Source organism: Chlorogloeopsis fritschii PCC 6912 (assembly GCF_000317285.1).
GTDB lineage: Bacteria > Cyanobacteriota > Cyanobacteriia > Cyanobacteriales > Nostocaceae > Chlorogloeopsis > Chlorogloeopsis fritschii.
In genome coordinates, this window is record NZ_AJLN01000084.1 from 115,344 (window position 1) to 173,014 (window position 57,671).

Consider the following 57,671-nt stretch of genomic DNA (forward strand, 5'->3'; position numbering starts at 1 on the left):
AAACTAACGAGAACTGTAGTAGCGATCGCTTCTGCTACTGGCTTTACCAGTGTCCAAGCCAATGCCACTTTTACTGAAGCATTAAATACATTCTCACTTGCTTTGTAGAAACGCTGCCGCTCAAAGTTTTGAGTACCAAATGCATGAACAGTACGAATACCATTAATAAATTCTATAGATGTTGAATTTAAAGCTCCGTTGGCATTAGAAATCCCGAAGCTTTGTTCTCTAATTCGGGCGTTAAAGGTTGTTAACCCCACTGCTAAAAGTGAGAATACTAACACTGAAATTATTGAAAGTTGCCATGAAATTAAAAACATGGCAATAAAGTAAACAGTAACTGTCAAACCTCGTGTAAACAAAAAAGCAATACCACCAAAACAGGCTTTTATCCTCTCAATCTCTGTTGTGATAGTATTGATTAACTCGCCAGAACGTGTTTTGGCAAAGTAGCTTATTGATAATGCTTGCAACTGTTCAAACATTTGCACTCGCAAACGATGCGCAAGATTTAATTGAGCAGTTTCTGTATAAATTGATGCAAAGTAATTGAATGTTACCCGCATCCAAGTACTCAATAAAATTAGAATAGATATTAGATATAAAGGATTAATAGTTGTATTTGCAATCCATCTGTCTACCCAGGAGATACCTATCTGAGGCTGGGCATTAGGATTAGTTAAGCTTTGTAAAAAAGAGAGTAGAAAGCCAATACTGACGCCCTCAAATGTTGCTGCTAAAAGAGAAAAAATAATAGATAAAATAGTAGTTTTGCGAAAATGTTTAAATTCTCGCAAAATCAAATAGTTATCTTGCCAGAATTTGTTAGCTGTGATTAAATTTTTAAACAATTTGCGGATTGACTGAGAAAGTTTTAAATGCATGGATATTTTTTTACAATATTTTGACAAAGGAAACATTATGCCCCAGAAGCTATGTATACAATTTGTCACAAGCAGTCTGCTGGGAAAAGAATTAATTGCTGCATAGGTTGGGAGAGCAATTGTTTCACAATTGAAGAGGAGTTTTACAAATAACTATTTCCAAGTGCTGGTATACAGTATAACTCTCATCAATACATTATTCCACTGACTTTAAAATAATCCAGAAGGCAGAAATATAAAGCGATTTCATACCTTCTGGTGTATGTAGAAATGACTACTTAATAAATTCAGTCACAGAATTTGGCTATCCAGTTGCAAAAGCTTGGTTTCCGTGCCTTCTTGCCATAAACCCGTAATTCCAGGTAATTTATTTAGCTGGCGTTGAGCTTCTAAATTTAACCGTACTGCCTCTGCTAACGTCCAGTAACGAGGGCCGATCAAACTCATTTCACCCCGCAGTACATTCAACAACAGCGGCAGGTTTTGCAGTCCGTACTTGAGCATAAAGCGTCCTAAGGGTGTAACTTTATGTTCGTCCTCGCGATCGCCCGTACTACTTCTATAGCTTATCGCTGGTTCAACCTGTATTTTGTCGTCAACTGCAGTTGTGCGAAACTTGAAAACCCTAAACAGCCTACCCCTCTCTCCAATATGCCACTCTTGTTCCCAAATCGACCCAGGGGAGTAAAAACGCATTAGCAATTGCAAACCGAACATAATTGGACTTACTGCCAGCAGCAACGCCAAAGCAAGGCTAATATCTATTAGCCGCTTTAGTAAAACTTTCGATTGTGGTAGTTTTTCACTAGTAGGTATGCGTAAGTATATTGGCTTTGATGCTTGCTCGCAGGCATTGGCCCAAAACCTTATTTTTGCTTCACCCAACTTTGGGTCAATGCGAACTATCTTTACTGAAGAATGCTTTAAACATTCTACTAAGTGTTGTTCACGATCTAATGAAGTTAAGTGTGGTTGTTTCAGTTGTCCAAGAGGTCTTACCAATAGCTGTCCTTGCCGCCACTGAAGCGTACAGTATGGGGAGCAGTTATCTTGGCGTTGTTCGGTTACAGTATAGCAATTGTCTAAAGTTGAAATAATGGAGTTGGGCATACGTAATTGGTACTTATAGAAGGGTAACGCGCTGACCTGATATCAAAAGCTGTTAAACGTTATGAACAAACCTGAAAGTAATGGTGCAGGAATAAAGATGTCAGGATTGAGGTTAAGAATAAATTTGTCTTTTGATAAACTCTGACTGAGAAAATGAAGGCACACAACCACTAAAGTTTTTATTTAGTTTTGAACTATCAAATTACTCACTTAGCGCGTTAATTTTTAATAATGTGTTTCAATATCTAGGATATAAGACTCAGTAAAAATAACAGCTACTTATGTAAACTCTTTATTTACTCTTTAAATAAATTGTCTCTTTTTTCGATTATTGTTAAGTTATTATGAATTCATCTCAGTGTTTAAAGATGAAACTTTTGATGCATCATACGTGATTGTAACACTACTTAAGTGAAGTAAATCATCTAATTTTCAATTGCTGTAACTTATATGCTCAAGATAAATAAAACACAATTAGATATATTAGCTAAATATAGTGGCAATAATAATATGTTAATATTTTTGAATTCAAAGCTCTAAATTAGAGAATATAAGATTCCTATCTCTAGAAAGATAAATATAGAAGTACCTAATTGTATGAAAGTTTATATTTTGTAATTTCAACTAAAGTTTTAGATTTTAGTTGAGAAGAAAACAATTTAGGATAACTTTTAATTTTGTAGTTAGAATTTTCCTCGCACTAACTTTAAATAACATCAATAAATGTTTTTTGGTAACAGTTAGTAGTCAATATCCTTAAGTCAAATATTGACTTTATAAGCTTTTATATATTTAGCAGAATAATGCAAACTTCTATCCTAATCCCTTTCCAGTGTAAAGTTGGCAACGTAATTTCTTCTTCCTTACTCCTGAAGCCCCTCTACTCTCCTGCTTCCTAAACGGTAACCTTCGGGCGGAAAAGGAGTAATTTATATCCTGAAATAATAAATTTCAAATTTGCTTACTTCTATTCATTAGGCAAGAAGAAATAATTTAATAATTGTTTTTACTATTAAACTTAGTTTTAGTTTTATAGTTTTTTTGACTTACTAACTATATGATTAGCAAGTTCGAGAGTTTTATGATTTGCTATTAGTGTTAGTAAAATAGTTATATTAACTTAGGTCAATGCTTAAAAAGTATATATCCAAATATAGTATTAAAGCTTTATGTAGGCAATTTTTGCTTTGTGTTCTCGATAAATTAAATATATTATTCAACCTTGCAAGCAAAATCTATTTGAAATCAACTGTGATTTTAGGGTAGTTGGGCATAGGGAAGCATGTTACTAAACACTGCTTCCTATCTTTAACTCAATAGTTATACCCACTACCCCAACCATTGACTCATATGCAAAACTTATTAACTACAAGTTTCCCATTTCTTTGGTTTTCAATATGGCTTCAAAACTGCTCTTTGATGACCTTGCATGGGAAATAAAGTAACTTGAGAGTATAAAATTGTTATGAAATCTAAATGGTTACAAAGTAATATTTTGGCTATTCCTCAATTGCTTGTTGCAATGCAAAAGAGTGTTGCCTTGCATAAGGTACATAAGTACTGCTAGAGTTTGATACACCATTTGCTACAACACCAATTAGATTTAACTTACTCAGCATGGCTGTAGCCTGTGCCAGCTGATTTTTAGTTACTCTGCCAATACTTGCTGCCATAACTACGCTTCGACAAGATGATGCTGTAAGCAAAGCATCTACTAAGCCGAGAACTGGAGAGCCATCTACAATTACTAAATCATAGCTTTCTTCAAATGCTGACATCAATTCCTGCATACGAGGGGAGCTAAGTAGATGGGCAGGATCGGCAGGTGTTGGGCCAGCTGTCAGAATATCAATATATGACGAACCTGAAGATTGAAGATTAATCTGGTTGGGCAGGGTTACATCACTTGCTAATAGAGTTGAAAGCCCTTGTTCATTAGGAAGATTCAGTTGTTTGTGTATGCTGGGATCGCGTAGGTTGGCATCTATTAGTAATACTCGTTTATGCAGACGGGCAGCACTCATGGCTAAACCTAATGCTAAAGCAGACTTTCCTTCATCAGGCAACGCAGAAGTAACCATTAAAGATTTGTAGGTGGAAACTGAATTTATAAGTTCGATGTTTTTATAAATCAGATCCATAGATTCCCACCGTGGTGGTGATTGTAGTACCTGGATTGTCCAAGGAGCTAAAACCTCAGGCTTTCCAAAAGGCAATTTGAATACTGAATCTCTAGCTCTAGCTGGGGGTAACTTTGGAGTTGTTCCTAACAATGGTGTAGCAGCCTGTTTTTCTAATTCTGCAGTGGTGTGAACAGAATCATCAGCAGCTTCACGAATAAAAGCAACAACACTTCCTAACATTAATCCAACTACTGCACCCAACATCAGGTTTTGTTGGAGATTAGGCCCAATGAAAAAGCCTCTGTGAGGTTCTTCTACTACTTGCCAATTAAATCCTCCCTTAGCAAGTTCCTGCCGCAATTCTTGTTCTGCCTTTAACAACTGCTGTAACCTTTCTCGGCTCAATTGGACTTGCGGTTGTAAACGACTGTACTCAGCTAACTTAGCAGGGAAACCTTTGAGTTCGTTCCGTACTTGTAGTTCTTTTTGCGCCAAAGTTTGATCGCGAGCTGCTAAAGCCAGTAAATTTGTTTGGGTTTCTACCAACTGGCTTGCTAGGGTAAGATCAATTTCACCGAACTGTCCTTGATTGAGGAGGCTTCCGTTAGAGACTTCAACATTTTGAGACTGTCCTCCTAAAGTGCGCCCTACTTCTTGTTGTAGTAGTGCCATCTGCTCCTTACGTTGTTCTAGCAATTTTTGCACTTGGGGAGTTTCATCAGTGAAACGCAAACGTTCCTGTGCTAAAGCTAACTCTGTTTTCTGAATTTCGTTGAGTAACGTTTGATAGCGAGAAGACTGACTCAGACGTGAGGCAACCAAAGCTTTTTGAGGAGAACGATTTAGTTGTTGTTGCAAAGATGCATAGCGAGCTTTAGCCTCCTCAAATTGAGAACGAGCCGTGCGTCGCTCTTGGAGAATGCTATTCAGATTATTTTCTAAAACTTTTGCCTGTGACTCTGGATCAATTAAATTCTGAGTTCTGCGGAAGCGTTGCAGGTTAGATTCAGCGTTAGTAACTTCCTCACTTACCTTTTTGATTTGTTCTCTGACAACTCTCAGTCCCCCCCTTAATCGTTCATCCTGTTGTTCTCTGTTATATTCCAAATAAACTTTCTGTATTGCTTGTAGAATTCTTTCTGTTTTATCTGGGTCTTGAGCTGTATACTCTACTTGAAAAATTTTAGTGGGGAGATTTTCTTCTCCCGTTCTTAATTGATTTACAACTAAAGCTCCCTTGATTTCATCTACAGTTATGTCTGGATACTCAGGTTTCAATTTTTCAACAGCTTTTTGAATGACTTTGGAACTCTGCATCAAGCTGAGTTGGGTTGCTGTGTCTATTTCAACATTAATATCAGTAAATTTATTTTCCCCTGCCGTTCCTTCTTTTTTACCTTGATAGTTGGGTTCCACTAGTAGCTGCATTGAACTTTTGTAAGTGGGCGGCGTTCTTTTTGTTATGGCTCCTGCAATAGCAATAGAAGCAATAAATACTACTAAAAACCAAGGCAATCTACGGATTAAAACCGCAAATAGTTGCCCATAACCCGGTTCTGTCTCAGTTACTGGATTTACGTAGGGGCTTAGACTAGATTGATTCACGTTTACTATCCCTCAGCTATCAAATCAAACGAGTGATCTATTTAAGTTACAAGCTTGGTCAATTACTTGCTCAACTTTACTAAAGAAAGCCTGTTCAGAAAAATTTGCTACTGCGTGATTGCGGATATTTTTATAATCCCAACAGATATCTTTGCCTTCTAGTAGTGCAGCTTGCAGGGATTCGGGTGTTTGCCTCTTAAAAAGTACCCCAGTTTTACCAGGTATTTGAGTATCTAATACCCCACCTGCTCCATAGGCAATCACTGGCGTTCCACTGGCATTTGCCTCTACTGGAACTAATCCATAGTCTTCTAGAGCCGCTATTATAATGGACTGAGCTTTAGCGAATAACTGAGTGCGTTGTGCATCTGTCACATGTCCTAAAAATTTTATATTGCCCAAGGCTTTAGATTGCAACCGTTCTCGTTCAGGCCCGTCTCCTGATATTAATAATTGCCATCCCAGCCAATTAAAAGCTTCAACTATTATATCAAGCCGTTTATAGCTGATCATTCGAGCAGAGGCAAGATAGTAGTCTTCTTTCTGATCTGAAAAAATGAACTTATTGGTATCTATAGGATAGTTAATAACAATGGCTTTTTTGCCATAAGTTTTTTGAATGCGATTGCCTACAACACTAGAATTTGCAATATAAAGGTCTGGTTCTTGTGCATATATGAGATCTATCTTTCTCATTACTTGAAAAACTTGTTCAATTAAAGGAGCAAAATATCGATAGTCTCCATACTCGCGTAAATAAGTTTCTGTATCCCATAAAAAACGAGTAATGTTGTGGCAAAAGCAAATGTGTTTGGCTTTGGGATTTTTTTGCACAGCTTTGGCAAAGCTAGTGCTGCTACTAATAATCAAATCGTATGCTTGCAAATCCAAGGCGCGAAAGGCTGGAAAATAAAAGGGAGCCATCAGACGGAAATATTTGGCTGCACCGGGAATATTCTGCAAGAAAGTTGTTTTGACTATGCGTTCACCCAAATCGATTGTTTTTTGGGGGTCGTATACAGAGGTGTAGATGTCAGCTTGGGGGTAGCGTTTGCAAAGTAATTCAAAAACTCTTTCTGCGCCCCCTCGTTGAGTTAAGTAATCATGTACTAACGCTATTTTCATAAATAAATGTTTCCTGATTAATTTACTTTATACAAAAGATAATTTGGATTGGCACTACATCCACCTAAGTAATTTATTGTGATTTATTTTAGATACAATTTGTTTACAGAATAAACCTGAAATTTTTCAAAAAACATTGCTACAAGTTATGTTATTCTCGTAAACTCTTGATGAAGATTTTCTTTTTTGAACGCTGGCAGCGATCGCACTCAATACAGTTTTGAGGAAACTTCTTTATCACTATCTAATCCGACCATCAACACACGCTATCCAGTGTCCATCGTCCACCAGATGAGGGTCTATATGGTGCATACCAGAACCATTCCATCCAGTATTACTCGGTTCTAGGATAGGATTTTGGCTAATTTCTCGTTCGTGGTATGTTGTAGGTGACAAATCGTCGATTTCAAAAGCTCGTACTTGAATGCCGTATTCAGGGTCGCAATCCTGGGTATATCGAATAATGGTGTCCTTCATAACTAGAACTCTACCGGCTGGTCTTGCAATATGGGCGTTGCCGCTGACGATTGGGCTGTTTGGATGTTCTATCCAAGGGCCGAGCAAATCATCAGCATAATAAAGACGGAGGGTATCCCATCTATGTTCTGGGTTAGTTTCAGTGAATAACCACCATTTGTCCGCGTAGCGAAAAATAGATGCGTCTAAAAACACTGAGCCAGTCAGAATATTTCCCACAAAAGTCCATTGAGCGGGAAATTTGGATGCCTTATACAATTTTACAGAGTTAGCTTGATAAGTCTCTGGAATCATGTAATATTCATTCATCCATTGAAAAACATACGGATAAGATAAGTGAAATGGCTCTGCCAAAACAATTTGCCTATACTGCCAATTCACAGTATTTTGACTAGTTGCTAGTCCAATTTCTCCTTTGCATGTCCGGCTATTGAAAACCTCAAAGAACATATACCAAGTATGCTCTACTTGCAGCATAAAGGGATCAGCAACAAAACCTGCCCGGACATCTGAAACATCTTGGCGAGTGAGAACAGGATTTTTTTGCAGATTTGCAGAAGATAAATCAAATAAAGATTTTCCTACATATATGCCAATTGACCATTGAAGAGACTTATCTGGTAAGCCGATAGGTAAGTTGTTAGTTAATTTGGGTGGTAGCTTATTGATAATTGGTCTCAGTGGTTTTTTGATTAGTGTTTTTATGCTCTTCATTTACATATTCTCTGTGAACAGAGGTAGAAGATTTAGTATTGTATCTTTTGATTCATAAAAACTTTAAGTAGGTTAGATGAATTTATTAATGATTAATCTCAGTTATATTACGATATAACGATATATAGGGATAATAACTGAGAAGAAGCACAGTAATATATATTAAATTTGATTTTTTTGTAAAAAATCATCTAAAAATTAGATCCAGAGCCAATTAGTGATTTTGGTGAGAATTTTCATAAAAATTAAGCTCTAGATATATCTACTTACAAAGACTAGAATATTTGCCGTTCAAGCAACAGTGAAGCTAGCTTCTGTGTTCCTGTTGGGAAAGAATAATTAAGACCTACCAACAGATAAAATATTCAGATGTTGGTAGGCATTATTTACTCTTAACTACTCTGATTTTTATTTTTTGCTCGGCACAAGATCTGGGATGGCTAATGTTGTTTTGATATTGTGATTTCTTTGGATATTGTCAATTGTCTGTTGATAAATTGTACAAAATCTTTCCTTATTATGGTGTGCTCTAGCATATTCCCATGATTTTCGTGCCATCAGTTTGAGTTGGTCAACAGACAAACTGGAAATTCTAATAATTGCCTCCTTAATTTCTGTAATCGAACATTCCTGTAAAATCACACCAAAATTATCCACGTCCACGCCAGATTCATAGCTGAGAATTGGAATTAAACCTGCATGAAGACAAGTCACAACTGCACCAGATTGTCCCTCAGAACAAGAAGGATAAACCAGTCCTATGCAATTATTTGTAATTTCTTGAAATAGATGACTGGTAACATCTACCCAACCAACAGTGTGAATATTCGGTGTTTGATACAGTTCTTTATAAAAAGCTTGAACAAAATCTTCTTCTTTGTCAACCGGGCCACATATAGTCAAATGATAGTCCGACATCTGCGAAAACACTTCTAGAAGCAGATCCAAGCCTTTGTGAACCAAACCACCACTGCTGAACCATACAAAATGCTTGCGGCAAGCTTCAAAGTCTTTGTTTTCTGGCCAAGGATAAACTACTGGTGTAGTGATAGGAATTGGATAGAGTGGTTTTTGAGCGTATTTGTAGGTATTAAGAGTAAACTCATTACCGAGAACAGTGGCACAGTCCGCATATTCAATGGCTTGGTTAGGTGGTTCGTATCTACGAGGTTTCAGAGTAATGCCACGTCGCTGTTGTAGTGCCAAAAGCCTCTTGGCTTCAGCCACATTATGAAACAAAAGATGCGCTGTATCTGCGTGAAAGATTTTGATACAATCTTTGTTTAGGTGTGGAGTGCTTCTTTGTAAATTCCAACGAGTTTCAATAAAAAATGCATAATCTTTTTGCGGGATAAATACATCGTTGTCGCAACGAATCACATCCACGCAATAGCCCATTTCTAAAAAAGTTTTTGCTATTTGCAGACACTCCCAATAGTGAGTGTGGGAAATGGGAAGAGATTCATCTACTTTTAAGAGAAATGGTTCAACAATATATGAGATAACTACGTTACCTATGGCACGCTGCCCTGGCTTGAGCGATACCATCATTCGTCTTTTTCTGCGAGTTTGTATTTTGCCTGCCAAAACAGTTACAGTACTTTTGACACCACTGATAACGTTAATTTGCATACACACCTCAATGACATGAATAATGAAAGTTTTGTAGAGAACTTGATTACTCAAGTGCCATTGACTGTTGTTGACGAGAACTCACACTACAAAGATTGCGAAAATAAAATTTTCATGTCTTTTGCACAACCTTGTTGATTGCATCATTCTCAAATTATCCAATGTCAACCGATTATCACCAGACGTAATATTTCACGCCTGGTTGAATCAGTTTTAGAATCATTGAGTTAAAGTGTTAACTTTTTTCTACAAGTCTTAAGCTAACGGCTAAAACTTTTTGAGGCTACACTTCTATTTTGTTGAGATTGGGGCAAGATATGAATACAACTGCTTACTTAACTGCTGCCAAGGGTTTAGACGAGGCAAAATAAGCGTTTTGCTCAGATCTGAGTTTGTCACAAAGTCTGCCTTGGGGTAATTCTACATCGTCGTAAGTCAGAACCCCATCCTTGGGAATATCTCGTTTGAGACGACATCCTTCGGCTAAACCAATGGGCAGGAGGTTTTGTTCTTGAACTATTTGAGAATTTTCACACTGCCCATAGGTCATGTAGTAGCCTATGCCATCTAAAGTCTCGCCTGCTTTCAAGTCAATTTTGGCAGTAGTGACAACATCAACAACAGGAGCACCCAAAGGACTTAAGACATAATCTTTGAAGAGAACTGCGCGTGCAACAGACATTGGCACTTCAAAATGACAAAGGTGGTAGGGAGTATAGAAGCTATAAAGAGGGCCTTCACCCAATTTGTAAAGGTTGAGGTAATGACGTTGCTTGGGATCGTCGTGACTGGCAAATACAAATACTCCTGGCCCTGGTTTGGCTCCAACGACGTAATCAACTATTCCACCCAATTCTTTGAGTTGTTCAACGTCATACATATTAGTCATTTCATCAACATGGCCGTTGAAGTTATATCCCAACATTCCTCTTTTGGCAACTTTCATTCCTGTGGCGTTAGCAACGATCGCCTGTTCAAAGGAAATTTTTGTGCCATCGGCGAAGCTGGTGACCATGTGGGGCTTTTGTCCCCAACGTTTAGCAAATGCTTCCTGGGTAGTTGGATTTCGATATGGATCTTGCAGCCCCTTGATGTTACCACACAACAGAGGAGTTAGACCAATGCTTTTGACAAATCGGTAGAGGTTCATTTGTACCCCTGGTTGATCGCCATCGCAAGCAGAGAGAATAACACCTGCTTTATCAGCATACACTTTCAGAATCGGGCCAATGGTGCCGTCTAGTTCTGCATTCATCATAATCACGTGCTTGCGATTGGTGATCGCCTCCATGATTATATGCGCGCCAAATTCAACTGCACCGGTCACTTCAATTAAAGCATCGATACCCTCAGCGCGGCACAAACTGAGTGGATCTTCGGTGACTGCGTAGTTGCCATGGGTGATCGCATCTTCTAATTCAGTAACAGTGGTAGTAGCTTTAAATTCCTCAATACCTGCTTCTAAATAAGCTCTCTTCGCTGCCTCAAGATTACGGTTAGAGATGGCAACTAGCTCCATACCAGGAACAGAATTGATAATTTGATTGGCAATTCCCCGTCCCATAAAACCGGCACCAATCATACCAACTTTAATGGGGTTACCTGCTTCGGCGCGAGCAGCTAAAGCGCGATCGACAATAATCATCACCTAAACTCCTTTGTCAACTGATTATCTGGTTGTTACGGTAGCAAAATTCAAAAATTGTAGCTTCAGAAAATAACTGTGGTATTTTATAGTTTTCTACTTGTCTCCACAATATTTTGGATTTTGGTAAACTTAGGCTATTTTGCCTCTTGTGCGATGCGCTCTGAACATATTCCCATAATTTTGTTAACTATTAGTTCAAGCTGCACAAAAAGCATATTATAAATTCTGATCACTACTTCTTTGGTTTGTGCGGTTCAATACTCCTTAATTTTCTGCGATGAGTTTTCATGTAAATATCCCTCCCAATACTCTTTGAAATCTGAAAATGAGTACTGAGAGGATATGATTAGCTGCAATCACACAAATAATTGGTGCGATTATGATTAGTGAGATTTAAACTTAATTTAAATCTAAAATTGACTCACTTTAGCAAAGCTTAGTCAAAAATCTGATGATAGTTGTATTAAGATTGGCTTTTTTACAAAGTTTGTAGCCTCACCAGTCACAGTATTATTTTAGTACCTAATGCTCTGAAAATATTTAAGAAGATGCACTACCAACAGGCATCATTGTCATCAAAGGCCAATTTCTATCTTTTTCAGAAATTTCAGTTACTTCTAGAGGCCATTCAATATTAAAAAATGGGTCATCATAGCGCAAGCCTCTTTCATAACCTGGTGTGTAAAATTCGCCAACTTGATATAATACTTCGGCTCCATCAGTTAGTGCTTGATAACCGTGGGCAAACATTTCTGGTACATACAAAGCACGACGATTTTCAGCAGTTAATTCTATTCCTATATGTTGTAGAAAAGTAGGAGACTCAGGACGCATATCAATAATTACATCATAAATAGCGCCTTGGATACAACGAATTACTTTTGTTTCCGCTGCTGGAGGAATTTGATAGTGCATTCCTCGCAGAGTTCCTTTTTTATGGTTGAAAGACAGGTTACATTGAGCAACCGTTGGCTTTAAACCATGTGCCTCAAATTCTTGAGCGCAAAAGGTACGGGCGAAGAAACCACGGTGATCGTGCTTTTCGTCCAAATCAATAATGTATGCGTCCTTAAGGTTAGTTTTGGTAAAAATCATGATTATTTCATACCTCTATTAATTGTAGAGAAAATACTTTTTCAAAAGTATTTTAGAGCCACCTATTATCGATTATAAATAATAAGTGTACATAAGCATTAGCTAATTTCCTATGGATACAATACTTTCGGGGATCGCTTCTATTCGCTTACGTGGAAACATAATTATTAAAGCTGATTTGCATACCAAACTCAAATAGGGAATAATTGTGGCGATCGCCATAATGGGCCATCTTTTCAAAGCACCGAGGAAGACTCTCCAGTTATTTTTGAAAAAATGTTGTAAAACCAATCTGCTGCAAAACTCCTCCGAGTAACCTATTTCCATTAGTTTGAGATCAACTTCAGGTGAATATGTGTATTGCATTTGAAACAGTAATTTTGGTTTTAGCATCCAATGACTTGCGCCAAAAGCATTTTCTAGATAGACATCTTTAGAGATTTTGACATTTCCGTGAATAGCACAAAAACCAGTCAAATATACTTGTAAATCTAAGTTTTTTAAGCCATCTGGCCATTTTTGCAAGGCACTCTGTACTAACTCTGTTTTGTATATTTGAGCAGACATCAACTGGACACCAGAGCGATTTTCTTGGATACAATGCTCAAAGACTGATTTGCCATCAAGTCTTACTTCTTCGTTGACAATGAGAAAACAACGTTGATAAATTAATTCTTTTGATACTTCATGGCGACATGAAAAATTTAATATTACTAATGATAAGTTTGCTTCTGTAGATAATACATCTGAAAGATAAGATATTGAATTTGCATCTATTTTATCATCATCACTAATTGTCCATACATATTTACCTGTAGCTGCATTGATGCAATAAGCAATATTTTTAATTACACCTATATTTTCGCTATTTCTATTTACTTTGACTTGAATATTACCAAGTTTATTTAACCATTTTTCAATTATTTCTTGTGTGTGATCTGGAGAGCAATTATCAGAAATGACAATTTCACACTCAGATTCAAAGCCTTTGATAGCTTTCTCAAGCCATGTTAACTGGCGATCGAGTAACTCTGCACGGTTGTAAGTAGGGATAGCAATTGTAAGTAATTTGTTCATACTGGATGTGGTTGGATTTGCGGAAAAGTTGTTTTTGAATCTTGTAATTGCATCATTGGCTACTTTAATTTCAATTACACTAAACAAACGATCAGTAGTAAAGTGTAGGTATTGTTTTTAGACTCCTCAAAAAATAATTCATATAGAGACAATCCGAACCAAATATATTTGATTCGGAATCTTTGAAGGTTTGTTGCTACCAAGAGAGCGATTTTGCTATTTCTTAACCCAGAAGAAATCTTGGTCAATTTGTTGGGTGCGAATTAGGTACTCTAGCTGTTTTAGACGAGTAAAGCCTCTAGAGAAGAAGGTGTCTTCTGTCATATCGATGAGGGTGAATAAATCAAATAGCTGCTTTGCACCTTGTTCGGCATTCCAATCACACTTAAATCCGGGTAGTTTTGTGTTAATTTTCTCAAAAGAAACACGATAGCTGCGATTATCTGAGCCTTGCTCACCAAAGCTTAGTTTGCATCCAGGAAAAGTGTCTGCAATAATTTCTGCGATTTCTTTGACTCGGTAGTTGTTGGTGGTATCGCCAACATTGAATATTTGGTTATGAACGATATCGCGTGGTGCTTCGAGAGTGCAAGCGATCGCCTTAGAAATATCTAGCGCGTGCACAAGGGGACGCCAAGGTGTACCATCACTGATCATCTTGATTTCTTTAGTAGTCCATGCCAACCCTGCCAAGTTGTTTAAAACAATATCAAAACGCATCCTGGGGGAAGCACCAAAGGCTGTGGCATTTCGCAAAAAGGTAGGAGAGAAATCGTCATCAGCTAGTGGCTTAACATCTCGCTCTACCAAAGTTTTGCATTCTGCGTAAGCTGTTTGGGGATTAACGGGTGATTCCTCAGTTACGTCTCCATCGGTAGCAACGCCGTAAACACTACACGAAGACATATAAACGAAGCGACGTACACCTGCTTCTTTTGCTAGTTTGGCAAGACGAACTGAACCCTTGTGATTAATATCGTAGGTAATATGAGGTGCGAGTTGTCCAGTCGGATCGTTGGAGAGTTCCGCCATATGAACGACTGCTTCGACACCTTGTAAATCTTCAGTAGTGATATGACGGATATCTTTATTTAAGGTTTTGGCTGTTAACTCAGTACCGTTATATAACCAACCAACTTTATAATAGCCCGTATCTACACCTATAACTTCATGTCCCTTTTGAAGCAATAAGGGAGCTAATAATGAGCCAAGATATCCTTCTGTTCCAGTGACTAGTACTTTCATTCAATATTCCTTGGTGTTGATTGGTTTAATTTAATTTCTCTTAGGATGATTTAGGTACTTGTTAACTTCTGCGGATTGTTCGCGCTAAGAATTACAAGCAACTACAAACTTAAACTAGTGCAGTTTCTAGATGCTGCTGCTCAGGAATTTGCGCAACTATTGCTTTACCGATTTCAATCGAAGAAGTCGCTGCTGGAGAAGGAGCATTGCACACATGAACGGAGTTTTGCCCATGAAGAATCAAAAAGTCGTCTACTAACTTACCATCATTCATCAATGCTTGGGCACGAACTCCAGCGTGGGTAGGAACTAAATCTTCTGCTTGGACTTCGGGTATTAGTTTTTGTAAACTTCTTGTAAAAGCTGCTTTACTAAAGGAACGAACTATTTCCTTAATTCCTTCGTCGGAATGTTTTGCTGCTAGTTTCCAAAACCCCGCATAAGTCATAACTTCAGCAAAATCACGCAAGTCAAAGTCTGTTTTATTATATCCTTCGCGCTTGAGGCTAAGAACAGCATTTGGCCCGGCATGAACGCTACCATCAATCATGCGGGTAAAGTGCACGCCCAAGAAGGGAAATTCTGGATTAGGAACGGGGTAAATCAAGCCCTTTACTAAATAGCGCTTTTCGGGCGTGAGTTCGTAATATTCTCCTCGAAAAGGAACTATTTTTGCTTGTGGATCGACTTTGCCTAATTTGGCAACGCGATCGCTGTGCAATCCAGCACAATTGACAACAAAGCGAGCTTCAAAAGTGCCGTTATTTGTTTCCAGTATCTGAGTATTGCTACTAGTAACTATTTTTTCAACTTTGGTATTGAGTCGCAGTTCTCCTCCCTGCTGTGCAATTATTTGAGCATATTTTTCGCAAACTTGCTTATAATTTACAATACCTGTTGAAAGTACATAAATTCCACCTACACACCTGACATGAGGCTCAATTTCCTTAACTTCTTCAGGGCTGATTCTTTTAATCTCTATACCATTTTCTAAACCACGCTTATAAAGGTTCTCTAAACGTGGTAATTCTTCTTCTTCTGTGGCAACAATTACCTTACCACAAACTTCATAATCAATTCCATGTTCTTGGCAGAATTCTACCATTGAACGGCAACCGTCACGGCAAAACTTAGCTTTAAAACTTCCTGGCTTGTAGTAAATACCAGAGTGAATGACACCGCTATTATTGCCAGTTTGGTGGAATGCCCATTTACTTTCTTTTTCTAGTACTAAAATCCGCGCATGAGGATAGCGTTTACCTAAAGCCATGCCAGTGGAAAGACCGACAATTCCTCCACCTATAATTGCAAAATCGTACATTGGTAGAATTGCCTTTGTTAAAACAATAAAGGAAATTTAAGCGACGAAAAATGAGTTAGTAGTTCAATTTATCTCATCACTAACTAGTAACTCTCTAGCTAGATTTATAGGCTACCATGCTTTCCAAGGAGCTGTTCCACTCTTCCATAGCTCCTCTAAATAATTTTTATCCCTTAATGTATCCATTGGTTGCCAAAAACCATTATGTTTAAAGGCAGATAGCTGTTGCATTTCCGCAAGTTTTTCTAGTGGTTCTTTTTCCCAAACACAAGAATCATCTGGGATGAGATTAATTACTTCAGGCTCTAAAACAAAATAACCACCATTAATCCAGGCACCATCTCCTTCTGGTTTTTCCTTAAAGCTGGTGATTGTAGTTTGTTCTTGTCCTAAGATAATTGCACCAAAGCGTCCTGGTGGTTGAACAGCAGTAAGGGTTCCTAAAGTCTTTTGTTCTTGATGAAATTTAATAAGTTCTGTGATATTGACATTACATACACCATCACCATAGGTAAAACAGAAAGTTTCGTTGCCAATATGATCCTTAACTCGTTTTAACCTTCCGCCAGTCATGGTGTTATCACCTGTATCTACCAAAGTTACGCGCCAGGGTTCAGCATAACCTGAATGTACGCTCATTTGGTTAAAGCGCATATCGAATGTCACATCTGACATATGCAAGAAGTAGTTGGCAAAATACTCCTTGATGACGTATCCTTTATAACCGCAGCAAATGATGAAGTCATTAATACCGTGGGCAGAATAAATCTTCATGATGTGCCATAAAATTGGCTTACCGCCAATTTCAACCATAGGCTTTGGTCTGACACTAGTTTCCTCACTTAGTCGTGTCCCCAATCCCCCAGCCAAAATCACTGCTTTCATGCAATTGCCTCGGATTTTTATAAGTATTTAATGATTGTTTGACTGCATCTACACTTAAATGAAGCAAATATTGATTGCTAAATTTCTCAAGTATATAATTTAAACGTATTTGTGCTAATTATTATGAAGGTCAAGTAAAAAAACTTTCTTGGACTGTAAAAAGATTAAAAAGTTTAAAAATAAAGAGACCTTTAATTTTCAATAGCAAATACATATATAACAAAGTAGCTAGCTTAAATTTCAGGTGTGTTGAGTAGTATCGCTCTCCCTTAATTTAGAATCAACTAGCTACTAGATATAATATATAATTTGCTATTTGCGTTTCTACTTTGCTCTAGTCTAAAAAAGTTGTATTTTGGAAGACTGATTCACACTTATTTTCGAGGACTACACAAATACTGCTGAGTGCTTGTTGATAGCTATCCACGTCTTCTTGTTCAAGGGAAATTTTGGCAGCAGTCTGCAAATCATCTACTGCTTTATTTTTGTTGAAACTAGATTCACTACCTCCATACTGAGCAAGTTCATAGCGAACCATTCCTCGTTTGAGATAAACTTTTGCTAGTCGTGAATTAAGACGTAAAGCTTGGTCAAAGTCTTCAATCGCTTGGTTGTATTCTTTTTCAAAGTCACTACCATATTGAGCAGTTTGATAGCGAACAAGTCCGCGTTGAAAATAGGCTTCTGCTCTTGATGGATTAATCGCGATCGCTTTATTAAAATCGGCTATTGCTTTTTGATAATTTAGTTGGGAGTCACCAGTATATTTAGCAATTTGAGTGTGGGCAATACCCCTTCTGATATAGGCTTCAACTTCATTGTTATTAAATTGCAAAGCACTATTAAAGTCGCCAATTGCTAATTTGTAATATTTCTCAGGATCGCTACTAGATTCTGCAATCATATAGCGAGCATTTCCTCGGTTAACATAGGCTTTAACTTCGTTGGGGTTAGTTTGAATTGCTTGGTTGTAATCTGCAATTGCAGCCTCATAATCCTTGAGATTGTAGTGTGCATTGCCACGATTTATGTAGGCTTTAGCGTATTTGGGAGCTTGTTGTATTGCTAGAGAAAAGTTGGCGATCGCTTGCTCGTAGTCTTTAATTTTGTAAGAGGCGTGTCCTTGCTTGTAGTACTCTGCAAACGTCAGATTTTTACGATTAGCATTATTGGCAGTATTAGAAATCAAAGTTTGTTGAGAGTAGGAATTTTGGGTAAGATAGGGGCGACTAGTAAATTTAACTACCAAGTCCAAATATCCTAATGTACCCAATCCAAGCAAACCCAGAATAATCGGATAAAATTTGGGCTTCCTAGCAGGTTTATAAAAAGGAACGTTTTGATGAGCGAATGAATTGTAACGATGAATTTGTTGCAATGGGATAACTGGCTGTGGTGCCCGTCGATGTTGGGAAGAGCGCCTTCTTGATTGCGGGCGGGGTTTGAGGTGTTCTCTGGCAGCGATCGCCGCTGGTGAGGGGAAAGGATCGCGTCCACCCAATCTTAAAGTGCGTTCGCACCAAGGGCAAGATTGTAAATGGTTGCTGTAACGATGTTGAGGGTTGAGTTCACAGCTCGTTAGGGCTTCTTCTGCTTCTGCCAAAGCCAATGCCCAAGTTTGAGCACTAGGACGCAGTAGGGGGTTGTTGTGTCCTTCTTCAAAACAACGCACAAACAAATCCTGCAAACTGGGATGCAGAATTTTCCAAGCTGGTGCGATTGGAGTAGGAATGTAGGGTACGGAATGATTTTTACTGTAAGTGAAATGACCGCTTGCTATGCGAGCTTCATAAGGTGGTGGTTCACCTGCACCTGTAAAGATACCAGAAAATGGATGCGTACCTTCCATCAACAGTTGGAATATCAGCACTGCTAAACCAAACAAATCATGGGGAACAGCGCGATCGCAGTGAGCAAAAGTTTTATTTTGTAGTTCTGGAGGGGTAAACTCTGGCTTGCCAACAGGACAACGGTAAACAAAGTTATTGTCTGGATCGTAAACCTGGAATGAGTCTGTATCTACAACCGTTACTAAAGCTGTATCGCTGACAAGAATGTTTGACTCATTGACATCACCGACACAGTATCCGCTGGCGTGCAAAGCTGCAAAAGCCGCTGCTAAGTTGCGAGCAGTGCGGAGCAAATATTGATAGCTAAATAAAGGACAGTGCTCTCGACGAGTTCTAGGGTTGTAGAAGTCAATAATCGGACGCATCCCGCGAATGCGCGGCATTAAAAAACCAATAATGCTGTTGCTGTTATCTTTGGCTCGCAATAATTCTACAGGCCAAGCAATAGAAATGTGCCCTAAACTAGCCGTTGGGTTTTCTGGTGGATGGGAGAGCATCACCTCTAGTTTGCGAGCTTGTTGCTCGGATGGGCTGTGATAAACTTTAGCCACTAAATTGGCATCTGTTGGCACTGTATAAATACAGGCTTCACCACCACGTCCTAAACTGACAGTGAGATTGAGAGGAATAAATTTTTGGTTGGGAAAACAACGTAGTACCTGCATGATGATGTTGATTTTGATAGTTGGGGTTGGTTGACGAAACTCTCAAAAACTTTAGTTGTGGTTGTCGCTTAATCAGTTAGCGCTGCTACAATCAGGGTCAAATCATCGTCCGTCCTTTGTGCGATTCGCTCGGAACGCAAAAATTTCACCAGTTGCTCTTTCGCCACGATCTTGTCTTGGGCGTTGGCAACAAAGTCAAACAAAGGAAGAAAGAAAGGTTTGTGAGGGGCACTGACAGCCATGTTCATCGCTAACCATTGAAGTCCATCAGTAATAACGCTGAGATTGACTACGGATTGACGCCAGATTGTCACTTGCGCTCTTTCTACAGCGCCAGGTGAAACCAAAAAAGTTGTTTCGTTCATGTATTCACCGTTATCAGGAGTGGTAAGTGCGCTCAGATTGCCCATGCTATCCTTCGCTACTGCCACACCATCTCCGATTTGCACTACTGCCACCAGTTCCGGTGTGGCTACCACAAAAATTAATGTACTTGCTAAATCCTGTGGTTTTTTGTTGCAGGCAGCAGCTTCTGCTTCCACGGCTGTTTTGGCGGTTAATATGGACTCCATTAAAAGCGATCGCACAACAGCGTCATCTTCGAGCACAGCGCGATGAATTTCTTTTTTTGATATAGTTTCGACTGCAGTTTCTGTTGCAACCATCGCCCCAACCTTACCTAAAATGGCAGAACCGGCACCATCCGCTGCCGCCACCACCAAAACATTGTCTGGCAATATTAAAAAATGGTGAGCATCCTGACACAGCTGCTTATTTTTTACGTGACTTGTACCGCATACTGATGCGGCTACTACCCGCCATTGAGGTATTTTAATTGAAGTTTTCATAAAGCCATTTTCCAACAGCTAGCTGTGTGAGTGTAAGCAGGAAATCTCAATTAAACAGAACCCCAACCAATCGGAGGTAGCGCCACTTGTTCGTCTACTTTGGAATGGGAAACCGCTGACATACTGGCAGACAGCCAGACAAACAACTCTACAAAATTTAATCCATTTAGCTTCAAGGGAGTACGGACAGCAATATTACTTAACCGTGTCATATTGGCATTTTCTACACCCACTGTAAAAAAAGCCACTTTTTTATTCGCTTCATCTACCTGCAAACGTTTCGTGGCTTGGTCTATGATGTTATCTGACTCGCCTTGCGGCTCTCCATCAGTAATCATGAACACCCAAGGACGATAATAGGCGATGCCATTACTGCGGTATTGAGCCTTGCGCTCTTGAATCATATCCAAAGCTTTATGGATTCCGGAACCCATATTAGTTAATCCTTGTGCAGTCAGTATTGGCGGATTAAATTGATCCGCTGTCACAAAGTCTTGTACGACATTGACATGACTATCAAAAGTGACTATTGCTACTTCTACCCTTCTGGAAGCTAAAGAGTTTTTAATCAATTCATCCTTAAAACTCAATAGCCCCTCATTCAATGCATTAATTGGCATCCCTTGCATTGAACCGGACGTATCTAGTAGCAACACACAGGGACAGCGCGGTTCGGGATTCTCGGCGAATTCAACTACTTCATCAAGTTTTAATGTATCTTGCATAACTTCTCTTGTTATGTCACACTCCAAAAGTTTGTGTTCTCATTGTTCAGAGTATATAGTTTCCAGTCCTGCTAAGACTACCTAGATGGCATGGTTTAGTAGATTGGTTACTAATTTATGAAACAGGTAGCCGCTACCGGAATACGCAAAACTTCTAAAAAATCTTCCCTGAGACTTAATTAATCGTTTTAAGAAGGGAATCTGCCAGAGGCTGGCATTATCTGTAGAAGTGCTGATAAAAATTTTATACATTATTAAACTAGGATAATATAATTGCGTACCTTTGCTGATGTCCTCTTTTAAAGATTTTGTGTAGAATAGCAATATTTTAGATGAAATCCATTAAATACTATTAAACAATCAACATTATCACTAAAACTATCAAGAAAAGCATGATTAATCTTCCCAAGAAAATATTAGAACCACTTACTTAATAACTTTATAAAAAATTAAAGAAATTCAGCAAATTCCCGAATATCGTGCTTTTTGGCTATATAGAATAAATAAAAACTGAACTTACAAAAGTGAATTGTTGAACTTGAAATATAATATCTTCTACTATGCCAAGTGTAAAAAATTTGATCTGAATAAAGTGTAACTTTTGATAGTGATGAACAAATATAGCAAATTTAGGAAATCACATACGTTCATTTTGTTAAGACACTTACCTAGTAGTTCTGACAGTAATTGTTTATAGACATTAAATAACTTACATATTGTGCTCAATGTTTCTAGATCGGGGCAAAAACACCCATGCTACTCCTTTATCTGCACCCTTGTGTGGGTAGATTTGCACTTGCGCTACTTCAGCTATCGAATTCCCACTTGATCCAGTGAAACTCGTGTGCAATTAAGTTTGACATTTGAGCTTGGTTCATACAGTTATTTCACAAAACATCACATATGCTTTCCGGAAAAAATCCCCTACTCCAAGTTGTCTACTTGAAATCAAGCGGTTTGCTAGCTATGTCAGTCCAATAGTGGGAGTTAATGCGATCGCTTTTTTTCGCGTCAAGCTCAAAAGGCTAAAATTCAAATTTTTCTCCAACTGCACGCTTGATTTTTGAAAGTTGACAGGGTACTATATATATAATGGAATAGGTGTGCACAGATAGACTCCCTCTCTTCAAAATTAAGTTGGTATTTTTGGAGTTAACGGTGCAGCAACAAGAAAGTAATTAAGCCAATAACAGAATATAAGGTAAAAAGTATCCAACTCCTCTCCGGGTAAATTGCATGAACCTCACGGCTGACTCCCTAGCAAAGACGAGAGCGCTTTCTTTTTTAATTTCGGCGATGGGAGTTTGAGCGTATTCCTACAATGGTGCAAAGTTAATGGCGGTGGCGAGTTCAGCAGCACGATTTCAGGAATGAATTGCCGCCTCTAGTTCTCCTATTTCTAATTGCTTTTGGGCAATCAACAATAGGTTGCGACTTTGACTGTAGATATCACCAATTTGAGTGTAAAGGTTTTGAGCTTGCTGGAGATATGCCAGTGCTTGCTGGGGGTTTTCTTGTAAGTTGCCGATAGCTTTTAAAGTGTTGGCTTACCCTTACACTCTTGAGTGCTATTATTCCGCGAATTTTAACAAATAGCGCGAGCGCACAAAAAACAGCCACCATAAGTAAGTGCGATCGCACTTCCATCATCCCGCATTCTAGAAAAAGCTCGAAATCTTAATTAGATTCATCTTGACTTGTGATTTTAACTTGTAGTATAAACACGTAAATTATATATAGAGTAGTTAAATTTACTACTTTTAAAAGTAATAAAGTTTCCGTGAGCAATTCCTGAGTGATCGCAATGAATCTAAACATCAGTCTATGTATTAAACTCTTTACTGCATCGATAGTGTTGAGCCAGAGTCTAAATTTATTGTCCATACCAAAGGCAGATGCTGCTGGTTTTAAATTCACCAAGATTGTAGATGGAACTACACCTATTCCCGGTGGCACTGGCAATTTTTACTACCTATTTAACCCAAATATAAATGGTAATAATATCGTTTTTGCAGGAGGTTCTGAACACAATGTTGATCTACTAGGCGTATATGCCACTACGGGTACAAATAAAGCCATAACGAAGATAGCAGATCAAAATACGCCTATTCCAGGTGGAACAGGTAAATTTGACTACTTAGGGCAACTGAGTGTCAGTGGTAGTAATATCGCCATTGCAGGTGGTACTTATAGTCATGATGCTCAAAGCGGCATATATATTACTAAAGGAATAAATGGAGCTTTAACCAAGTTTGCAGATACAAACACGCCTATTCCCAGTGGAACTGGTAACTTTAAGTGGGTTGGCTACCCAAGTATAAGTGGTAACAATATTACTTTTGTTGGTAGTGATGCTAGTCACAAAGCAGGCATATACGCTAACACAGGTGAAAACAGAGCTTTCATCAAAATTGCAGATACAAATACGCCTGTTCCCAGTGGAATTGGTAACTTTAAGTGGGTTGGCTACCCAAGTATAAGTGGTAACAATATTACTTTTTTGGGTGATGATGCTACTTCCAAGCGAGGCATATATGCTAACACAGGTGAAAATGGAGCCTTGATCAAGATTGTTGATATAAGCACGCCTATGCCTACTGGGATTGATAACTCCCATCCCATTGATTACCCAAGTACAGGTGGTAGCAATATCACTTTTGTTGGTAGTGATGCTAGTGGCAAAACAGGCATATATGCTAACTTGGGTGAAAATGGAGCTTTAATCAAAATTGTTGATACAAACACACCTGTTCCTGATGGTGTTGGTAATTTTGATTATTTCTCTGAAGTAAGAAGACATGGTAATACTGTCACTTTTGTCGGTAGATTCTATGACGCTAATTACTACCAATCAGGACTGTATATTTATTTAGATGGTATGCTTAGTAAAGTAATTAGCAGTACTGATACATTATTTCCAGACAAAAGAATAATTGAAATATACGATATAAGCAGACATGGATTTGATGGAGAATCGCTGGCTTTTGGTACGTTTTTAAGCGATGCTTCAATGGCCATTTTTCGAGCAGACAAGATTTCTGAGCCTGTACCAGAACCTTTAACTTTGGGAGGTACAGCAGTGGCTGGTGTTGTCGGTTTCTGGTTCAAGAAGAAAAAGAAGAAAGTTGTAGCTTAGAAATACATCCGAGTTATCGATTTCAAGGTGCGATCGCATCCTAAAATCACAACAACTTAAGTAGCCCTTGCTGAACGCAGTTCAGCAAGATACATGAAAATACCTCTTCACCTGTTCCCCCAACCCTATTTTCTCACCTGAAAATACTTCTTCCTATTCCCTATTCCCCCAACCCTGTTTCCTGTCACCTATCCCCTGTCCCCTATTTCCCATACACCCCAAACTACCTCGACATTCTGTTCTATTTGTCCTATGGTTTGGTAAATTATTAACATAGCTTAAAAAAAACTGTAGTTAGGCAAACAAGGGGCAAACTTGAGTTACTATTCAGACGGCATTCCTCCCCACGGTGGGCAGTTGATAAATCGCATTGCTACACCAGAACAAAGAGAAGTATTTCTCTCCAAAGCCGAGTTTTTGCCGCGAGTGCAACTTGATGCGCGGGCTGTATCCGATCTAGAAATGATTGCGATCGGTGGTTTTAGTCCCCTAACTGGTTTTATGAACCAAGAGGATTACAATCGCGTTGTTGCCGAAATGCGGCTAGCTAATGGTACTGTGTGGTCAATTCCGATTACTTTGTCAGTAACAGAAGAAGTAGCAGCCCCACTGACTGAAGGTGGTTTGATTCGTCTAGATAACCCCGAAGGACAATTTATCGGGGTGTTAGAACTCACGCAAAAGTATACCTACGACAAGAAACACGAAGTAATAAATGTCTACCGCACTGATGATGAAAAGCATCCCGGCGTACAGGTAGTATACAATCAGGGTTCTGTAAACCTTGCAGGTGACGTGTGGTTGTTAGAACGCGCTCCTCATTCCCAATTTCCTGCTTACCAAATAGATCCTGTTGAGTCTCGTAAATTATTCAAGTTAAGAGGATGGAAAACCATTGTTGGTTTCCAAACTCGCAACCCTATCCATCGTGCTCATGAATACATCCAAAAATGCGCGATGGAAACTGTAGATGGACTATTTTTACATCCGTTGGTAGGAGCAACTAAGGACGATGACATTCCTGCCGACGTGCGGATGCGCTGTTATGAAATTTTGCTAGAAAAATACTATCCCCAAGACAGAGTAATTCTAGCCATCAATCCCTCGGCAATGCGTTATGCTGGGCCTCGTGAGGCTATTTTCCATGCTCTTATTCGTAAGAACTATGGCTGTACTCACTTTATTGTGGGACGGGATCACGCAGGTGTGGGAGATTACTACGGCACCTATGATGCTCAATACATCTTCGATGAGTTTTCTCAAGAAGAAATTGGCATTGTGCCGATGAAGTTTGAACACGCCTTCTACTGTACCCGCACTAAGCAAATGGCGACAACTAAAACAAGTCCTAGCAAATCCGAAGAACGGATTCACCTATCGGGTACAAAAGTGCGGGAAATGCTGCGTCGGGGCGAGTTACCCCCTCCAGAATTTTCCCGCCCAGAAGTGGCGGCAGAGTTGGCACGGGCAATGCGAGTACCTGTCAAAGTTTAATGTTTATCTACTTTACAAACAGTCTCAAACCAAACTTTACACTACAGTCCTCAGCCCGATAAGCTTAATAAGCTGATGGACTGAGGGCTGGTGGCTAATTATGAAGCGGCGAACGTTTTTACAACGGTTTGGCTCCCTACTCGCGGTATTGGGTATAACAGAGGCTGAGTGGTTTAGCTTAGGAAATCGCTATCAGCAAGCGCTAGCACATCCCAGTTCGCGTAAATTAGCTTTATTAATAGGTATTAATCAATACCAACAAAGTCAGGTTCTCAATGGTTGTCTGACGGATGTAGAACTACAACAAGAACTTTTGATTCACCGTTTTGGTTTTCAACCGTCAGATATTTTGGTTTTGACTGATGAACAAGCCAGTAGAGAATTTATTGAGTCTGCTTTTTTGGAGCACCTAGTTAAGCAAGCAAAACTAGGTGATGTTGTTGTGTTCCACTTTAGCGGCTATGGCAGTCGTGTCAGGTTGGGAACTTTGGCAGAAGCTGTGCAAAACGCTCTTATTACCACAGATGGAGCAGATAGCAAATCGCAGGCAACAAAAAATGCTAACTACTTGTTGGAAGAGACGCTGATGTTAATGTTGCGATCGCTTCCCACAGAACGAGTAACAGCAGTATTAGACACTAGTTACTACATTCCTACTACTTTCTTGCCTACAGGTTTGCGAATTCGCAGTCGGCAAATGGCAAAAGAAGCAATTGTGGCAACAGCAGAACTTGAGTTGCAAAAACAGCTGCGAGAAAAAGCTGCAACGGAGTTATCGGCAATAGTGTTGTCTGCAACTGCCGATCCCAATCAAGTGGCACAGGAGATACAGTTATCTGGTTTTAGTGCTGGATTATTTACTTATGCCTTAACGCAGTATCTGTGGGAGACTACGCCAGCAACAACAATTCCTGTCTTAATCTCTCGTGTGGGAAGTGTGATGCAGCAGTTTGGTAGCACACAACAGCCAAGCTTGCTCATGGGTAAGAAAAATCAGCAGCGAGTTACTTTGAGTGAGGCGTTTGTTCCCCTCTCCACCCAGAGTGCAGAAGGAGTAGTGACGGCAGTTGAAGATGAGGGGAAAACAGTACATCTGTGGTTGGCAGGATTACCTTTACAAGTGCTGGAATACTATGGAGGAAATTCTCGATTGACTTTGGTGAGTCAACAGGGAGAGACTGCACAGTTAGTTTTGCGATCGCGCAATGGATTGACAGCAAAAGCCCAACTTGCTTCTGGTACTGAAAGTAAAATTACTCCACAGATAGGACAATTAGTTCAAGAAACAGTACGAGTTTTACCCCGCAATATTAATTTAACCGTTGCTCTAGATGGCGGATTGGAAAGAATTGAGCGGGTAGATGCTACTAGCGCCTTTGCAACAGTTGAGCACGTGACAAGTGTAGTAGCAGGAGAGCAACCTGCAGATTACGTATTTGGCGAACTTCCAGATGGCAGAACAAAAGATTTGATTGCATCGACTGCATTGATAGTCTCTCCCAGTCGCTATGGATTATTTTCTTTGGGCAGTGAACTCATTCCCAGCACCATTGGCGAAGCAGGAGAAGCCGTAAAAGTGGCAGTGCAGCGCTTAAAACCAACTTTGCAAACTTTGCTGGCGGCAAAATTATGGCGACTCACAGATAATGAAGGTTCTTCTTGCTTAAGTATCAAGGCAACCTTAGAAATAATGAATAGCATCGCACCTCGCGTGGTGATGCAACGCGAAACGATGCGAACTCTAAGTGCAGAAACAGCAAGTAAAAAACAATTAAATCAACTAAATACCGAACCTGGGCGTATCCCAATTGTGCCGATTGGTAGTAAGGTACAGTACCGCATCCAAAATATGGGCACGCAGCCAGTATATTTTATGCTGTTAGGATTAAATAGTGCCAGGAATGCGATCGCCCTTTACCCATGGCAAAAAGGAGATGATACCGAGGATACCACCAACAATGCATTACTTGAGGATATTGTGATTGCTCCGGGCGAAAGCTTGACTTTACCACAATCCACAACTGGTTTTGAATGGGTGATTCAGGGGCCTGCTTTTTTGAGTGAAAATCAATTAATCTTTAGTACAGCTCCGTTTACTCAAACTCGCAACGCCTTAGAAACTACTAAACATCCGCGAGCAGATCGACAGCGCATTCAACCATTGCTCAACCCCTTAGAAGTTGCTAATGCCTTACTACAAGACTTACACAATGCTAGTTCCGTAAAAGCTGAGATGAATGTTGCAACTGCTGAAGCTTATGTGTTGGATGTTAATAATTGGGCTAGTCTAGGCTTTATATATCAAGTGATTTAAGTAGCAAGAAAATCTCAAAAGATTTATATTTATACACAAAATTCGTTCGGGCATAAAACTACCGAACTACTTAACAATTAGTTTATAAATGACCTCTCATTAGTAGCAGAAAACGCAGAAAACAAACATAGAAGAAAAAATTAAAAGAGAGTTTAAGTGAAGTACCACAGGTGCAGCGTAGCTAAACCTGTGGTTTCCTGCCCTGAACCCCTTTTTGAACTAGGGAAAAATCTATTTACATAGCGGATTTCGCAACCGTAAATATCCCCTTTATATTCCAACATTGTGAGGAAATTTCCCCAAGCTACACTTCGTTCCGCATAGGTTTTCCCACCAGAAATGATAAATAGTAATTTTATCGGGCAATTGTTTGATTACTAAGTTGTTGTGAAAGTTGGCATTTGTGCAAAAAATAAATTGCTGTAAGGTAGGCTATGCCTACCCTACAAATAATTAGCGGTCTACTGACCCCATGATCACATCAATACTGCCCAAAATCACTACAATATCTGCTACCTTAACACCTCGCAGCAGATGAGGGAGAATTTGCAAATTATTGAAATCTGCTGGGCGAACTTTCCAACGCCAAGGGAAGACGTTATCATCCCCAATTAAATAAATTCCCAATTCTCCTTTGCCACTTTCTACGCGAGAGTAAATTTCACCTTTGGGGATTTTGAAGGTAGGAGCGACTTTCTTGGCAATGTACTGATAATCAAATCCATCCCACTCGGATTTAGGCCCGGCTTGCATCCGCTTGGCTTCTAGATTTTCGTAAGGCCCGCCCGGAAGCGCTTTTAGAGCTTGCTTGAGAATCTTCACAGATTCACGCATTTCCCGCATCCGCACCATATAACGGGCTAAACAATCACCAGCAGTTTCCCACTGGACTTCCCAATCGAAGTCATCGTAACATTCATAATGGTCTACTTTGCGCAAATCCCACTTCACGCCAGAAGCACGTAGCATCGGGCCAGAAAGTCCCCAGTTAATTGCTTCGTCGCGGGTGATGGTGCCAATACCTTCTACGCGACGGCGGAAAATAGGATTATTGGTAACCAAGCGCTCGTACTCATCTACTTTAGGCAAAAAGTAGTCACAGAAGTCCATGCACTTGTCAACCCAACCATAGGGCAAGTCAACTGCTACCCCCCCAATCCGGAAGTAGTTATTGTTAACCATGCGGTAACCTGTGGCTGCTTCCCACAGATCGTAAATCATTTCTCGTTCGCGGAACTGATAGAAAAAGGGAGTTTGAGCGCCTACGTCAGCAAGGAACGGGCCAAACCATAGCAAGTGGTTGGCGATACGGTTCAACTCCAGCATAATAACGCGAATGTAGCTGGCGCGTTTGGGAACGGTAATACCTGCTAACTTTTCTGGAGCATTAACGGTAACGGCTTCATTGAACATACCCGCTGCGTAGTCCCAACGACTCACGTAGGGAACATACTGGAGATTGGTACGGTTTTCCGCAATTTTTTCCATTCCCCGATGCAAGTAGCCAATTACCGGTTCACAATCAACTACATCCTCGCCATCCAAAGTGACAATTAACCGCAAAACCCCGTGCATTGAGGGATGGTGAGGCCCCATGTTCAGCACCATAGGTTCAGTGCGGGTTTCTATTCTTGCCATAAATCCAGTGTTCTCCCGTTTGTGAACGATGAAGCCAGTAACCCCTACTTGGAAATGTGTTTGATTTTTTGAGTTCGGGTGGCCTTTTGAAGATATATTTGCTACGAATACACTAAAATCAACAAGTTTATGTTGTGGTATTCATACGTTTGGATTGCATTTAACTAATCTAATTATATTGAGATGGGTGTAGGGAAGCCGATTTCCACTTGCAGAACTATCTATAAGCATTCTAGAAGATTGCTATAGGTTATATTAGTGTGTGATTGCATTAAGATGCATAAATATGACTTTAAATCAAGAGCATTTTGATATATTGACTCAAATACTTACGATTTAATCCCTTAGTCTAATTGGTATGAAAGCACGTAAGCCGCAAAAAAGCATTTACCAAGGGTTATTTAACACAACTACTATATTTATTTGTTGCTATTGTCTATTTCTGCGCCAGCCCACATGAATTCTCATTCATCCCAACCACCAGATATCGAAGAACCGATTTTTTACCATATTCCCGTCTTACCTACAGAAGTCATTGAAGGTTTAGCAGTTCGTTCAGGGGGACATTATCTGGATGCAACAGTAGGAGGTGGTGGGCATACTCGGCTCATTCTTGAAGCAGCACCTGATGTACGAGTAACGGCGCTCGATCAAGATGAAGATGCTTTGGCGGCGGCGAAGAAGAACTTAGCAGAGTTTGGGGAGAGAGTCACCTTTATTCACAGTAATTTTGCTGCTTATAAATACCCATCTCAGACTTTCGACGGTATTCTTGCCGATTTGGGTGTAAGTTCTTACCATTTGGATCAGCCAGAGCGAGGCTTTAGCTTTCGTAATACTGCTAGTTTAGATATGCGGATGAATCGGCAGCAGTCTCTGACAGCGGCTGATGTAATTAATGATTGGGATGAAGTTGAATTAGCAGATATTTTCTTTAAATATGGAGAAGAAAGACTATCGCGGCGCATTGCCAAACGTATTGTTGAACAGCGCCCATTTAGCACTACTACTGATTTAGCAGAAGCGATCGCATATTCTGTTCCCCCCAAATACCGTTACGGCAGAATTCACCCTGCTACCCGTGTTTTTCAAGCACTGCGAATTGTAGTTAACGACGAATTAAAGTCCCTAGAAACCTTTTTAGAAAAAGCACCAAATGCTCTCATCTTAGGTGGCAGAATCGCTATTATTAGTTTTCACAGCTTGGAAGACAGGATAGTGAAGCATAGTTTTAAAGATTCGTCAATCTTGAAGATTGTGACGAAAAAGCCAATTATTGCCCAAGAAGAAGAAATTGACATTAATCCCCGTTCTCGTTCAGCCAAATTGAGGATTGCCGAGAAGATTGAGTGAGGGGGCAAGGGGTTCCCCTCTGGGGTTGGGGGCTGGGGGAGACAAGGAAACACGGGGACAAGGAGACAAAGAGACAACCAACTACTGTACGGGCGGGTTTTATTAGTAATCTCTCAAAATAACGAAATATCTAAAATAAACCCGCACGGCAGTCGCTACAACGGAGGAGCCACTGCGGTGGACGGGTTTCCCGGCATAAAGGAGCCAGCGCGTTGCGCGGGTTCCCCGCGTTGTAGCGACTGGCGTCATGTGGCGTGGAACCTCCCTTCGGGTTCGCCAGTTCCCCTACCCTGGCGGGAAGCCGCTCCGCATCTACGTGACGGGAACCGCCAAGACGGGGACTGGACTCACCGCAACGCGCTGCCTCCCCTACTAACAAATGACTAATGACCAATGACTAATCAGACTGTGCTATTCACTTCAAGAATGGGAACACTAAGAAAAACCAATTTAGTCCACCACTGCTTACGTTAATTCCTATTTATGAATAGCAGCAACGAAGATTCTACGATTCAATTTGTTGATTTAATAAACTGCGATCGCGAACCCATTCATATTCCTGGTTCGATTCAACCCCATGGTGTATTGTTTGTATTACAAGAACCGGATCTAAAAATTTTGCGGGTTAGTAGCAATACCCTAAGTTTTTTAGGAGTACCGCCAGAAAGCTTACTTAATCAAAGTTTGAGTAAATTACTCGATCCTTATGCGTTTGATTCATTAAAACAAAGCCTATCGCAACTTGAACTTGAGAATGTCAACCCCCTGAAACTGTCGCTCAAGCTTGAGAACAAGTCTCTTCTTTGCAATGGTATTGCCCATCGTTCTCAGGAGTTATTAATTTTAGAACTAGAGCATTCACTCACACCAGAAGTTCTATCTTTTTTGGATCTTTATCACCTGGTGAGAACATCCGCTAGTAGCATCCAAAAAGCAAAAACCTTAGAAGAACTATGTCAAACAGCTGTCAAAGAGATACGCAAGTTGACAGGCATGGATCGGGTAATGATTTATAAATTCGACCCACAAGGACATGGGACAATTGTTGCAGAAGATAAACCAGACACATTGTCGCCATTCCTGGGGTTACGCTATCCCGCTTCTGATGTACCCAAACAGGCAAGGCGACTTTATCTGGAGAATTGGATTCGACTCATTGCTGATGTGAATTATCAGCCTGTGGAAATTATTCCTACAACTGCACATTTATACGATCAATCGCTAGACTTGAGTTTTTCAGTTCTCAGAAGCGTTTCTCCCCTTCATATTCAATATCTCAAAAATATGGGGGTAGGTGCATCTATGTCCATTTCGTTAATTGTCGAGCAAAAGTTATGGGGATTAATTGCCTGCCATCACTATTCCCCCAAGCAGATTGCCTACGAAGTCAGAACAGCGTGTGAATTTTTAGGGCAGGTGATGTCGTCACAAATTCCCTATTTGGAAGCTAATGAAGATCAAGATTATAAGCTTTACTTGAAATCCATTCAGAACAAACTAATTGAATATGTATTTGCTGAAAATAATTTTGAAAATAACTTTACTGATGGCTTACTGAAGCATCAGCCCAATTTACTTAATTTGGCGCAGGCTAATGGTGCTGCAATTTGGTTTAATGGCGATTGTAAAGTGATTGGCAACACGCCTGAACGGGAAGAGATTCAAGCCTTGGTTGAGTGGTTAGCTCAAACCATGTCGCAAAACGTGTTCCAGACTAATTCGCTGCCTCTGCTTTATCCACAAGCAGAAACCTTCAAAGAAGTTGCTAGTGGATTGTTGGCGATCGCTATCTCTGCGAACCAATATATATTGTGGTTTCGTCCAGAAGTTATTCACACCGTTAATTGGGCAGGCAATCCGAACAAGCCAGTGGAAATTGACGAGGATGGAACCGAGCGACTCTCACCTCGCGGCTCGTTTGAACTGTGGCAAGAAACTGTACAGCTAACCTCGCAACCCTGGAAGCCTTGTGAAGTGGAAGCTGTAGATGAGTTGAGAACTGCCCTGGTTGGCATTGTGTTGCGTCAAGCAAACGAACTTGCCAAGTTAAATCAGGCATTGCGGCAATCGGAAGCGGAGCAACGTCACAAAGCAATGCAGTTAGAGCAGGCATTGCAGGAACTGCAACATACTCAAGTTCGCTTGATCCAAAGTGCAAAAATGTCGAGCTTGGGACAACTAGTGGCAGGAATTGCCCATGAAATCAATAATCCAATCAACTTTATCTATGGCAATCTTACTCACGCTGATACTTATATAAACAATTTGCTAAAGCTGCTACATCTTTATCAGCAGGAATTAGCCACACCAGGATCTGAACTGCAAAAAGAGTTGGAGGCGACTAACGTTGAGTTTGTTCGAGAAGATTTACCCAAGCTGTTGCAGTCGATGCAAGCAGGAGCAAGCCGCATTCGCGATATTGTTTACTCATTGCGAAACTTTTCACGGTTAGATGAGGCAAAGCTCAAGTCTGTGGATATTCATGAAGGATTAGACAGTACTTTGCTAATTCTCAGCAATCGATTGAAGGCAAGATTGGGCTTCCCAGAAATTCAAGTGGTCAAAGAATACAGCTATCTGCCGTTGATTGAATGCTATGCTAGCGAACTTAATCAGGTGTTTATGGCTCTGCTCACAAATGCGATTGATGCACTGGAGGAGCGCCATCGTCAGCATACACTGGATGAAATTGCCGCCAAACCAAGCAAGATTACAATTCGCACATCTGTAGTGAGTAGCGATCGCCAATCAGTAACAGATAAAAAAGTGCTAATTCAAATTATCGACAATGGAATGGGAATTGCAGAAGATATTCAGCCTAAAATCTTTGATCCCATCTTTAGCACCAAATCTGGGGATAAACGTCTGCGGGGAATGAGTCTAGCAATTAGCCATCAGATTGTAGAAAAACATCAAGGACAAATTACTTGCATTTCCAGTTTAGGTAAGGGTGCAGAGTTTCGGGTTGAGCTGCCGATATAACAAACTCTAGGCGATTATTAGTTGAGCGATCGCCACGTTCACGCAGAGTACACTGTTATTAAAATTACATAATTTAGGGAAGTAGAACTCCAAACTGCTGCAAAAAATCGCGTGCTGAAGGCGTATCCAGCCGATAATCTACATCAGTGGCTCGGCAAACAGTGTCGCCCGTGCTAGTAATTGCTACAATCAGATCTGATTCCGCGCCGCCAAGGAAATGTGGCCCGCCAGAGTCGCCGTAACAAGTACCACCATCCCCCGTCGAGGGATTTTGAGATAACCGCAACCAAGCTTTGTTCAACGCCTGGAATGTTTGCAGTACCATGTTTCGATTAGCATTATCCATGATTGCCTTTGGCCCCAAACGCTTTGTCTCCCGCACTTGTCCATAACCAACAGCAGTAAAAACTTGATTTTTCAGCGTTCCTTGAGCCTTCAAGCTATCAAGTAAACCAGCCTGAGGTAGCTTGGCTAGAGGTAGCGGTGTTAATGTCCCAGGTTGCAGTGGTTCCTCATTTAACAGGATGACACCGATATCCTTTGGATCGTTCTGATTTTTGCCGTATTCTGGGTGGGGAACGTAACTACCACTGTAAAATGTGTTGGATTGATCGAAGGTTTGATTGAAGCTAACGTAGACTGTACTGATGCCGTAGCTAGGGAGAAAGTCAAGGCAGTGTGCTGCTGTTAGCACAACCTTCGGTGCGACTAAAGTACCCGTACAGAAGGCAAATTTCGTACCTGTACCGTCAAAGTCAGCCGAAAGCGCACCGACATTCGGGTGACGTCCTTCATCTGACTCGCCAAAGGTAATACTACTGGATTTAGTGACGGCGAACAGATTAAGCAGTAAAGCTGCGGACAAAACGAACGACAACCGACGCATGGTTACTCCTTATACACACTTACACTCACATATTTTTGAATTTCGATAGGAGCGTAGCTTGCATCAAAAACAGATGCAGAATTTCTCGTCATGCTCAAGCAGAAATGGAATGACGAAGGATTCCCCTATCTTTGGTTGAATTGTTTTAGACAATCACCAGCAGATTGTACCGGAAAAGAAGGGCGAAAAGTATATTCACAACTGGATTTTAACCAGCTGACGCGATCGCAGGTTGTTGAGTCCATTTTTATTAAATTCAAGTCGCGATTGCAATTTATTACTCTTTTAAGAAAGAATAATTGTGCAGCAATATCAGTTATTTGAACAAGTTTGGAAAATAGTTGGTCTAATAGGCTTTGGTACAATTTTAGTTATTTGATTTTTAATAAAACCTTTAATTTCGATAGGAGTGTAGCTTACATCAAAATGAGATACAGAATTTCTCGTCATGTTCAAGAAGAGATGGAACGACGAAGGATTTCTCTATCTTTGGTTGAATCTGTTTTAGACAACCCCCAGCAGATTATACAGGAAAAAGAAGGGCGAAAAGCATATCAATCACAAGTTGATTTTGGCGACGGTAAAATCTTTTTGCTACGCGTTCTTGTAGCAGATGATGTTGACCCTAAAGTTGTGATAACTGTATATCGAACTAGCAAAATAGAGAAATATTGGAGACAACCATGAAGATTACCTACGATCCTGAAGTAGATGTGCTAAGAATCCTGTTTAGCGATCTGCCAATAGAAGAAAGTGACGAAGAAAAACCTGGGGTAATTTTTGATTATGACCGAGATGGAAATATAGTTGGGTTGGAGATATTGGATGCTTCTGTACGAATAGATAATCCCCGCTCTGTGGAATATTCTATCCCGACGCGATCGCAGATTTTTTAGTCTTACGATGCTCTTAAGTGCCGCTTCTGCACCCGTTCAGGACTACCAGTAGGAATAGAAGCAATTAGCTTCTGCGTATATTCCTCTTTGGGTTCGCGGTAGATGTTTTCAGCTATACCTTTCTCTACGATTTGACCTTGATTCATCACCAGAATGCGATCGCTCATAAATTTGACGACACTCAGGTCATGGGAAATGAAGATGTAAGTCAAACCAAATTCGCTTTGCAATTCTTTAAGTAAATTCAGTACCTGCGCCTGTACTGATACATCTAACGCCGAAACCGATTCATCGCAGATAATAAACTTAGGATTTAAAGCCAAAGAACGAGCAATACAAATCCGCTGCCGTTGCCCGCCGGAAAACTGATGCGGATAGCGGTTCATGGCATCTGCACTCAAGCCCACCCTTTCTAACAAATAAGCTACACGTTCTCGCCGTTGTTGTTTTGTCTTGGCAATAGAGTGAATTACTAAAGGTTCTGCGATCGCTGCTCCCACTTTCATGCGCGGATCTAAGGCACTAAAGGGGTTTTGGAAGACAATTTGCATTTCTCGCCGCAGTTTTTGCAACGCTTCGCCTTTGAGGGTAGTAATATTTCGCCCCTCAAAGAGGATCTGCCCGCCCACTGGTTCTATTAATCGCAGTAAGGTTCTGCCCAAGGTAGTTTTACCACAACCCGATTCTCCAACCAACCCCACTGTTTCGCCGCGTTTAACATCAAAAGATACGCCATTTACAGCCATGTTGTAGCGTTTTGTACCGCCAAACATTCCTTTGATGGGAAATCCTACTTTGAGATCGTGTACTTCCAACAGGGGTTGTTCTTTTTCTAGATTCGCCAATCTGTGGGCAATTTCTTCGGGCGTTAAATCTGGAGGTTCTGTGGGTTCTTTCGCCTGAACGATCGCTTGTCCTGTGGGCAGTTCCTCCACGTTCATATAGTCAGCAACGGTGAGCAGCTTTTGGGGATGGCGGTGAAGTTTGGGGCGACAAGCTACCAAGCCTTTAGTGTAGGGATGCTGGGGATTAGCAAAAATTTTGACTGCATCGTCAAATTCGACAATCTTGCCTCTGTACATCACTGCAACTTTATCTGCAACTTCCGCTATTAGTCCTAAGTCGTGGGTGATGAAAATCAATGCCATGTCGCGACTAGTTTGCAATTCTCGCAACAAGTCAAGAATTGTCGCTTGTACCGTTACATCTAATGCTGTGGTTGGTTCATCGGCAATTAATATTAATGGGTTACAAGATATTGCCATTGCAATCATTACCCGCTGCAACTGTCCCCCAGAAAGTTGATGCGGATAACGCTCTAGTATTGCTTCTTTATGTTGGTTTACTAACTTCAGCAGCTTTTGTTCGTCTTGGGTAGTTTTTAAGTACTCTTGTTTGAGCTGCTCATCGCTCGGAAGCAGTTTTACTTCTTGCAGGCGAGCGATCGCTTGTTGTCGCGCTTGTTGTTTAGAAATATTTTGATGTCGCAAAATTGCTTCTACAAGCTGAAAACCAATGGTATAAACTGGGTTTAGAGAACTCATTGGTTCTTGAAAAACCATAGCAATGTCACCACCCCGGTACAATTGCATTTCTTCAGGAGGCAACTCTACTAAATTTAGGGGTTTACCATTTTCCTGGGGATGAAACCAAATTTCCCCGCCAGTAACCCTACCTGGAGATTGTAGCAAACCCATCACCGCTTGGGCTGTTACTGACTTTCCGCTCCCCGACTCTCCGACTATTCCTAGAGTCTCACCACGATGTAATTTAAAGGAAATATCATCTACGGCTTTAACTATTTTGTCATCGCCAGCAAATTCAACTTGCAGATTGCGAACATCTAGGATAGTTTCTTTCATAGCAGCCGAGTATTAATCTTAAAATTTAAAATTAGTAGGATTTTAACAGTCGCTATCTTGTTTTATGTTAAATCTCAACTTTTGTGAGACGAAAAAGTGATTTGTTTGATTCTCGCATTTTTGATTCAAAATTTTGATAAAAAATTATACATACAGCACAAATCTAGAAATTTGACTATACTGAAGTCTTGTACCATTCTCAATAATAGTAAGGTGGGCACTGTCCATAAAGAAAAATAAGGGTTTGAGGAAAGTTAAGCAGTGCCCACCCTACAAATGAGCTAAAAAGGAATGTCGTCAATATCTGGTTCTTCGTTTGTAACTGGTGCCGAATAAGAACCATGCTCGTAATTTGAGCTTTGCGGTGCTGGTTGTGAGAAGTCGCTTTGGGAGGTGACACCAACTTTATTTGTTGCTGGAGTGGGTTTACTCAATGGTGGTGACTCGTAATTAGAAACTGTTTTTTGGCTGGGGCTAGCAACAGGTGCTGCTGGCGATGCACTGACATTCTCACCCACAACTAGCGGGTAAATTTTTTGCAATGTTAATTCAGCTCGTTTTTCTTTGAAACCTTCTGGGCGATCAATGGTGTGCATTCCCAAACGCCCTTCTACAAGTACGCGATCGCCTGCGTGATAGTTCTGCTGAACTTCTTTTGCCAAATTACCCCAACCTACTACTCTCAAAGTTGCTGGCGCTTCACCCTCCCGTGTGCTTGAAAACTGCACCAGCATTTCCGTCAGTTCCAATCCATCTGGTGTATAGCGTAGTTCTGGTTCTTTGATAATTTCCACCATCAAAATGCAGCTGTTCATTCAATCCTCCTGTCTTGAAAATGGGTGTGGGGGTGTAGGAAGAGTCAAATTTTCATCCCCTCGTTTTGGGCTATTTGCCCGTGGGAGTCTGACTTCAAAAAATGCTCGGTGCTGCCCAGTATAAATGATTAAACATATGAAGTAAAATTATACACTTATTATCTCTGTATATTCATCTACAGATATCGCAAATTTTGTTTTTGGTCTCGATCAAATTTATTAGCCATTTCCATATTTATACCCTTGGCATTGAAACTGTTCTAGCATAAAAGCCAAGCAAGTACCTTTGTTTGACTTTGCACTAAATAGTATAAATGTACCATACTTAAGTCTTGACGTGAGCAGGAAAAAGACCATAGGCTACTAACCGTACTGGAAAGTCACGCAACCAAGGTAAGCGCAACCAAGCTGGCAACTGCAACAGTTGATTTGAGTTGAGAACGCGGGCAAAGATCCGCTGCTGCACTAAAGATTGAAATGCTTGAATAACGCGGGTTGGTAATTGCCGTTGGCGCTGCACTTTTGCTAGGTGAGACAGTTCTACACGTCCTTGTTTTAACGGTTTACTAAGGACATTGGCAGCAACCACAGCATCTTGAATTGCATAGTTGATACCGACTCCACCCACAGGAGACATAATATGGGCGGCATCACCGATAAGTAGTAATCCGTGGCGATACCAACGTTTGAGGCGGCTAGACTCTACCGATAAGAAAGCAATTTGTGACCAATCTTGTAAGTATTCTACGCGGTCTTGTAACTCTGGTACTACGTCTACGACAGACTTTCTCAAAGCTTCTAAACCAGCAGCACGAATTTCCTGATAACCACCTTTCGGAATCACATAGGCAATTTGCCATTGATCACCACGATCTAACATAACTAAGATGTGACCGCGACCGATACGCCCTATCCCACCCTCTAAGTCGTCTGGGTTTTTGGGTAAGCGGAACCACAGCACATCCATTGGCGGTGAAGTTTGGATAGATTCAAAGTTAGCCAACTGACGCAGGCGTGAGTGGCGTCCATCGGCACCGACTGTCAGAATTGCCCGAATTTCGTGCCAACCACCATGCCCGCGATAGCGCACACCCCGAATTACTCCATCCTCTTCTATCAACTCCTGCACGTTCGCACCCATAATCAGCTGAAAATTTGGATACTTTTGGGCTTCGGCAGTGATAAACTCCAAAAATCTTGCTTGCGGAAGCATCGTAATGTAGGGATAGCGCGTATGAAGATGACTGAAGTCAGCCAAAGTAACACTAGCTTCTGGAGTTTTAATGTTGATTTGACGCATTTTGGCATGAGGAAGTTGTAGTAAGCGATCGGCTAACCCCAGTTCCTCCATAATTTCCATCACCGATGGGTGAATGGTGTCTCCTCGAAAGTCACGGTCAAAATCTTTGTGCGCTTCCAGCAAAATCACAGGGATGCCTTGACGTGCTAAAAGTAAAGCAAGAACCGCTCCTGCCGGGCCACCACCAACAATACAACAATTTGTAGTTTGTACGTCTACAATGTCATGGACAGGAGTTGGCGTCTCTGTTGGAGAATAATTTGAGGTGAGATGAGAAGCCATAAACACAATTCTCAAATGTGCTTTCTTCCAAGGTAGTGCGGTTGTGATGGAAAAAGCTGTTTTTTTTACTTTTCGTAGTCACGACAAACGTGTATCATGAGCGCTAAAAGTTTCATCTCAAATCCAAAATTCAACGACTAGTGATTTTGAACAATTGCGGTAACTAATACTCGTGGCGCAGGTAGTTTTAGAAAACGTTTATAAAAGTTTTCCCCCTCGGAAAGGGGAAAGTGTTGCTTTACCAACCCAACTCACATCTACATCTGACAAGAGTGAGGAAGCAACTACTCCAAAAAGTGCAGATAGCGTGAATGTCTTGCGGCGGATTAACCTCACCGTGGCAGATGGTGAATTTATGGTGCTGGTGGGGCCTTCTGGTTGTGGTAAAAGCACCTTGCTGCGGCTAATTGCTGGGTTAGAGGTGATGACTGGAGGCAATATCTGGGTGGGCGATCGCCTAATCAACAACCTCCCTCCCAAGGAACGTGATATTGCAATGGTGTTTCAAAATTATGCCCTCTATCCCCACATGACGGTGTATGACAACATTGCTTTTGGATTGCGACGCCGTTCTGGAGGAGGGGGAGAGAATCTCTCTTTTGCAGAAAATTTATTAGTTGGGGTGACAAGAAATCTACCGAAAGGACTCCGCTATATTTCAGAAAAAGAACGGGCGGTGCATGAACAGGTACGGTATGTTGCCCAACTATTGCAGATTGAAGCTCTACTAAATCGCTTACCCAAGCAGTTATCTGGGGGACAAAGGCAACGAGTCGCACTAGGGCGAGCGATCGCACGTAACCCCCAAGTGTTTTTAATGGATGAACCACTTTCTAATTTAGATGCGAAACTACGGGCGGAAACCCGTGCCCAAATTGTCAAACTGCAACGCCAACTAGGGACAACAACTATTTACGTCACTCACGATCAAACAGAAGCAATGACAATGGGCGATCGCATTGCTATCCTCAATCAAGGTCAACTCCAGCAAGTTGATCGACCTTTAGAGCTTTATAATCGTCCTGCCAATCTTTTTGTTGCCGAATTCATTGGTTCACCGCCAATGAATTTTATCCCTGTAGAGTTTCACGCCCCCTTGTTAATTACCAACGGCGATTTTCGTTTCACCCTCCCAGATTTTTGGGGAAGTGCTTTGCAAAAATACGACGGACGCAAGTTAATTTTAGGAATTCGCCCAGAACATTTGACTTTAAGTGTACCTGCCACCAAAAATTTACCCGTTCAAGTAGAGTTGGCAGAAAATCTTGGCAACGATTCTTTTCTTGCTACGAAACTTGTGGGAACGAGTTTTCAACAAGCTGGCACATTCAAAAATTCCCTGCAAGTACGAGTACCTCCAGAGCGTTTTATAAGTGTTGGCGAACAAATTTGGTTATCCTTTGCACCAGAAAAAATTCACTTTTTCGATCCAGAAACCGAGCTAGCGATATTTCCTAAAAGTTCAATACCGTCTCTGCCATTAACAAAATAGGTTGTAAAAAAGGATTCAGAATTCAAGTCTGATGTGAATTAAAATGGCAAGTAACAATCATGTTTGAGAAATCGACCACAGATGGACACAGATAAACACAGATAAATCATCCGTGTGCATCTGTGTTTATCTGTGGTTGTTATTACCAGAAAATTGGATTTTGCAATCAATCTATTATTTATTTGGTGCGACTTAAGGTGAGTTCGGCTAATTCACATTAGACATAATTTATAATTCAACTACCAAATACCTGCGGCCAAGTTGTAACTAAGAAAACTACAACTGCGGCGATCGCGAGCAACCCCTGAATTAAATTTCCAACTACAGTACCTACCACAATTCCCACACCTGCTTTCACCGCTAGGAAAAAATCCCGTCGGTACAAAAATTCTGCAATAATTGCTCCCAACAGTGGCCCTAGTAACATTCCTAACAACGGGCCTCCCACAGGCAAAGCCGGCAACAATCCCAGAAAACCTATAATAAAGCCGACAATCGCGCCAATTTGTCCCCACTTGCTAGCACCTGCTCTTTTTGCACCTAAATAAGCAGCTAAAAAATCTACTCCAATACTCAAGAGTAGCACTACAGCTGTGACAACTAATGGCACGCTAATAGCAGCAAAAGAACCTCTAACAAATCCCCAAATAACAATAGCAACTAAGATTAGGCTAGCTCCTGGAATAGCAGGAACCACAGCACCGATAATACCTACAACCATCAAGGCAACAAGTAACCAGTAGATTGTTTGCATAAGTTTTTATTGTTCAGTAGAAGGCAGAAGGCAGACGGCAGACGGCAGAGCCTCGAAAACCTCGTTACTAGGTTGAACCTGGTAACGAGAACTAGAGCCTCTGACTCTCTTAATCGTAGAGTGCAAGACTCTCATGGGCAATAACCCAAGCTTTAATTGTTAATTGCTAATTGTTAATTGTAATTAGTCATTTCTTCATTTAAAGTAACAGCTAATTTATCGGCAATCCCAGCAATCCAATTTTCGTCTTGTTTGGTATAACTACGAGGAGCATTTGCTCCTAAAATTAAAGCACCTTGGTTACCAATTGGTTGACAAATTACTCCTTGAGTATTCTCTGGTAAATAATCAAATTCAATTCTGCCTGGATAAACTTTTAAATCAACTAAATAAACTGGCTGTTGTTTTTCTAATACTCTTTTTAAAATTACTCCTGGTTTTACCTCAGATTTTGTACTTAAAATTCCACGACGCAATAACACTTTTCCTTGATAAAAAACTACAAGCGATCGCGTTACTGTATTCGTTAATAATAAATGAGATGCCCAAGCTAATTCTGTTTTTACTCTGTCTGGTAAATCAGGGGCAAGTACAAAACCTTCTTCTCCAACTAGTTCTACTGCATCAGGCGATCGGGGTTGTACCTGCTGCCAAATCAAACCTATTAAAATCAATACCGCACTTAAAATTACACCCAGCACATCTGCACGGGCTTGGGAATCAGTAATTTGGGGTGTTAACAAACGATTAACCAGCAAAAGTACAGCGCCTAACCCACCAACAAAGATAGGCAGACGCCGCAAAACATGATTAGGATCGGATTTAGCCATGCTCGACCTATTCTGAAGGATAAAGGATGAAGGAAACAGTAGTCACAAGCCAGGTGTCAGGAGCGGAGCCGGAGACGCTCCGCCTCCGGTCAGAATATTCTGGATTCTGGATTCTAAGTTCTTATTTCTACCTTTTTCATACTTCATACTTTACACTTCATACTTCATAATTCATTCCTCTCCTGGTTCTATAATGCGTTGAAACAAATAGCCTGTACCTCTAGCTGTGAGTATTAACTCTGGGTTACTAGGATCGTCCTCCAATTTTGCTCGCAGACGGGAGATATGCACGTCTACCACACGAGTGTCAACATGACGTTCTGGTGTATATCCCCACACTTCTTGCAGAATTTCTGAGCGAGAAAAAGCTTCACCAGAGCGACTTACTAATAACTCTAGCAAGCTAAATTCCATGCCAGTTAAGCGAATACGCTCATCACCTTTATAGACTTGTCGCTTATTCGTGTCGATTTTAATATTACCAACATGAATTACTCCTGAACTGGGAATGCCAGAGGCTCCAGTTTTGTCTACGCGCCGCAAAACTGAGCGAATTCTAGCTTCCAATTCCTTTGGAGAAAAAGGTTTAACTACGTAATCGTCAGCACCCAATTCCAAGCCGGTAATGCGATCGGCAACGTCTCCCAAGGCTGTTAACATAATAATTGGGACGTCTGATTCTTTACGTAATTCTTGACAGACACCATAGCCATCTAGCTTGGGCATCATAACATCCAAAACTACCAGATCAGGGTCGGTTTTACGAAATGTTTCTAAAGCTTCTTCCCCATCGCCAGCAGTAACCACATCGTAGCCAATCATAGAAAGGCGCGTTTCTAAAATTCGGCGAATACTGGCTTCATCATCAACTACCAGAATTTTTTCTTTATGACTTTCCAAGTTTCTCAACGCTCCTTAACTAAAATTTTTCATGATTAATTTTTCATACCATAATATTAAGATATCATTCCATTCATTAAGTTGGAAAAAAGCTGTAAACACCACCATTATTTAGTTTTCGTTTGGTCGAATAATTAAGGAAAAATTAAGATTATTTAATAAGATTTAAGAATGCCAAAGCAAAAAACTTATTACGTTTGTAACGAATGTGGAGCAGAATCTCCTCAATGGTTTGGGAAATGTCCAGCTTGCGGCACATATAACTCTCTAGAAGAGCAAATTGCCATCCAATCTTCAACGGATATACCAAGTCGAGGAGTGAGTGCTTGGCACTCTCAACAGGGAACAAGTAAATCAGCAAATAAACCAGCCAAGCCACGAGCATCTTTAAAATTCGACCAAATTAGCGATCGCCAAGTCACGCGTTGGGCTTCTGGTTATGGAGAACTAGATCGAGTATTGGGCGGTGGTGTTGTTCCCGGCTCGATGGTATTAATTGGTGGCGATCCTGGTATAGGTAAATCTACTTTATTATTACAAGTATCAAATGAACTAGCACAAAGATACCGCATCTTATATGTTTCTGGAGAAGAATCAGGACAACAAGTAAAATTGAGAGCTTCACGCTTGGGAGTAACACCAACTCTTAATGTTGTAGGTGATGACAACGGTAAAAGCAAAGTAGCAGAAGAAACCGTACATCTACAAGAATCTGATGAAGAAAGCGCAGATTTATATGTATTACCGGAAACAGATTTGGAAGAGATTTTAAAGGAAATGGACTCTCTCAAACCGAATCTAACGGTGATTGATAGTATTCAAACCGTATTCTTTCCTGCACTTACCTCTGCGCCTGGTTCGGTAGCGCAGGTACGCGAATGTACCGCCGCTTTGATGAAGGTGGCAAAGCACGAAGACATCACCATGTTAATTGTGGGACACGTCACCAAAGAAGGAGCGATCGCCGGGCCGAAAGTTTTAGAACACTTGGTAGATACCGTGTTGTATTTTGAAGGCGATCGCTTTGCCTCCCATCGGTTATTACGCACGGTGAAAAACCGTTTTGGTGCCACCCACGAAATTGGCATTTTTGAAATGGTAGAAAATGGGTTGCGAGAAGTTCCCAATCCCTCAGAATTATTTTTGGGCAACCGCGACGATCCCGCTCCCGGTACGGCAATTGTAGTGGCTTGCGAAGGAACGCGCCCCATCGTTGTGGAATTACAAGCACTGGTAAGCCCCACTAGTTATCCTTCTCCCCGGCGTTCCGCTACAGGCGTGGATTACAATCGTCTCGTGCAAATTCTCGCCGTATTGGAAAAGAGAGTAGGAATTCCCATGTCTAAATTAGATTCCTATGTAGCTTCCGCTGGCGGGTTGAATGTAGAAGAACCAGCAGTCGATTTGGGAGTAGCGATCGCCCTTGTTGCTAGTTTTCGCGATCGGATTGTAGATCCCGGCACTGTGCTTATTGGCGAAGTCGGGTTAGGCGGGCAAGTACGTGCTGTCTCACAAATGGAGTTGCGGTTGAAAGAAGCGGCAAAACTGGGATTTAAGCGAGCGATCGTTCCGAAAGGGCAAAAATTTCCTGACTTAAATATTGAGATTTTGCCAGTGGCAAAAGTAATAGATGCGATTATTGCCGCCATCCCGCAGCATACACTGGAAGATTCTGATTTAGAACCAGACGAGGATTAAATCTTCAAAAAGGGTGTAAGGGGATAAGTGTGTGAGGAAAATTATGTTGAGTTTTGAATTTATAATCCCCTACACTCCTATACCCCCACCCCTAGTGAAAGGAAAAATCACTATGACAGCAACTGTCACTCAAGACTATAAAATCACTTGGGAAAAATTACCTGATGATTACAAACTGCCAGATGAGCCAGTGGATAACATCAATCAGCCTTCCCTCGCCGCAGCCTTAACCGAAAGCTTAGAATTTGCTGGTAAATTACCTCAAAACGCCCTAGCACCAACAAATTACGGCATCTGCGCCACCGTGAATGGCAAAATTGTCATTAAAGCTCCCGATTGGGCATATGTACCCAGCATCCGCGTTGCGCGAGAGGAAGTAAAACGCAGTTACACTCCCCAGCTACAGGGAGATATGCCAGTCATTGTGATGGAATTTATTTCCGATACCGATGGTGCAGAGTATTCTATCAAACCGACTTATCCCCCAGGCAAATGGTTTTTCTACGAACGCATTTTAAAAGTACCGAACTACGTCATCTTTGAACCAGATAGCGGCAGTATAGAAGTTTATCGATTACACAACTCAGAACAGTATCTAGTACAACCGCCTGATGAAAATAACCGCTACTGGATAGCAGAAATGAATCTCAATTTGGGCGTGTGGCAAGGAACCCGTGAAAACCGTACAGACTACTGGTTGCGGTGGTGGGATGAACAAGGGCAATTGCTACTGTGGGGATCGGAGTTAGCCGAACAAGAAAGACAACGCGCTGAACAAGAGCGACAACGTGCCGAACGATTAGCAGCACAATTGCGAGCGGCGGGGATAGAACCGGAAGCGTGAGAAATTACCTATTTTTGGCTATCATCCAACAGAAGCAATCATCGCATTGATGTAGCTAAAAATTACGTCTAATTCTCCAATTGCTTCCAACTCAGCTGCTTCTTCTGGTGTCAGAGAATCAGCTTTTTTTCTATTTAGGAGTTCTTGCATCCGTAAACCTAATTTCTCTGTAAATTTAAACAGATTAAGATTATTGACTTTTTCAACTCGAATACCAGTCGTTAGCCAAGATGAAGGTTTGATTACTACGGTTGTCATAGGTTTAATTTCAATTGAATATATTGCTGCTAGAGTTTTTGTTATTTTGAAAAATTTTTAGGGAATTCTATAACTGTAGATTAAGCGATCGCCTAGAGAAAACGGACTGAAAATTTTACCCAGTCTACTTTAGTAGACTTTGGCTTTGCAGCCCAGAAATTTATTTCTTGGCAGACAAGAGCGTAGATGCAATATATAGCTTAATAAATATTGCTCGGAACTTAACGTAAAAAATGTCTATCAAATCTTCATTTTTTTCTGATTTGTAATCTCTATTACACAATATCTTTGCGCTTCTGCAACAACAGCGCCACGATTAAATAAACTAACGTATGCACACCCAAAATTCCCCAATTTAAACCTAAATTATCCCAACTTGGCTCGTAAACAGCAGAAGTTTTAAAAATATTATCTAAAGACGGTAAACCAGGAGTATTTTTTGGAACCATAGCATTAACATTAATAAGGGTTCCATAGGCACCTATAGACCATCTACTAATTGTTAGCCATCCCAATTTAGCAGCTAATCCTTTCATCTCAAATAACACCCCTGAAAGAATTATTTGGGGAATCATAATTAAGGGGAGAATACTATTTGCCTCGTTTTCACTTTTCACCAAGGCAGAAATCATTAAACTGAGGCTAACACTAGCCAACAGAGTTAAAAATGTAGTAATTCCTAAACCCAAAAACCAAGGCAATAAATCAGATTCTGGTGCTTGGAAACCAACTAAAATTGCCACAACAATTAATAGAGTTTGCAGCAGGGCTAAACCAGAACGAATCAATATTTTAGAACCTAAATAAGGAAGCAAGCCCAAATTAATCAGTCGTTCTCGCGTGTAAATGGCTGCTTCTTTGATAATTTCACGTACAGAACTAGAAAGCCCTACCCAAATACCAATACAACTGAAGATAAACAGTACTTTAAGCGCTAAAGGGCCTTGCGTTATCTCTGGCGGATTGAGTCTTTCTAGGGGTGTCTCATCTTTTAAAATCCAAGCAGTAAGCCCGATCGCTATTGGCCCCGATAATAATGAGAAAATAATGCTCGCGCGATCGCGCAAAACTAATTGTAAATACCGCTGACTCAACAACCACAGTTGTTTGAGCGGAGATATCCCCGTGTGGATAGAGCCATCAGGTTTAGAAGTACGATCCTTACCAGGTTTTAATTGAGATTTAACGTAGGTTTTAAATTCTGGTGATTGCTGATATTTTAGCGACCAATGGTCAACCGTGGCTGCAACGTCCTTGCCATTCCCTCCTTGGTCAAGTTTGATATAAATATCCGAAAAATACTTCAAATCTTCTGAGGGCATTTCAAAAAAGCCCAGTGCTTGCTGGGGTGGCCCGTAGTAGCAGAGTTTACCACCTCTACCCATAAATGCAATGCGATCGCACACCTCAATATTTGCTGTCGCATGGGTAACTAGTACTACTGTTCGTCCTTGATCTGCCAACTCCCGCAACAAGCGCATCATCTCTTTATCTAAGCCTGGATCGAGACCAGAAGTCGGTTCATCTAAAAAGAACAATTTCGGATCGGCTAACAACTCTACACCGATGCTGACGCGTTTGCGTTGCCCACCACTGAGATTGCGAATAAAGTTTGTTCTCACATGAGTGAGTTTAATCTGTTCTAAGGTAGTATCGACTACCTGCTTCACGTTTATATCTGGTGGAAGCCGCAGTTTGCAAGCGTAAGCCAGAACTTCTTCTACTCTTAAGTCAGGATGCACAATATCATCCTGGGGAACATAGCCAATTTGCGAACGATACATCGGCCAGTTCTGCCGCAAATTATCCCCATTCAGGTATACTGTGCCAGAAGATACTGGTTCAATTCCCAACAAAGATTTCATCAACGTGGACTTACCAGCGCCACTACCACCCACTAAAGCCACCAATTGCCCTGGTTCAATCACCAAAGAGACATCATTGAGGATGATTTTTTCTCGCCCCTCCTTGTCTTTCACCTTGCGCTGCAAGCGGTGAACATCCAAGCGAATTTGACTACCAGTATTTAATAATTCTAAGTAATCAGTGCGATATAGCAGGCTAAACGGGCCAATCTGAATCCTGCTTTCATCCTCTAAATGCACGCGTTTGGAAATTCTTTGACCGTTAACAAAAATACCATTTGTACTGAGGTCTTGCAGAATGTGTTTTCCTTGCCCGTCTGGATAAATCGTGGCGTGCAGGCGAGAGACTGTCGGCGCGTCTAACTGCATTGAAGAGTAGCGATCCGACTTGGGGGCACGCCCTAGTTGTACAGGCCATTCTTTCAAACCTTTTAGTACTAGGCGGCGATTACTGGGAATGACTACCGGAGATTCAACTGGATTACAGTAAGTCAACTGAATGCGGTTATGAGGAGATTGCCCGATGTCCAGTTGCACCCCATTTTTTAAAAGATAGCCTTCAGTGGCATCTATTCGAGTTTGATTGATAAATATTCCATTGCGACTGGCAGCGCTACCATCACCGTCATAAATTCGATAGTCTTCTCCTTCTTTTTTTAAGACTGCTTGTTTTCTAGAGAAGACTTCCCAACCGATCGGCACTTCTAAATCTGCCCAGTCACGACCGCGCCCTAACCGATGTTCATCTTTTTGTAAATAAAGCCGCAATATATGACCGCGATTATTTAGTTCCAAAAAAGGTTGAGGACTAACAAGTGTGGCTTGCTCAAAACTCCCTGCCATGAGATTAACTGACCTATATTCTCAATTAAAGTCACACCCCTAAACTACAAGACTAACTAACGATTTTACGGATTATTTTTTAAATCGACTGGCACTGTTTTCTATCCAGTTAAAAACAATCTATGTTAGTCAATAAAAGTTTTTAAACGTTAACATTAGCTGCAAGATAAAGTAAATTTTCAGTGCGATCGCCTTTTTTCGGCAGATAAAGATAGAGAAAATCAAAGTTAATATTGCATAATTATAAACATAATCCTTGCTATGCAATTTTATATCAATATATAACAATTTAGTGATGAAAATTATTGTTTTGCCACGTTTATTTTTCCTTCCACTACTAGTGTTAATCGGACTACTTGGGGTAGGATGCAATTCAAAACCAACAAACAATATCCCAAACAGATTAACTATAGGTGTAGTCAGCTATGGTGAGGGAAAAGTCTCACTCGATAAGTACGAGCGCTTCAAAGACTATATAGGCTCACAAACTCGCTCGATCATTGAGTTGGAACCAGCATACAACGAATTGCAAGCCGTTGCTCAAATCCAGCGGAAAAGATGGGATATTGTATTTGCAACTCCCGGTTTAGCAGCGATCGCGATCGGCAAAGAACTTTACATTCCTTTGTTTTCGATGGAGGGAGTGAGTAGCAGACAACGCTCTTTACTGATTGTGCGAGACGATCAACCAATAAAAAAAATATCAGATTTAGCTAACAAAACGGTTGCTTTAGGAGAAACAGGTTCCGCAGCCGGTTATTATGTTCCTCTGTACGATCTGTATGGTTTAACCCTAGCTCAAATTCGTTCTGCCCCAACTCCTGTAACAGTACTAGAGTGGATTAGTGATGGAAGCGTAGATGCTGGCGCTATCTCTGAACAAGATTTCGAGCTTTATCGACGAAAATTTGCCACAACTAAGTTTAGAATTTTACACACTAGTCGGTGGATACCACCTGGAGTTGTGTTACTTGCACCAACTATAGAACGCAATCAACAGCAGCAAATTCAGAAAGCAATGAACGATGCACCGGCTGATCTTGCTGCCGACGCTGGTTATGTTCCTGCTGCTAAAATACCTAATTATACCGAGTTTATTAAATTAATCGAAAAAGTCAAACCTCTTGAGGGAAGAGTTAGGCAAACACCTGCCATCCTGCTACCTGAAACACCCTATCAATCAAAGTAAGGTTAACAAGCAAATCGTAAACTAATATTTCTTAACAAAATTTAATATATAATCTGCATATTTTTTGAGAATTATCCCGATAAATAATCAGGGTTTAACTAATCTCTGAGATGAATAAATTGCTCAAAGAAAAATTAATTTTCATTTCAAAAAGTTATTTTATGGTAAGTGCCTAAGCAGTTATTCTAGAAAATCTAAGCTTTAAAGTTAATAGAAACCTTACTGCTAGAGTCACTCAGTAAATGATTGTCTAAGTATCTAACAGAATAAGTATAAAAGTTAATTCTTTAGCAATCTTGACTAAAGAAACCAAATTCAAATTATTTATATAGATAGAGCTAGGAGCGTCATGATATGTCTCAGTCCCCCGTAATCAAATCGGAAATTCCTTCAGGAACGATAATAGATAACCGTTATATCATCCAGCAACTTTTAGGGCAGGGGGGCTTGGGGCGAACTTACTTAGCCTTCGATACTCGACGCTTCAATGAACCTTGTGTTCTAAAAGAATTTGCCCCGATTGGTACTGGAGAAGGGGGGCTAGAAAAATGTCGTAATTTATTTAAAAGAGAAGCTAAAATACTTCATCAGCTAGAACATCCGCAAATACCTCGATTCCTAGCTTGTTTTGAGGGAGATGGTAGGCTGTTCTTGGTACAAGAGTTTGTTAACGGTAAAACCTACTCGGCATTATTACGGGAACGTCAGAAGCAAGGACAAAACTTTTCGGAAGATGAGGTGATTCGGTGGTTAAAAAATTTACTGCCCGTTTTGGAATACATTCACCAGCACCATATTATCCATCGAGATATTTCTCCCGATAACATTATGTTGCCAGAAGGCAAATCTTTGCCCGTACTAATTGATTTTGGAGTCGGAAAGCAAATCGCCGATCTTAATGAGAGTAATAACTCTAACCAGGCAACTTTTGTCGGCAAAATGTCCTTAGTGGGAAAAGTGGGGTATGCTCCCCGCGAACAGATTAGCTTGGGGTTGTGTTCTCCTAGTAGCGACCTTTATGCTTTGGGAGTTACAGGCGTCGTGCTGCTAACAGGGCGAGATCCATCCTTTTTGATGGATCAGTACAGTTTGGAATGGAAATGGCGTTTTTACACTTATGTCAGCGATGGCTTTGCTGAAATACTCAATAAAATGCTGGCAGATACACCTAGACAACGCTATCAAACATCAAGAGAAGTGCTTGCAGATCTTGAGCTGATTGGGCAGCATCATATATCGCCATCAACAATGTTCGATGTTCCCCCTACCGTACTGACTCGTGAGTCAGAACCTACAATGATCGTGCCGCAGACAGATCAACCACCTCCATCTCCGGCAGAAACAACTTTAATTTCACCCTCAACTCAACAGACTGTACAGCATCAACCAACTTCCCAAAATCAACCAACTTCCCGAACTCAGGGAAATACTTCCCGAAATCAAAATACTTCCCGAACTCAGGGAAATACTTCAATTAATGCAGCCTTTATCCAACGTTGTCAAAAAGCTTTAGCCTACTATATAGGGCCAATGGCAAGTTTTGTTGTAGAAGACACATTAGCAGAAAACGAGCAAGTCACTCCTTACCAATTTGTTGAACTTTTAGCCAGAGAAATTCCAGAGGCAGAAGCAGCCCTAGAATTTACTCGTCGCCTGTTTTCATGAAATATTTAGGTTCCTGTACCGTGGGTGTTGCCCTGAGGACGTTTGAGCCGTTTCATAGCCATTTCTAAACTTAATTTCATCCGTTTAAAGGCTTTAGCAAGATTACCGATTTCATCATTAGATAACTGCTCAAACTCAACATCCATGTGCCCTGTACTGACTTCTTCTGCCAAACGAGTGATGCGTTTTAATGGACGTACTACTTGCCTATTTAAAAAGACGTTAACTAAAAAAATGACAATGGCAAAAACAGCTGATACTAATCCCACAATTAAAATAGAGGATTGATTAGCTTTCTGGATGACTCTGGTAGCTGGTACAGTAATCACCTGGGCACCAACAATTTCACCTAATTTCCAGTTAAATCCATTAGCAGTTCCATAGCGCTCAAGCATACTTTTCGGCGCTCTTTCTGGCGTGTCATGGCATTCTAGGCACTTTTGTTCAGACACTATTAACGGACGAGCAGTATAGTAAATTTCTCCACCTGGTATTGAACGAAATCCACTCACTTCTTTTAACTTGCTTTCCTTTTTGAACCTCTCAACAATTTGTGTTTCAAAACTATCAGCTTTATCTCGAAGATTAGTAGGATTTAGTGTTGCTTCTTTGTAAAAAAAGTCTCGGTAGCCTGGTTTATTTCGCAAGTTCTCAAACACTTCTCGTGCTGAATACCCAGGTACAGATTGGGGCAAAAAGTTAGTTTCTAGCTTGTCAACTAGTTCCGGATTCACTTGACTGCTGGTATATTGCCGAACAGAAATCATGGTTTCCATCAGCATCAAAGCCGTTGAGGTAATTTCCTGCCTGGCATTTTGTTGGAGCACATAAGAGAGAGCAAAACCGCTCAAGCTCAAACCTGCGACTAAAATTACAAGCAGTAAAATTGTAAATTTTTGTCTCAGTTGTAAGTTTTTTAACATATTCTTAACTCGCCTCAAACCTGATTAGAAAAAATTTTGACTTTAGCTATATTTTCATCAAATAAACTTAGCAATACGCACCAAGGTTGAAACATGATAAAAAATTTTACACACTGAAATATCATACTACTCAGAACGGGCGATCGCATAAGTATTTCAGGTTATTTTGGTACTATTTACTGTAAATATATTTACAGTAATTACAGTACTAAACAAAGTTGAATCAAGATAGCGTCCAGTTCTTATTTGTATCTTTTTATTCTTGTTTGGAACTCAAGTACCTTTTTGCTAACAAACATGGGTCAAAAACCAGATACACAATTTTTGGTAATGATTCCAGAAACTTTTAACAATTTTGTTAAGGCTTCTAAAAACACAAGTGATTATTAATTAAATGTGAGCCTGTATTCAGTGTGAGATAAAATTTCCAAAAATCATTGTTTTAAATAATAAATTAAGATTTTTTTCATATCTCTATTTCTGAGTCTTCTCTATTTTCATCAGCTAGTTCAAATCTTCTAACGGCTACTTATAGTCTTGTACAAAAAAATTAGTTTTCAGTCACTTTGTAAGTATTAGATTCACTTAATGCATGAAAAAAGCTCCCCGACTTCTTTGAGAAGTCAGGGAGCTATGTTCTCACGTTACTATGAGCCATTGAACTATGGCAGCAATCTCAAGTTTAGCGTTATGCTGTAGCATATAACACAATTTCCCATCTCTCAAGGTTACCCTACTACAAGCGCATAGCATAAAATTTCTCTACCAAACTCTATTGTGTAGTCGTGTCAAAATAAATATCATAATTTGAAAATTAATACTAATGGTCTGGCATCCGGGACAGCGGTTATTTGGGGGACGCTATATTCTCGAAAGAAGATTAGGCGAAGGCGGAATTGGTCTGACTTATCTCGCCAAAACTGAACATGGCGAATTACGAGTGATTAAAACTCTTAAAGAAGAAATTCTCAATAACCCCGCCTGGAAACCACACCGAGACAAATTAAGGCTAGATTTTCGAGATGAAGCTGTTAGGTTGGCCGTATGTCGCCATCCCCACATAGTGCAGATAGAAAATATCTTCGATGAAGGAAATATGCCTTGTATAGTCATGGAGTACATCGAAGGTGAAGATTTGGGTAAGCGTTTGCGGCGCTTAGGAGTATTATCAGAATCAGAAGCACTGCTATATATCCGGCAAATTAGTGAAGCTGTAACAATAATCCATCAAAAAGGCTTATTACACCGAGACATTAAGCCGCGCAACATCATGATCCGTAGTGGCAAATCGGAAGCAGTCTTAATTGATTTTGGTATTGCCAGAGAATTTATCCCTAATGTTATTCAAAAACACACGGTTTATCGTACTCCTGGTTTTGCCCCTCCCGAACAGTATGAATTGGAAGCACCGCGGGGAGAATACATTGATGTTTACGGTTTAGCCGCAACATTGTATAGCTTAGTAACTGGAGTAGTACCAACAAGTGCAGAGGAAAGACGTCACAGTATTCCTTTAGAACCTCCACAAAACTATAATCCCAACCTCAGCAACAGGATAAATTATCTAATTCTGCGTGGTATGGAATTACAGCCAAAATATCGTCCTCAAACCGTGCAAGAATGGCTAGCTTTACTAAGTTCTCAAAGTGAAGAGAATTTAAGTTCCATACCACCTACACAAGCCATAACTACAAACACACAATATAGAACAACTGTTCTAACAGATCAAGCAGAGTGGCAGTGCGTATATACTCTTAGAGGCCATGCCAGCATGGTTCAAGCTGTTGCAATTAACCCTGATGGACAACTGCTCGCGAGTGGCAGTTCTGACAATACTATTAAACTTTGGCAACTAGCGACAGGAAAATTACTACGTAATTTTGGCCGTTGGTTTTCTGGTCATTCTGGCATGGTTCATACCGTTGCCTTTAGCCCTGATGGGGAACTTCTCGCGAGTGGCAGTTGGGATGAAACTATTAAATTGTGGTTGCTCGGTTCTGGCAAAGAAGCCCGCACATTTAAAGGTCACACCAACTGTATCAATTCTATTGTTTTTAGTCCGGATGGAAAACTGCTAGCCAGTGGTAGTGCCGACTGTACTATTAAAGTATGGCAGGTAATTTCAGGAAGAGAAATTCGCACTTTTACAGGTCATACCGACTCTATTTGGTCTGTGGCTTGGAGTGCAGATGGTCTAATTCTAGCTAGCGGTAGTTCTGACTACACCATTAAACTGTGGCAGGTGAGTACAGGTAGAGAAATCCGTACCCTTACAGGTCATTCTTTTTTTGTAAATGCGATCGCCTTCAGCCCAGATGGAGAAATTCTCGCCAGTGGTAGTAGCGATTCTACGATCAAACTGTGGCAGGTGAGTACAGGCAGAGAAATACGTACCCTCACCGGACATTTCAACTCGGTGTGGTCAGTAGCTTTTAGCCCAGATGGAGAGTTGCTAGCTAGTGGTAGTTGGGATCAAACTATCAAAATTTGGCATATCAGTACAGGTAGAGAAATTTCTACTCTTAGTGGTCATACTAACTATGTCAGATCTGTTGCCTTTAGCCCTGATGGGCAAACTTTGGCCAGTGGTAGCGACGATGACACAATTAAAATTTGGCGGTATGAATGATTGTCTTTGGGTTTGCTTCTTCAGATAGACTTATAGACTCTAAAAAATTGGGAAAATAATGACGGTAAACCGTTATTTTTAAACACAATTTTTATGAGCTTCGGTATTGGTGATTTATTCTGGATTTTTCTTCTTCTTTCTTCTTTACAGCCGCTTTGGCAAAGACGTCAGATTGAGTATCGTCGCTTTCGCAGCATTCAAGAATTTCAACAGCAACGCAGAAGCCGGGCCATTTTGCTCATTCATCGCCAAGAATCTATCAGTTTATTGGGAATTCCCCTATCACGCTACATCACTATAGAAGATTCAGAACAAATTCTGCGGGCTATTCGCCTCACCCCACCCGAAGTTCCGATTGACCTAATTTTGCATACTCCCGGTGGTTTAGTTTTAGCCACCGAACAAATTGCCAGGGCATTGATTCGTCATCCTTCTAAAGTCACAGTGTTTGTACCTCACTATGCGATGAGCGGTGGTACTATGCTTGCCCTTGCTGCTGATGAAATTATTATGGATGCCAATGCAGTTCTAGGCCCGGTTGATCCCCAATTAGGTAACTTCCCCGCCGCAAGTATTCTCAAGGTAGTTGAAGATAAGCCTATTAGTGAAGTTGACGATCAAACCCTAATTATGGCAGACCTTTCACGCAAAGCCATTCAGCAGGTACAGCGCTTTGTGCGAACTCTGTTAAAAGACTGTATGCCCAAACAGAAAATTAAGCCAGAAAATATTGAAAATATTGTCGAGGCTTTAACAACAGGACGCGTCACCCACGACTATCCCGTCACAGTAGAAGAAGCAACAGAAATGGGGCTGCCCGTAACGGTTGGACTGCCCCGAATTGTTTACGACCTGATGGAGTTGTACCCACAACCTCAAGGCGGACGCCCGACTGTACAGTACATCCCCATGCCTTATGATGACCGTCGCCCATTGCTACCTGTTCCCAAAGGCAGACCTTTAGAAGAACCGAATCAGAGAATTTAAGAAACTTGGGCGATCGCTTTTGCTCGCATAAGTTACTAAGTATTTGTAAGTTGGTGGTAAGGACGAACTAGTGTTCGCTCTTGCCACCGTGCCATTTTTGCGTTCGTCAATTATTAAGGAGTTTTTGTCGGAGTAGCTGTCGGAGTTGCTGTTGGTGCCCCCGTAGGTGTTGCTGTTGGAGTTGCCGTTGGAGTAGCTGTTGGAGTTGCCGTCGGAGTTGCTGTTGGAGTAGCTGTCGGAGTTGCTGTTGGTGCCCCCGTCGGAGTAGCTGTCGGAGTTGCCGTTGGAGTAGCTGTTGGTTTTGCTGTTGGAGTAGCCGTCGGAGTAGCTGTTGGTTTTGCTGTAGGCGATGCTGTTGGTGTCGGTGTAGATGCGGGAGCAGCGGCAGGTTTTTTTAGAATTTCCTTAACTTCTTTGTCCAGCCTCTGCCTTAACGCTAAGTCGGCAATTCCTGTTTCTTGCAGCCCTAGTTTTTTCTGATACTGTTTCACCGCTGCTTCGGTTTGAGGGCCGTAAAATTGATTCCGGGGAAGCGGTGATTCTGGCTTCAGTACCGCATTTAAGTTTGCTTGTAGAATCTCAACTATGTTTGCTGCAAAGTCTTGTGTTTTTGCTCCTGCAATACCATCAGCAGGTTGTAATTTGTAACCCTTTTGAAATTCCTGGATCGCTTGTTTCGCATCCGGATTTGTTAAAGGTGCATTTGACACTGGAATTTTGTAACCAAGTCCACGCAAGACAGCGCGGAATTCCTGGGGAGTATAGTTACGTTGACGAACGGCAATAGCAGAGTCTGCGATCGCTACA

42 protein-coding genes (2 of these 42 cut by a window edge) are annotated in these 57,671 nt (G+C 40.8%); 14 read left to right on the forward strand and 28 right to left on the reverse strand.

From position 1 onward, the window contains the following. The 15 genes from hepA to UYC_RS0116140 form a co-directional block, all read right to left on the reverse strand. Positions 1–884 carry the start of a heterocyst formation ABC transporter subunit HepA gene (gene hepA, locus UYC_RS0116065; RefSeq protein ID WP_016872584.1) on the reverse strand. 955 nt of this gene lie to the left of the window's left edge, so only the first 884 of its 1,839 coding nucleotides appear in the window; its start codon is at positions 882–884; its stop codon lies off the left edge, out of view. A gap of 291 nt (positions 885–1,175) precedes the next feature. Beyond that, entirely contained in the window at positions 1,176–1,994 is an 819-nt protein-coding gene (gene hepC / locus UYC_RS0116075) for a heterocyst development glycosyltransferase HepC (RefSeq protein WP_016872582.1), read from the reverse strand. Between the two features lie 1,499 nt (positions 1,995–3,493). After that, positions 3,494–5,722, reverse strand: a complete 2,229-nt coding sequence (locus tag UYC_RS0116080; protein ID WP_016872581.1) for a GumC family protein — start codon at positions 5,720–5,722, stop codon at positions 3,494–3,496. Positions 5,723–5,746: 24 nt separating this feature from the next. Next, positions 5,747–6,847 carry a glycosyltransferase gene (locus UYC_RS0116085; RefSeq protein WP_016872580.1) on the reverse strand — a complete coding sequence of 367 codons (1,101 nt, stop codon included), beginning with the start codon at positions 6,845–6,847 and terminating at the stop codon, positions 5,747–5,749. A 240-nt stretch (positions 6,848–7,087) separates the two neighbouring features. Beyond that, positions 7,088–8,038 carry a glucosamine inositolphosphorylceramide transferase family protein gene (locus UYC_RS0116090; protein ID WP_016872579.1) on the reverse strand — a complete coding sequence of 317 codons (951 nt, stop codon included), beginning with the start codon at positions 8,036–8,038 and terminating at the stop codon, positions 7,088–7,090. Between the two features lie 408 nt (positions 8,039–8,446). Further along, complete coding sequence (locus UYC_RS0116095; protein ID WP_016872578.1) at positions 8,447–9,670, reverse strand: glycosyltransferase; 1,224 nt, start codon at positions 9,668–9,670, stop codon at positions 8,447–8,449. Positions 9,671–10,001: 331 nt separating this feature from the next. Continuing rightward, entirely contained in the window at positions 10,002–11,315 is a 1,314-nt protein-coding gene (locus UYC_RS0116100; protein WP_016872577.1) for an NAD(P)H-dependent oxidoreductase, read from the reverse strand. Positions 11,316–11,858: 543 nt separating this feature from the next. Continuing rightward, entirely contained in the window at positions 11,859–12,413 is a 555-nt protein-coding gene (gene rfbC, locus UYC_RS0116105) for a dTDP-4-dehydrorhamnose 3,5-epimerase (protein ID WP_016872576.1), read from the reverse strand. Positions 12,414–12,515: 102 nt separating this feature from the next. Further along, entirely contained in the window at positions 12,516–13,577 is a 1,062-nt protein-coding gene (locus UYC_RS0116110) for a glycosyltransferase family 2 protein (RefSeq protein ID WP_016872575.1), read from the reverse strand. Positions 13,578–13,706: 129 nt separating this feature from the next. After that, positions 13,707–14,735 (reverse strand): NAD-dependent epimerase/dehydratase family protein, encoded by a 1,029-nt coding sequence (locus tag UYC_RS0116115; RefSeq protein ID WP_016872574.1) that lies wholly within the window; start codon positions 14,733–14,735, stop codon positions 13,707–13,709. 109 nt (positions 14,736–14,844) lie between these two features. Further along, positions 14,845–16,056: an L-2-hydroxyglutarate oxidase gene (gene lhgO, locus UYC_RS0116120; protein ID WP_016872573.1), complete on the reverse strand. Its 1,212-nt coding sequence runs from the start codon at positions 16,054–16,056 to the stop codon at positions 14,845–14,847. 111 nt (positions 16,057–16,167) lie between these two features. Next, positions 16,168–16,941: a glucose-1-phosphate cytidylyltransferase gene (rfbF, locus tag UYC_RS0116125; RefSeq protein ID WP_016872572.1), complete on the reverse strand. Its 774-nt coding sequence runs from the start codon at positions 16,939–16,941 to the stop codon at positions 16,168–16,170. A 334-nt stretch (positions 16,942–17,275) separates the two neighbouring features. Then, positions 17,276–19,456, reverse strand: coding sequence for a tetratricopeptide repeat protein (locus UYC_RS0116130; protein ID WP_016872571.1), 2,181 nt, complete (start codon positions 19,454–19,456; stop codon positions 17,276–17,278). A 68-nt stretch (positions 19,457–19,524) separates the two neighbouring features. Next, the gene (locus UYC_RS0116135; protein ID WP_016872570.1) at positions 19,525–20,304 is read right to left on the reverse strand and encodes a PP2C family serine/threonine-protein phosphatase; all 780 of its coding nucleotides are present in this window, start codon (positions 20,302–20,304) and stop codon (positions 19,525–19,527) included. A gap of 50 nt (positions 20,305–20,354) precedes the next feature. Then, positions 20,355–21,029, reverse strand: coding sequence for a vWA domain-containing protein (locus tag UYC_RS0116140; protein WP_016872569.1), 675 nt, complete (start codon positions 21,027–21,029; stop codon positions 20,355–20,357). Between the two features lie 1,804 nt (positions 21,030–22,833). On the opposite strand from UYC_RS0116140, the gene UYC_RS0116150 reads away from it, so the two are divergent. From UYC_RS0116150 to UYC_RS0116160, 3 genes are all read left to right on the forward strand, one after another. After that, a complete protein-coding gene (locus UYC_RS0116150) occupies positions 22,834–24,165 on the forward strand; it encodes a PEP-CTERM sorting domain-containing protein (RefSeq protein ID WP_235082850.1) in 1,332 nt (443 codons plus the stop codon). Positions 24,166–24,480: 315 nt separating this feature from the next. Further along, positions 24,481–25,659 carry a sulfate adenylyltransferase gene (gene sat, locus UYC_RS0116155; RefSeq protein ID WP_016872566.1) on the forward strand — a complete coding sequence of 393 codons (1,179 nt, stop codon included), beginning with the start codon at positions 24,481–24,483 and terminating at the stop codon, positions 25,657–25,659. Positions 25,660–25,759: 100 nt separating this feature from the next. After that, positions 25,760–27,973: a caspase family protein gene (locus UYC_RS0116160; RefSeq protein ID WP_016872565.1), complete on the forward strand. Its 2,214-nt coding sequence runs from the start codon at positions 25,760–25,762 to the stop codon at positions 27,971–27,973. Between the two features lie 152 nt (positions 27,974–28,125). Here the strand turns inward: UYC_RS0116160 and UYC_RS40355 are convergent, their stop codons facing one another. Further along, positions 28,126–28,332 (reverse strand): zinc ribbon domain-containing protein, encoded by a 207-nt coding sequence (locus UYC_RS40355; RefSeq protein WP_422678750.1) that lies wholly within the window; start codon positions 28,330–28,332, stop codon positions 28,126–28,128. A gap of 94 nt (positions 28,333–28,426) precedes the next feature. Next, complete coding sequence (locus tag UYC_RS0116165) at positions 28,427–29,611, reverse strand: NAD(P)H-quinone oxidoreductase subunit H (protein ID WP_016872564.1); 1,185 nt, start codon at positions 29,609–29,611, stop codon at positions 28,427–28,429. 456 nt (positions 29,612–30,067) lie between these two features. Here UYC_RS0116165 and rsmH point away from each other — a divergent pair, with 456 nt between their 5' ends. Continuing rightward, positions 30,068–30,964, forward strand: a complete 897-nt coding sequence (gene rsmH / locus UYC_RS0116170; protein ID WP_016872563.1) for a 16S rRNA (cytosine(1402)-N(4))-methyltransferase RsmH — start codon at positions 30,068–30,070, stop codon at positions 30,962–30,964. Between the two features lie 483 nt (positions 30,965–31,447). Further along, positions 31,448–33,946, forward strand: coding sequence for an ATP-binding protein (locus UYC_RS0116175; protein WP_016872562.1), 2,499 nt, complete (start codon positions 31,448–31,450; stop codon positions 33,944–33,946). Between the two features lie 73 nt (positions 33,947–34,019). Here UYC_RS0116175 and UYC_RS0116180 read toward each other — a convergent pair whose 3' ends face one another. Beyond that, on the reverse strand, positions 34,020–34,832 hold the full coding sequence (locus UYC_RS0116180; RefSeq protein ID WP_016872561.1) for a S1 family peptidase: 813 nt from the start codon (positions 34,830–34,832) through the stop codon (positions 34,020–34,022). 426 nt (positions 34,833–35,258) lie between these two features. Between UYC_RS0116180 and UYC_RS0116190 the strand changes: the two genes are divergently transcribed. Then, positions 35,259–35,519: a DUF4258 domain-containing protein gene (locus UYC_RS0116190; protein ID WP_016879572.1), complete on the forward strand. Its 261-nt coding sequence runs from the start codon at positions 35,259–35,261 to the stop codon at positions 35,517–35,519. Continuing rightward, the gene (locus tag UYC_RS0116195; RefSeq protein ID WP_016872558.1) at positions 35,516–35,728 is read left to right on the forward strand and encodes a DUF2283 domain-containing protein; all 213 of its coding nucleotides are present in this window, start codon (positions 35,516–35,518) and stop codon (positions 35,726–35,728) included. The genes UYC_RS0116190 and UYC_RS0116195 overlap by 4 nt, the downstream gene beginning before the upstream one ends. 2 nt (positions 35,729–35,730) lie before the next feature. Here UYC_RS0116195 and UYC_RS0116200 read toward each other — a convergent pair whose 3' ends face one another. The 3 genes from UYC_RS0116200 to UYC_RS0116210 all read right to left on the reverse strand — a co-directional run bounded on the left by UYC_RS0116200 (position 35,731) and on the right by UYC_RS0116210 (position 39,987). Further along, positions 35,731–37,590 (reverse strand): ABC transporter ATP-binding protein, encoded by a 1,860-nt coding sequence (locus tag UYC_RS0116200; protein WP_016872557.1) that lies wholly within the window; start codon positions 37,588–37,590, stop codon positions 35,731–35,733. 281 nt (positions 37,591–37,871) lie between these two features. Then, entirely contained in the window at positions 37,872–38,405 is a 534-nt protein-coding gene (locus UYC_RS0116205) for a single-stranded DNA-binding protein (protein ID WP_016872556.1), read from the reverse strand. A gap of 325 nt (positions 38,406–38,730) precedes the next feature. Beyond that, complete coding sequence (locus UYC_RS0116210) at positions 38,731–39,987, reverse strand: FAD-dependent oxidoreductase (protein ID WP_016872555.1); 1,257 nt, start codon at positions 39,985–39,987, stop codon at positions 38,731–38,733. Between the two features lie 172 nt (positions 39,988–40,159). Between UYC_RS0116210 and UYC_RS0116215 the strand changes: the two genes are divergently transcribed. Next, positions 40,160–41,479, forward strand: a complete 1,320-nt coding sequence (locus UYC_RS0116215; protein ID WP_016872554.1) for an ABC transporter ATP-binding protein — start codon at positions 40,160–40,162, stop codon at positions 41,477–41,479. A gap of 235 nt (positions 41,480–41,714) precedes the next feature. Here the strand turns inward: UYC_RS0116215 and UYC_RS0116220 are convergent, their stop codons facing one another. The 3 genes from UYC_RS0116220 to rpaB all read right to left on the reverse strand — a co-directional run bounded on the left by UYC_RS0116220 (position 41,715) and on the right by rpaB (position 43,963). Beyond that, the gene (locus UYC_RS0116220; protein ID WP_016872553.1) at positions 41,715–42,233 is read right to left on the reverse strand and encodes a DUF456 domain-containing protein; all 519 of its coding nucleotides are present in this window, start codon (positions 42,231–42,233) and stop codon (positions 41,715–41,717) included. 173 nt (positions 42,234–42,406) lie between these two features. Then, positions 42,407–43,063 carry a cofactor assembly of complex C subunit B gene (locus tag UYC_RS0116225; RefSeq protein WP_016872552.1) on the reverse strand — a complete coding sequence of 219 codons (657 nt, stop codon included), beginning with the start codon at positions 43,061–43,063 and terminating at the stop codon, positions 42,407–42,409. A 171-nt stretch (positions 43,064–43,234) separates the two neighbouring features. Continuing rightward, entirely contained in the window at positions 43,235–43,963 is a 729-nt protein-coding gene (gene rpaB, locus UYC_RS0116230) for a response regulator transcription factor RpaB (protein ID WP_016872551.1), read from the reverse strand. A 171-nt stretch (positions 43,964–44,134) separates the two neighbouring features. Between rpaB and radA the strand changes: the two genes are divergently transcribed. Both radA and UYC_RS0116240 read left to right on the forward strand, forming a co-directional pair. Further along, the gene (radA, locus tag UYC_RS0116235) at positions 44,135–45,661 is read left to right on the forward strand and encodes a DNA repair protein RadA (RefSeq protein WP_016872550.1); all 1,527 of its coding nucleotides are present in this window, start codon (positions 44,135–44,137) and stop codon (positions 45,659–45,661) included. 112 nt (positions 45,662–45,773) lie between these two features. Continuing rightward, entirely contained in the window at positions 45,774–46,505 is a 732-nt protein-coding gene (locus UYC_RS0116240) for a Uma2 family endonuclease (protein ID WP_026087303.1), read from the forward strand. Positions 46,506–46,526: 21 nt separating this feature from the next. On the opposite strand, the gene UYC_RS0116245 is transcribed toward UYC_RS0116240, so the two are convergent. Together UYC_RS0116245 and UYC_RS0116250 are read right to left on the reverse strand one after the other, a co-directional pair. Next, entirely contained in the window at positions 46,527–46,763 is a 237-nt protein-coding gene (locus UYC_RS0116245; RefSeq protein WP_016872548.1) for a hypothetical protein, read from the reverse strand. Positions 46,764–47,038: 275 nt separating this feature from the next. Beyond that, positions 47,039–49,471, reverse strand: a complete 2,433-nt coding sequence (locus UYC_RS0116250; RefSeq protein ID WP_016872547.1) for an ATP-binding cassette domain-containing protein — start codon at positions 49,469–49,471, stop codon at positions 47,039–47,041. A 295-nt stretch (positions 49,472–49,766) separates the two neighbouring features. Between UYC_RS0116250 and UYC_RS0116255 the strand changes: the two genes are divergently transcribed. Together UYC_RS0116255 and UYC_RS0116260 are read left to right on the forward strand one after the other, a co-directional pair. After that, positions 49,767–50,660 (forward strand): phosphate/phosphite/phosphonate ABC transporter substrate-binding protein, encoded by an 894-nt coding sequence (locus UYC_RS0116255; protein WP_016872546.1) that lies wholly within the window; start codon positions 49,767–49,769, stop codon positions 50,658–50,660. A 354-nt stretch (positions 50,661–51,014) separates the two neighbouring features. Next, positions 51,015–52,325, forward strand: a complete 1,311-nt coding sequence (locus UYC_RS0116260) for a serine/threonine-protein kinase (protein WP_016872545.1) — start codon at positions 51,015–51,017, stop codon at positions 52,323–52,325. Between the two features lie 5 nt (positions 52,326–52,330). Here the strand turns inward: UYC_RS0116260 and UYC_RS0116265 are convergent, their stop codons facing one another. Continuing rightward, positions 52,331–53,248 (reverse strand): Tll0287-like domain-containing protein, encoded by a 918-nt coding sequence (locus UYC_RS0116265; RefSeq protein ID WP_016872544.1) that lies wholly within the window; start codon positions 53,246–53,248, stop codon positions 52,331–52,333. A gap of 823 nt (positions 53,249–54,071) precedes the next feature. Here UYC_RS0116265 and UYC_RS0116275 point away from each other — a divergent pair. Then, positions 54,072–55,877: a serine/threonine-protein kinase gene (locus tag UYC_RS0116275; RefSeq protein ID WP_016872542.1), complete on the forward strand. Its 1,806-nt coding sequence runs from the start codon at positions 54,072–54,074 to the stop codon at positions 55,875–55,877. Positions 55,878–55,970: 93 nt separating this feature from the next. Next, a complete protein-coding gene (locus UYC_RS0116280) occupies positions 55,971–56,864 on the forward strand; it encodes an SDH family Clp fold serine proteinase (RefSeq protein ID WP_016872541.1) in 894 nt (297 codons plus the stop codon). Between the two features lie 113 nt (positions 56,865–56,977). Here UYC_RS0116280 and UYC_RS0116285 read toward each other — a convergent pair whose 3' ends face one another. Beyond that, positions 56,978–57,671, reverse strand: partial view of a peptidoglycan-binding domain-containing protein gene (locus UYC_RS0116285; protein ID WP_016872540.1) — the 3' portion only. Its footprint extends 62 nt past the window's final position; the window shows 694 of its 756 coding nt (coding positions 63–756); its start codon lies off the right edge, out of view; the stop codon is at positions 56,978–56,980.

Bases quoted from the DNA above. Each gene is read 5' to 3' on its own strand.
- lhgO (WP_016872573.1), bottom strand. From the start codon at position 16,056: ATGTACGATTTTGCAATTATAGGTGGAGGAATTGTCGGTCTTTCCACT.
- UYC_RS0116275 (WP_016872542.1), top strand. From the start codon at position 54,072: ATGGTCTGGCATCCGGGACAGCGGTTATTTGGGGGACGCTATATTCTC.
- radA (WP_016872550.1), top strand. From the start codon at position 44,135: ATGCCAAAGCAAAAAACTTATTACGTTTGTAACGAATGTGGAGCAGAA.
- UYC_RS0116220 (WP_016872553.1), bottom strand. From the start codon at position 42,233: ATGCAAACAATCTACTGGTTACTTGTTGCCTTGATGGTTGTAGGTATT.
- UYC_RS0116255 (WP_016872546.1), top strand. From the start codon at position 49,767: ATGAAAATTATTGTTTTGCCACGTTTATTTTTCCTTCCACTACTAGTG.
- UYC_RS0116085 (WP_016872580.1), bottom strand. From the start codon at position 6,847: ATGAAAATAGCGTTAGTACATGATTACTTAACTCAACGAGGGGGCGCA.
- UYC_RS0116200 (WP_016872557.1), bottom strand. From the start codon at position 37,590: ATGAAAGAAACTATCCTAGATGTTCGCAATCTGCAAGTTGAATTTGCT.
- UYC_RS0116175 (WP_016872562.1), top strand. From the start codon at position 31,448: ATGAATAGCAGCAACGAAGATTCTACGATTCAATTTGTTGATTTAATA.
- UYC_RS0116150 (WP_235082850.1), top strand. From the start codon at position 22,834: ATGAATCTAAACATCAGTCTATGTATTAAACTCTTTACTGCATCGATA.
- UYC_RS0116240 (WP_026087303.1), top strand. From the start codon at position 45,774: ATGACAGCAACTGTCACTCAAGACTATAAAATCACTTGGGAAAAATTA.
- rfbF (WP_016872572.1), bottom strand. From the start codon at position 16,941: ATGAAAGCAGTGATTTTGGCTGGGGGATTGGGGACACGACTAAGTGAG.
- UYC_RS0116165 (WP_016872564.1), bottom strand. From the start codon at position 29,611: ATGGCAAGAATAGAAACCCGCACTGAACCTATGGTGCTGAACATGGGG.
- UYC_RS0116180 (WP_016872561.1), bottom strand. From the start codon at position 34,832: ATGCGTCGGTTGTCGTTCGTTTTGTCCGCAGCTTTACTGCTTAATCTG.
- UYC_RS0116250 (WP_016872547.1), bottom strand. From the start codon at position 49,471: ATGGCAGGGAGTTTTGAGCAAGCCACACTTGTTAGTCCTCAACCTTTT.
- UYC_RS0116245 (WP_016872548.1), bottom strand. From the start codon at position 46,763: ATGACAACCGTAGTAATCAAACCTTCATCTTGGCTAACGACTGGTATT.
- UYC_RS0116095 (WP_016872578.1), bottom strand. From the start codon at position 9,670: ATGCAAATTAACGTTATCAGTGGTGTCAAAAGTACTGTAACTGTTTTG.
- rfbC (WP_016872576.1), bottom strand. From the start codon at position 12,413: ATGATTTTTACCAAAACTAACCTTAAGGACGCATACATTATTGATTTG.
- UYC_RS0116265 (WP_016872544.1), bottom strand. From the start codon at position 53,248: ATGTTAAAAAACTTACAACTGAGACAAAAATTTACAATTTTACTGCTT.
- UYC_RS0116210 (WP_016872555.1), bottom strand. From the start codon at position 39,987: ATGGCTTCTCATCTCACCTCAAATTATTCTCCAACAGAGACGCCAACT.
- UYC_RS0116225 (WP_016872552.1), bottom strand. From the start codon at position 43,063: ATGGCTAAATCCGATCCTAATCATGTTTTGCGGCGTCTGCCTATCTTT.
- UYC_RS0116140 (WP_016872569.1), bottom strand. From the start codon at position 21,029: ATGCAAGATACATTAAAACTTGATGAAGTAGTTGAATTCGCCGAGAAT.
- UYC_RS0116160 (WP_016872565.1), top strand. From the start codon at position 25,760: ATGAAGCGGCGAACGTTTTTACAACGGTTTGGCTCCCTACTCGCGGTA.
- UYC_RS0116280 (WP_016872541.1), top strand. From the start codon at position 55,971: ATGAGCTTCGGTATTGGTGATTTATTCTGGATTTTTCTTCTTCTTTCT.
- UYC_RS0116205 (WP_016872556.1), bottom strand. From the start codon at position 38,405: ATGAACAGCTGCATTTTGATGGTGGAAATTATCAAAGAACCAGAACTA.
- rsmH (WP_016872563.1), top strand. From the start codon at position 30,068: ATGAATTCTCATTCATCCCAACCACCAGATATCGAAGAACCGATTTTT.
- UYC_RS0116260 (WP_016872545.1), top strand. From the start codon at position 51,015: ATGTCTCAGTCCCCCGTAATCAAATCGGAAATTCCTTCAGGAACGATA.
- UYC_RS0116190 (WP_016879572.1), top strand. From the start codon at position 35,259: ATGAGATACAGAATTTCTCGTCATGTTCAAGAAGAGATGGAACGACGA.
- UYC_RS0116115 (WP_016872574.1), bottom strand. From the start codon at position 14,735: ATGAAAGTACTAGTCACTGGAACAGAAGGATATCTTGGCTCATTATTA.
- UYC_RS0116090 (WP_016872579.1), bottom strand. From the start codon at position 8,038: ATGAAGAGCATAAAAACACTAATCAAAAAACCACTGAGACCAATTATC.
- UYC_RS0116195 (WP_016872558.1), top strand. From the start codon at position 35,516: ATGAAGATTACCTACGATCCTGAAGTAGATGTGCTAAGAATCCTGTTT.
- UYC_RS0116100 (WP_016872577.1), bottom strand. From the start codon at position 11,315: ATGATTATTGTCGATCGCGCTTTAGCTGCTCGCGCCGAAGCAGGTAAC.
- UYC_RS0116130 (WP_016872571.1), bottom strand. From the start codon at position 19,456: ATGCAGGTACTACGTTGTTTTCCCAACCAAAAATTTATTCCTCTCAAT.
- UYC_RS0116135 (WP_016872570.1), bottom strand. From the start codon at position 20,304: ATGAAAACTTCAATTAAAATACCTCAATGGCGGGTAGTAGCCGCATCA.
- hepC (WP_016872582.1), bottom strand. From the start codon at position 1,994: ATGCCCAACTCCATTATTTCAACTTTAGACAATTGCTATACTGTAACC.